Source organism: Demequina sp. NBRC 110052, from assembly GCF_002090075.1.
Lineage (GTDB): Bacteria > Actinomycetota > Actinomycetes > Actinomycetales > Demequinaceae > Demequina.
On sequence record NZ_BBRI01000002.1, the window covers coordinates 1,187,116 to 1,242,706 of the forward strand.

Genomic DNA, 55,591 nt, shown 5'->3' on the forward strand with positions numbered 1-55,591 from the left:
CGAGCACATCCTCCGTGAGGACGCCGCCCTCGGTCGGGTCGGCGCTTGGCGTGGGCGACGCGCTGGGCGAGGTGGGGTCGATCGAAGGGAACCAGGCCGAGTCGTCCTCGGAGGACCCGATGATGTACGGCATCGTCCACGCCACGATGAGCGACAGGAACACGGTCGCGAGCACGAGGGTCCACAAGAACCAGAAGCGCGACGAGTGCAACGGGCGCGGTCGGCTCACAGCACGGCCTCGACCATCTGAAGGCCCACCGGGGGCGTCGCGAGGACCCCGGCCAGCGCGTCGGGCGTGTCCACCCGGGTGTGAGCCCACCCGTAAGCCGCCGCGAGCGAGGCAAGCAAGGCGCCGTGGGGCGTGGTGAACACGCGCTCCACCGCATCGGGGTCGGCGCCCGCGTGCTCGAGCGAGCCGAAGATCGTGCCACCCCCGTCATTGACGACGGTGAGGCGCAGGTCCGGGCGCCGCTCGCGCGGGCCGACGAGCAGCCCGCCCGCGTCGTGCAGGAGCGTCACGTCACCCATGAGAGCGTGCGCGGGGGCGCCAGCGGCGAGCGCGACGCCCACCGCGGTCGAGACGGTCCCGTCGATGCCGGCGAGTCCACGATTGGCGATGAGTACGGGCGCCTGATCGGGCATCCACGCGGGAGCCATGCGGTCCACGGCGCGAATGGGGCCGGACGAACCGACGACGGCAAGGTCCCCCGGGCCGAGAGCGTCGAGCCACGTGCGGGCGATGAGGTCGGCGCCCCACTGCTCAGCGTGGGGCGGTGCGGCGGCGAGCCACCAGTCGAGCCACTCCGGCGTGACGTCCTCAGGCTTGCCCTCGCGTCGCAGCCACGTCTGAGGCACGCACGCCACGGTCGTGTCCGCGTGGGCCGGCGCCTCGCGCCACCGGGCCCCATGCCCCGCGACGTGCAGCTCGGGCGCCTTGGCAATCAGCTCCTGGATCTCCCGCGTGAGCGTGGGGCGCCCGATCACGACGACCACCGTCGCCTCCTTCGCGAGCGCGCGGCCGCGGTCCGAGCGCAACAGCTCGAGGTAGCCGGGGACGCAGTTCGGGCCCGTGCGGGCGCCGCTCGTGGGCTCGGCGAGCAGCGGCCACTCGTGGACCTCCGCCACGCGCCGTGCGGCGTCGCCGGCACCATCGCCCGCGATGACCAGCCCGCGCCTGCGCAGCGGCAAAGGCGGTGGGTCGCCACGGAAAGCGTCGCGCAGCCCCCAACCCCGACGCTCCGGCGCGGGCTCGGTGCGCGTCACCCGCGGCCACGGGCCGCCGTCCTCCTGCAGCGGCGCACGGAACGCGAGGTTCAGATGCACCGGACCGGGGAGCTCGTCCGCGCAGGCGGGCGACGCGGTCGCACCGCCCATCGAAGCGCGGACCGCCTCGCCGATCTCGCGCGTCGCGCGGCCCGTGCGCTCGCCACGCGCCGGCGGCGCCACGTCCTCCATGAGGCGCACGAAGTCGCCCATCGCCCCGGCCTGATCGGTCGTCTGGTTCGCGCCCACGCCCCGCAGCTCGGACGGCCGGTCGGCGGTCAGCAGCAGCAGCGGCACGCCCTCGTGGCTCGCCTCCATCACTGCAGGCAGCAGGTTCCCGACGGCGGTGCCCGACGTGGTCACGACGGCCACGGGCCGCGGCTCGCCCTTCGCAGCCGCGCCGCGAGCAATACCGAGCGCAAGGAAGGCCGCCGCACGCTCGTCGATGCGCACGTGCAGGTCGATCTCGGGGACTCCCTCGGGACGGTGCGGCGAGCCGGCGGCAGCAAGGGCGTGCGCGAGCGGGCCCGAACGCGAGCCCGGGCACAGCACCACCTCACGCACTCCGTGCGCGGCCAGCGCAGCGACTACCTCGCGCGCGAAGGCAGCAGAGGGGAACGTGCGCGGCGGGTCCGCCTGCTCGCTCATACGACCACCTCCAGAGGGCGCATCGTCATCGCGCCCTCCTCGGCAACGAGCGGGACCGCCACCGTGTCCCGCGCGAGCAGTGCGCTGGTGCCCAGGCCGCACGCGTACCGGAGCTCAGGGAGCGCAAGAGCGAGCGCCAGGCCCGCGGCGAGCCCCACCGAGGACTCCATCGCGCTCGAGACCACGATCGGCACGTCGTAGCGGTCGGCGACGTCCAGGCACGCGCGCACGCCGCCCATCGGCGCGGCCTTGAGGACAAGGATGTCAGCCGCTCCGATGCGCATGACCTCGTCGGCGTCGCCAGGAATCCGCACTGACTCGTCGGCGGCGACCAGCACGTCGGTCTGCTTTCTCACCGCTGCGAGCTCGGCGGCCGTGCGGCACGGCTGCTCCACGTACTCGAGTCCCGCTCCCCCGCCTGCACGCGCGGCGGCGTCGAGCTCCTTCAGCGCCTTGACCGCCGTCTCCACGTCCCAGGCGCCGTTCGCGTCAATCCTGACCCGCCCATCGGGCCCGAGCGCGCGCGCCACGGCCTCGACGCGTCGGACGTCCTCCTTGAGAGTGCCCGCACCGGCGACCTTGACCTTGGCCGTCGTGCAGCCGCCCGCGAGCGCGAGCTGCGCCGCACGACCCGAGGGGACCTCGGGGACGATGCTGTTGACCGGGACGCTGTCGCGCACGGGGTCCGGCCACAGTCCGCGCGCCGCCTCCATCGCGGCCTCCCACCAGCGGTTGGCGCGCTCCGGCGTGTAGTCGGGGAACGGCGAAAACTCGCCCCACGCGTCGGCGCCGTCCGGGCCGGTCCCGCGGATCAGGACGCCCGAGCGCTCCGTCACGCCGCGGAAGCGCGTGTGAAGCGGGACGCTGAACGGGCGGAACTCCATGCCGCCAGCCTAGGCGTGCGACGCACCTGGTGAGCGCCGGGTCCGGGCTGAGGGACGCGTCGGGCATGCGACGGATACCCTGGCCGCATGAGCGACATCCCGGCGCAGGTATCCGACCTCATGGACCCTCACCAGTGGCGCGCGATCGAGGGCTTCCCCGACAGCGACGTGACCTACCACCGCTGGGTGGCGCGCGACGGGGACAGCGAGCGGGACCTGCCTGCGGTGCGCATCGGCTTCAACCGGCCCGAGGTGCGCAACGCGTTCCGCCCGCAGACCGTCGACGAGCTGTACCGCGCGCTCGACCACGCGCGCATGACCGCCGATGTCGGCACGATCATCCTCACCGGCAACGGGCCCGCGGCGGACGGCGTGCACGCGTTCTGCTCCGGGGGCGACCAGCGCATCCGCGGCCGCGACGGCTACCTCTACGAGGGGACGGCCGCCGATGCTCCTACTCACGGGGGTCGCCTGCACATCCTTGAGGTGCAGCGCCTCATGCGCACCTCCCCCAAGGTGATCGTCGCCGCGGTCAACGGCTGGGCGGCCGGGGGCGGACACTCGCTGAATGTAGTGGCCGACCTCTCGATCGCGAGCCGCGAGCACGCACGCTTCAAGCAAACCGACGCCAATGTCGGGTCGTTCGACGCGGGCTACGGGTCCGCGCTGCTCGCACGCCAGGTGGGCGACAAGCGTGCGCGCGAGATCTTCTTCCTCGCACGCGAGTACTCAGCGTCCGATGCCGAGAAGTGGGGCGTGGTCAACGAGGCCGTCCCCCATGCCGAGCTCGAGGCTCGTTCGCTCGAGTATGCGCGCATCATCGCCACCAAGTCACCCCAAGCGATCCGCATGCTCAAGTTCGCCTTCAATCTCGCGGACGACGGACTCGCAGGCCAGCAGGTCTTCGCCGGCGAGGCGACCCGCATGGCCTACATGACGGACGAGGCGCAGGAGGGACGCGACGCGTTCCTGGAGCGCCGCGACCCCGACTGGACAGGGTTCCCGTACGCGTTCTGACGCGAGACACCCGTCCCTTCCTACGAGACTTTGCAAGCCGTCACGCGGCTCACGCAGTCCGCGCCGATCCGCTTTCTGTGCGCCGCGGATTCAGACTAACTTCAGGAGTTCTGCCGCCTACGCCTGGCGCTCAAGAGCAGCACCACGAGCACTGCAACGCCCAAGCAAGTCACAGGTATGCCCGCGAAGAAGACAACTGTCTCGAGCGCGGACATCGGCTCGGGCGAACCACCCGCGTCTGCAGTCTCGAAGTCGCGACCCCACTGGATCCACACCGCGAGCCATACCCCAAGGACAGTAACCGTCACGAGGGCGACGGCGACGGCAACCCTTCGCATCACTGTAGGAGACATCTTTGATCACTCCTTCGTCATCGAATCCCCCGGTGGTTGCTCTGGCTCGGCGGGCAGAGCCGGAGGACACGAGATACCCGGTCGCTCATGTGCATTTCTTCGGCGAGCGCCACCGCGCTCTCGCGGAAAGCGGAGGTGATGGGCCAGGGCTCCTCGGCTAGCCAATCCGCAAGCATCTCGGGTGCCACGCCATTCTCGCCGGCATTGAGGAGCTCAGAGAACAGTGACCGCTCCCGGTCATTGAGCAGCGTGTCGACTTGGCGCTCGAGGTCCCAGAGGCGCGTCTCAATCTCGGGAAACGACAACGTCATGCGGCTGAGCGTGCCACCTCTCGTGCTCACCAACAATCTCCCGTCCGGCGACCGGCTCGTGGACAGTGCACTCGCGGCCTGCTGCCGTCCGAATCGCGACCAGGCCGGTCTGCCAAGCCCGCCTGCCTCCACCCGGTCGCAGCTCCCACACGCGGATCGGATTGCAGACGGCGTGTCGCACATCTGAGAGGTGACGACACGCCCGGTGCGGTGCAAGTCGCGTGTGGGAGCCGCGGTGAGCGCCTCCTGCGAGAGGGGCGAGCGGTGAGGAACCCGAGTCAGTTGATCGTGACTGACCCGGAGTTCGGAATCAACTCGACCCAGGTGTTGCCCGCCATGAGCGACACCTCTTTGCCGTCGGCGGTCTTGTAGATGATCTTGTCGGTCACGCTGGAGCCCTTGGACCACGTGATGTCCACGGCTTTGGACCCAGAGATGAGTGTCCCGGATCCAGACCGTCCAGCGAGCATCGTCTCGGGAACGGACGCCCCGCCGCCGGAGCGGTTGTACGTGATGTCCACACGCATGATGACGATGTTCGTCGCGTAGAGCTGCGTGCCATCCATGGTGACGTGCGGGGCATCCCACTCGGTGCGCAGCCACGTCCCGGAGTTCGCGTCCCAGTTCCAGCCGGGGTGCGCCCAGCCGGACATGATGATGGCCACGGAGCTGACGTCGCGGCCCTGGACCTGCGCGGTGGCGCCGGCATCCGGGTAGGCGAACGCCCACTGCGCGGGCGGCGTGGTGGTGTCGCCTGACTGCTCGAGCAGGTCTTCTGGGTAGGCGTGCAGATTGTGCGGGGCGGAGCGTCCGCTCTTGCGGTAGAACCCGTAGTCGCCCAGGTCCTGAGAGATCTGGAAGATCCCGGCGGAACGGTTCTGGCTGATGAAGCCGGGTTGCGCGCCGGAGAACACGAGCGGACCCAGGTAGGAGCCCATGATGTTCTTGTCCATCGGCCGCATGGACCGCACCGGCCCCACGGACTCGGGGAAGTTCGAGTGGTAGACGGCCACGAGCCGCGAGATGCCCGCCTCGACGTACTCCTCGTAGACCACGTCGGCGTATTGCAGGTTCTCCTGCGGCCGCGCGTCCTCCGAGTTCTCGATCTTGATCGCGAGCGCGGGCTGGGCCAATGCCTCCTCGGATGCGCCCGACGCGTCGAGCCCGGTGAGCGGCCAGGCCACCTCGGGCGTGGGGTCGGCGGGCGCGGAGGGCCCGGCGGCTCGCTGCGCACCCGGCGAGTAGGACAGCATCACGGAGGGGTCCTGCGTCGACGACGGCGCACAGGCGGCGAGCCCGAGCATCACGACGGCCGCGAGCGCGGCGCGGACGCTGGGACGTCTGATCACAGCGCCAGTGTAGGTGCGCCCTAGGCTGGAACCGATGAAGCACCTGCGCCTGTCGGAAGGTCCGGAGGAGGCGATCGCGGCGGTTCTGCGCGGCGACGCCCCTGGAATCGCCGCGCCCACGTCGGGCTCAACGGGCGCCCCGCGACTGGTGCTGGTGGGAGCGGACGCGATCCGAGCGTCGGCCGTGGCCACGCGCGACAGGCTCGGCGGACCGGCGTCGTGGCTGCTCGCCGTCCCCGCGGACAGGATCGCCGGCGCGATGGTGATCGCACGCGCCGCGCTCGACGAGGCTCCGCTCGCCCGCATGCCCGATGGCCCGTTCACCCCGCAGGGCTTCGCCGAGACGGTGGCCTCGATGCCGGATGGCCCGCGCCGGGTATCGCTCGTGCCGACGCAGCTGGGAAGACTGCTCGATCATCCCGCCGGGGCCGACGCCCTCACGACCTTCGACGCGGTGCTTGTCGGTGGCGCGGCGCTGAGGCGCCACGACGTGCCCGCGAACGTGGTCACGACGTACGGGATGACGGAAACCTCAGGCGGCTGCCTGTACGACGGCACCCCGCTGGATGGCGTCGACGTGGACATCGACGACGACGGCCGCGTACTGCTCACAGGCCCGATGCTCGCCGACGGCTACGCGTCCCCGACCGGCGAGCCCATGCCCGACGCGGGCGCCTGGCCTGTCATCGACGGTCACCGGTGGCATCGCACGGGCGATCTCGGTGCGTGGGAGGACGGCCGGCTCACCCTCCTGGGCCGTGCGGACGACGTGATCAACAGCGGCGGCGTGAAGGTGCATCCGGACGGCGTCGAGCGGGCACTGCTGACGCTGCCTGAGGTGGCGGCGTGCGTGGTCGTGGGCATCCCCGACGCTGAGTGGGGCGAGGCCGTCGGCGCGGTGATTGAGCCACATCCCGGCGCCGAGGCACCGACGACGTTCGAGGTACGGACCGCACTGCGGGGGCACCTGCCGCGCGAGGCGCTGCCGCAGATCGTCCTCGCGGTGGAGTCCGTCCCGCGGCTTCCCAGTGAGAAGATCGACCGCATGACCGCGCGTCGGCTGCTCGCCGACGCCGACCGATCCCCGGGAGACGCATGACAGCCATGTCCGACTGGGTCGCTGGAGCGCGACCCCGCACCTTGTGGACCTCCGTGACGCCGGTCGCCGTCGGCACGGCAGCCGCGATCGCCGTCGACGGCTTCCGTCTGCTCATCGCGCTGCTCGCGCTGGGCGTCGCGATGGCACTGCAGATCGCCTCGAACTACGCCAACGACTACTCGGACGGCGTGCGCGGCACGGACATGGATCGCGTGGGCCCCGACCGCCTGGTCGCCACCGGCAAAGCCACCCCCACGGCCGTGAAGCGCGCGGCCTTCCTCTTCTTCGGCATCGGCGCCCTGCTGGGACTGTGGCTCGTCGTGGTGGCCGGGCAGTGGTGGTGGCTCATCGTGGGCGCGCTGGCGATCATCGCCGCGTGGACGTACACCGGCTCGTCGCGGCCCTACGGCTACGACGGCTGGGGTGAGGTCTCCGTCTTCGTCTTCTTCGGGCTCGTGGCGGTGCTCGGCACGATGGTGGCGCAGGCCGCGCAGATCACGTGGTGGGCCGTGGTGGCCGCCGCGGGCGTGGGCTTCAGCTCTGTCGCGATGCTCATGATCAACAACATCCGCGACCTCGACACCGATGCACTGACCCGCAAGCGCACCCTTGCGGTGCGCTTGGGGCCAGTCCGTGCGCGCAGGGCGTTCTTGGGCGTCATGATGGCGCCCGTGCTGTGCGCGATCATCGTCGCCTTCGCGCACCCGTGGGCACTGCTGGCCACGCTCACCGCACTGCCGTCGCTGCTCATCGGCCTATCAGTGAGGGGCCCGCTCGAGGGCCGGGCGCTCGCGCCCATCTTCGCGGCCACGAGCGCCGTGGGCCTCGCCTACGGCATCCTGCTCGCGGTGGGCATCGCGATCTAGGAGCCGTCGACGATCGCTGCGAGCTGCGCGTCGGTGAGCACCTGGGTCTCGTAGTCCACGCCCCGGGCGTCGAGCACCTTCACGAACGCGACGAGGTGGTGGGTGCTGCCGGTCTCGAGGCGGTAGTAGAGTGCGTCGATCGACGCCTCGCCAGTGTCAGCCGCACTCAGATCGGCAATGTCGGTCTCCTCGACGATCCCGCCCACCGTGAGGGCCGCCTCCTCAGACTTGAGTCCCTGTGCCAGCAGCGAGTCGTACAGCTGCTGGAGGTCGTCGTCGGCGAACTCGCCCACCTCCAAGCCCAGCGTCGGGTCCTCCAGTCCGTAGGCCTCGAGTAGCGCCCTCACCGCATCGGCGTGGCGTACCTCTGCGAGCGCGATGCGGTCGAGTATCCGCAGATCGTGCGTCTCGCCGAGCGTGACGTAGAGGTCATGCGCGAGCTTCTCCTCCTGCACCATGTACGCGAGGCTCGCCGCATCGGCGTCGCTGAGTTCGCCGTCCGCGAGATCGAGCACCGCGCTTCCGTCGCGGTCCCGCATCATCGAGCCATCGCATTCGCCGTCACGGTCCCTGTCGCGGCCCGCATCGTGGAGACGATCCATCGTCCTGTCGCCGCTGCCGTCGCCCGCGCCGAAGCCGTGGCCGCCAGCACCCGGCGCCGCGAGCGCAGCGCCCGCGCCGATCGTGACAAGGCCGATCGCGCCTGCGACTGCCGCCGCGGTCATCCGTGTGGTCCTCATGATGTCCTCCTTCATCGGATCTGTACGACCCCAGGACATCAGCGCCAGATTGAGGGCACCGGTGCGCGGCGATGAAGATTTGAGGAAGGAGTCAGCGAGCCTCGGTGCCGGCGTCGTCGGGCCCGACACCAGCGTCGGGCGTCTCCCCTGCCGAGCCGTAGGCCTCGGCGTCCTCCTCGGCGTCGAGAGTGCGCAGCCCCTTCTCGGAGCGGTGCACCCAGCCGTCCATCTGCTGGTTCGCGGCGGACCGCATGCCGGGCAGCGCGATGTAGCCGATCGCCCAGGCGATGACGACGGCCGCGACGAGCATCACGATGTCCAGCCAGCCCAGCGCCCACAGGACGGCGACAACGGCCAGGAAGATCGCGGTGCGCGCGGCCCAATAGGCGAGCACCTTCATGGCAACCAAACTACCCGTGCGGCAATACAGTGGACGCCATGCCTCGGTTCCTCGCGATCGCCGCCTACGTGCTCCTCGTGGTCTACGCCCTCGCAGATGTGACGCAGACGCCGTCGAAGCGTCCGTTCGGGGTGCCAAAGTGGGTGTGGGTCGTCGCGATCCTGGTCTTCCCGTACCTGGGCGCGATCGCGTGGATCGTCGTCAAGTGGGTGAGCGGCTCGGAGGGCGACGAAGGCCCGACGCCGGGGCCGGGTGCTCCCGACGACGACCCGGAGTATCTGCGCTGGCTTCGCGACCAGGAGGCGCGCCGTCGCCAGCGTCGCGACGGCGAGACGCCGTAGCGCGCGGCCGGACCGCGGGGGTTCAGGCGACCCCGTAGAGCTCCATGATCGATGCCAGCACCACGGGCACGTCGAACTCGCGGACGCGACGCTGCTGGGCCTCGTGGATGCGGGTGCGCTCGGCGGGGTCCGCCAGCAAGGTGGTGAGCGTCTGCGCGAACGCTGCGGTGTCCTTGGGATCGACCAGCACCGCGTCGTCCTGCAGCACGTACCGGTAGCCAGGGTTGTCGCCGCCGATCACGACGCCCGCGCCAGCGGCCATCGCCTCAGCCACGACGATGCCGAAGCTCTCGCCGCTCATCGCCGGGAACACCGCAAGGTCGGCGTCATGCAGGAACTGCGCCTTGTCGCTCTCCGGCAGGTAGCCCTCGAGCGAGATGACGCCGCGCAGGAACTTGGAGGCGATGAGGCGTCGCGCCTTGTCCAGCAGCGGTCCACGGCCCGCCATGCGCACGCGGATGTATGGATGCACCTCGCGAGGCAGCGCGTCGATCGCCTCGATGAACTCGAGCACACCCTTGCGCGGCACGAAGCGCCCCAGGAACGACAGCGTGAGCGGGCGCTGCTCGTCGGGGAGACGGTCCAGACGCGCCTGCGCGCGGAAACCATCGACCGGGATCGGATGGGGCGTGACGGTGCACTCGATCTTGAAGGCCTTGCGCGCGAAGTCCGCGGCAGGCTCGGACAACGCGGAGAACGCGTCGAAGCGCTTGAGGTTGCCGCGAAGCGCCGCTCCGAGCGCTCGGGTGGACGCGGCGCTGAAACCGCCGTCAGGCAGGATCACGAACGTGCCGACGATGCGCACGCTGTCGCCCAGCACACGTCGCGCCTCGCGTACGACTCGGCCGGCGAACGCGGGCGAGTGCGGCGTCTGGACGTGGATCACGTCCGGCCGGAACTCCTCCAGCCATGCGCGGATGCGCGCCTTGTCGGCGGGCAGCGGCGTGCGCAGGCGGTTGCCGTTGAACGAGACGCCCATGTTGCGCGCGAGCGGCACGACGGGCAGACCACCTGCGGCCGCGGGGTCGCCGTCCTCACCGTCGGAGCCCGCAGAGCAGACCACCACGACCTCGTGTCCGGCCGACACCAGGGTGTGCCCCAGGCTCGTCACGAACTGCTGTACGCCGTCGGGCCGGTCCATGCTGTCGTCGAGCAGGAGCGCGATCCTCATGGGGAGCAAGCCTAACGGCGCGCGGCGCGGCGACCGGCACGCTCACGCGCGCCCGCCTCGATCGCGTGAGCGGGATGTGACGCTTGCCTCATCGACTCAGGAGCCGGCGTACGTGTGCAGGCCCTGGAAGAAGAGGTTGACCACCGTGAAGTTCATGATGAGCGCGACGAACGCCCACACTGAGACCCACGCGCTGCGCGGCCCGCGCCAGCCCTGCGTGGTGCGCGCGTGCAGATACGCGGCGTAGAGGACCCAGATCACGAAGGACCAGACCTCTTTGGGGTCCCAGCCCCAGTAGCGCCCCCAGGCGTGCTCGGCCCACACGGCGCCGGCCATGACGGTGAAGGTCCACAGCACGAAGCCGACGGCGTTGAGACGGAACGCGAGCGCCTCGAGCTTCATCGCCTTGGGGACGGCGGCCATCCACTTCGCGCCCTCAGCCCACCCGGCGACGGCGTTGTGGACGCGATGGCGCAGGCGCGTGATGCCGCCGCCCGTCACCTCGCGCTGGCCCTCGTCGCGCGCGTGCTGCCACAGCTGCAGGACGGTGGCGATGAACGCGACGATGAAGATGCCGGTCGAGATGATCGCGATGGAGACGTGGATCACCAGCCAGAAGCTCTGCAGCGCGGGCTGCAGACCCGTCGAGACCGAGTAGAGCGTGGTGAGGGCGATGCCCAGGGCGATCGTCGCGAAGCCCGTCACGCCCGCGCCCAGGTAGCTCACGTCGCGGCGCGCCTGCACGATCGCGAACACGGCGACGGCCACGAACGAGCCCGTGATCGTGTACTCGTACATGTTCGACCACGGCACGTGACCCGAGTCGATGCCGCGTGTGACGAGGCCCACGGCGTGCAGCAGCAGACCGATGATCATCGCAGTGCGGGCGGTGCCCAGCGCACGGTCGGCGGCGCTGCGGCGCGGGAGGTCGTCCTCGGTGAGCACCACGGGGCCGGCTCCCATGCCCGATGCCGGGGCCGGGATGGTCATACCCGCCGCCACTGTCGCGGGCTCGGCCACGACCGCTTCGCGTGCTTGGACGCGCTCGTCGGCGATGCGCGACAGGCGGATCGCCCACGCCACCATGGCGATGGCGTAGAGCGAGGTGGCGGCCCAGAGGGTCACGAGGGACAGGGACTGCGGGGTCATTCATCCTCCTCGATGCTGCGCACGCGGCCGGTGGCCACGTCGAGGACGCGTCGCATCTCGTCGGCGGCGCCGGCGTCGTGCTCGGGCGCCAGCATCGCTGCTCGCACCACTGTAGACCTCGCCGCGTGCGCGTCGTCCGCGAGGGGCGCGACGAGCCACAGTCGCCTGCGCGGCGCGAAGAGGCTGAACGAGAGCCCGACGAGCGCGAGGATCGCGGCGACCAGGAGGTACGGCAAGGAGGGGTCGGTGCGCAGGTCGAAGGCGGCGAAGCGCGGGGTCTGCTCCCACGTGAAGCTGCCGAGCCCGTCGGGCAGGTCGACGGTCTCGCCGGGCGTGAGGGCCACTGACCAGACGGCGTCGTCGGGGTCGCGAAGGGGGCTGAGCTGCGACTCGTCGAGCACGTAGACGTTCTGCGGGATGCCCGAGTCGAGCCCGAGATCGCCGGAGTAGCCACGAAGCAGCATGACCGGGTTGTTGAGGTCAGGGTGGGCCGAGACCAGGGTGGTGCCGTTGTCGACAGCGGTGGGCAGGAGGGTCGCGACGAAGCCGAGCTGCTCGCCCGAGGTGACGTCGGGCACCTTGACCACGCCGGTCGAGGTGTACGCGGCGTCCTGCGGCAGGAACGGCACGGCACCGCTGAAGGCGACCTCGCCGTCGGAGTCGACGACGGTGACGACGGGCGCATAGCCGTTGCCCTGCAGGTAGATCTTTCCGCCGTCGACCTGGAGCGGGCGGTTGACCTGGATCCTCGTCGAGAGCGGCTCGGATCCGGGCTCGGTGAGGGTGACGTTCGCGGTGAAGTCCTCGGCGCGTCCCGTCACCGTGAAGGACACGTCGAACGAGTCGAGCGACAGCGTGAACGGCTCGAGCCACGACTCGTCGAACAGGGCGCCAGCCTCGTACGTGTCGTAGTCGACGACGGCGTTGGTGAAGGACTCGCCCTCGACCACGATCGCCTGCGCGCGGTAGGTGAGCAGCGATCCGGCTCCGACGGCGATCAGGATGCCGACCAGCGCGACGTGGAACAGCAGGTTGCCCGCCTCGCGCAGGCTCTCATGAGTCGCGGACAGGGCGAGCTCGCGCCCGTCCCTCGCGTCCCGCTCCTCCACGCGCACGCGCCACCCGAACGGTCCGCGGCGGCGCAGGTGCGCGGTCGCGCGATCGAAGGCGTCTCTCGCACCCTCGGAGGCGGGCGCCTCGTCCTGCAGCTCGAAGCGGTCGAGGCGGCGCGGCACCGCGGGCACCTCGGCGCGCAGCTGGCGCCAGTAGACGGCGATGCGCGGCAGGATGCAGCCGATCAGCGACGCGAAGAGCAGCACGTAGATCGCGGTGAACCACGCGGAGCCGAACACGTCGAGGAAGCCGGTCGCATCGAGCAGGCGACCCCACCAGCCGTTGCTCTCGACGAACGCGAGAGCGGCGGCGCGGTCCTGCGGGTACTGCGGAAGGATCGAGCCGGGGATGGACGCGAGCGCAAGCAGCAGCAGGAGGATCAGCGCGACGCGCATCGAGGTGACCTGACGCCAGATCCAGCGAAGCCAGCCGCGCACGCCCAAGCGCGGGGCGTCCGCGACGGCGTAGTTGTCCAGCTTCATGCGAGCCATCAGATGGCCACCCAGAACCCGTCGATCCAGCCCTGCAGCAGGCCGGTGAAGCGCTCCCACAGCCCGGTCACGAGGGCGACGCCCAGGATGATCAGCATCGCCCCGCCCACGCGCATGAGCGCGAGACGGTGGCGCTTGAGCCACGCGAGGACGCGGCCCGAGCGCTCGAAGTAGAACGCGAGCGCGAGGAACGGCAGCCCCAGCCCCAGGCAGTAGGCGAAGGCGAGGATCGCTCCGCGCCCCTGCGTGCCCTCGGTGAGGCCGAGCGCGAGGACGGTGGACAGCGTCGGGCCGATGCAGGGCGTCCAGCCCAGTCCGAATGCGACGCCCAGGAGGGGCGCGCCGGCGAGCCCTGCGCTCGGGCGCACATGCAGGCGACGCTCGGACTGGAGGAACGGCATCGCGCCCATGAAGCCGAACCCGAGCACGATGATGAGCACTCCCAGGATGCGGGTGACGATGCCGAGTTGCTCCTGGAGCTGCGCACCGGCCGTCGCGACGAGGATGCCGAGCACCACGAAGACCGCCGAGAAGCCAAGCACGAACAGCAGCGCACCCAGCAGCAGCCGGGGTCGCGAAGCCTTGCCGGTGCCCGCGTCGGCGCCTGCCATACCCGAGACGTACGCGAGGTAGCCGGGCACGAGCGGCACCACGCACGGCGACGCGAAGCTCACCAGGCCGGCGAGCAGGGCGATCGGCAGCGCCGCGAGCAGGCTGCCCGTGAGCACCTGGTTCGCGAAGTCCGCTCCCACGCCGGCGATCAGGTTCACGCGCCGCCCTCGGACTCCGGGTCGGCACCCTCGGGCCCGCCCGACGCGTCGGTCAGGTCTACGGTCAGGCCCGCCTCGGCCGCAGCGTCGGTGACGAGCGAGCGCAGCGTCGACGGCTCGACCCGGCCGATCGCGCGGGCGTACAGGCGGCCCTCGGGATCCACGATGAGGGTGGTCGGCACGGCGTTGATCGCGACGATGCCCTGCAACTGCGCCGTGGCAGCCCCGTCGGAGTCATCGATGCTCGGATACTCGACCCCGAAAGTGCGATCGAAGGCCTCCGCGGTCGGTGCCGCGTCGCGCGAGTTCACCCCCACGAGCTGCACGCCGTCGGCGGCGTCGAGCGCCACCAGATCGGGCGCCTCGGCCCGGCACGGCGGGCACGAGGCGTACCACGTGTTGATCACGACGACGTCGCCCAGCCACTCGGACGTGTCCACGGGCGTGCCATCGAAGGCGGTCCCGGTGAGGGCCAGAGAGTCGCGCTCACTCTCGCCGAAGATCGTCACCGTACCGTCGCCGCTGACGTAGCCCGGCGACTCGGGAGCGTCGCCCGGTGCGCACGCGACGAGCGAGATGACGATCGCGATGACGATCGCGGCGAAGATGATCAGCCGACTGTTGCGCTTCACGGCGTCACCCTCTCCACCCTCATCGGGGCACCTCGATGTGCGCAGCCGGCTCGCTGTAGCTCATGGACACCGGCTCCCCCTCCTCGAACGAGAACGACGTGAGCGACGCGAGACCGCACTCGCGGCTGCGAGGGTCGTGCAGCATCGGGCGCTTCTCGAAGCTCGACCGCGCGACCCAGATGGGCAGCTGGTGGCTCACCATGATCGTGTCGCCCTCGGGGGTGGCGGCGGCCGCGTCTCGCAGCGCCGCCCACATCCGCGCAATCTGCTCCTTGTAAGGCTCGCCCCAGGACGGCCTCCAAGGGTTCCGCAGCCGCCACAGCGACTGAAGGTTGAGGAAGTCCTTGGGCCCCGAGGGCAGCGGGGTGCCCTCCCAGACGTTGCCCGCTTCGATGATCCGCTCGTCAGTGTCGATCCCCAGGCCGAACGCGTCCGCGATCGGGCGGGCCGTCTCCTGCGCGCGTTGCAGGGGCGACGCCACGACCCTCGCGACCGGCACCTCGCGGCGCACCAGGTCCTCTGCCACGGCCTGCGCCATGGCGACCCCCGCGTCGGACAGGCGGAAGCCGGGCATGCGGCCGTACAGGACCTTCTGAGGGTTGTGGACGTGGCCGTGGCGCAGCAGGTGGACGACGGGCATGCCCCCTATTGTCGCCTGCCGCCGCGGTGCCTCGGAACCTCGCCGGTTCTAGGACTCGAGGGCGTGCGCGAGCACTGTCGGATCGATGCGCCAGAACCCGACCACCGCGCCGTCGACGGTGACGACAGGGACTTCGTCCCCGTAGCGCTCCTTGAGCTCGGCGTCCGCGTCCACGTCGACCTCGGTGAACGACACGCCCTGCCTGCCGCACACCTCTTGGACCACGCCGCGCGCCTCCGCGCACAGGTGGCATCCGACCCGGCTGTACATCACCACGCGATCCGACATGGCGCCCAGCCTAGGCCGCCGGACGCGACGCCACCCGGGACCTGCACCGAACGTTGCGTGACGTTCACCACCGGGGTCCCGCGCGGCTGGGTCACGTCGGTACAGTGGGTCGGGTGACTGCCCCCCACGTCCCCGCAGCGTCGCCTGCGGTCACGGGCACGACGGTCTCGGCGTTCTTCGACGTGGACAACACGATCATCCGAGGCGCCAGCGCCTTCCACATCGCCCGTGGCCTCAAGCAGCGCGGCTTCTTCACGAACCGCGACGTGCTGCGCTTCGCCTGGGAGCAGTTCAAGTACAACATCTTCGGCGAGAGCCAGGAGCAGATGGCCGCGCTGCGCGCCGAGGCACTGTCGATCATCAAGGGCTGGTCCGTCGCGGAGATGGTCGCGATCGGCGAAGAGGTCTACGACGAGGTCCTCGCGCTCAGGATCTTCCCCGGCACCAAGGCCATCATCGACGAGCACCGCGCGCAGGGACACGAGGTGTGGCTCGTCACTGCCTCGCCCGTGGAGATCGGCCGCATGATCGCCAGGCACGTCGGGGCCACCGGCGCGCTCGGCACCGTCGCCGAGCACAGAGGCGGCTACTACACCGGCGTGCTCCAGGGCCCCATGCTGCACGGCCCCCACAAAGCCGACGCCGTGCGCACCCTCGCCGCCGACCGGGGCCTGCGACTCGAGAAGTGCTTCGCGTACGGCGACTCCATGAACGACACCCCGATGCTGTCCGAGGTCGGCCGACCTTGCGCCATCAACCCCGACCGACGGCTGCGCGCCCACGCGAAGAAGCAGGGCTGGCCCATCAAGGACTTCCGCAGCGGCGACTCCAAGGGCCGGCGGGGCATCGTCAAGGCCTCGCTCACCGGCACCGTGTGGGCGATCATGCAGGTGCTTCGCGGCATCAAGCGCGCCATCCTCGCGCCGTTCAAGCGCGGGCGCGGCGAGCGGACGGACTGACCAAGCGAGTTGGCCCCTCCAACGGAGCGCTCGCGCCAATGCGCTTCAGCGCCGCACAGGCACTCCATCGAGCATGACGGACGTCGGGGGCTCGGCTCCGCGTCGCGAGACCGTCATCGCGGCAGCCGTTGCGGCACGCTCCGCGACGGCCACCAGACTGCCAAGGGCGGTGCTCCGCAGTGCCGCCGCATCACCGAGAAGGTCAAGGCGACGCAGACCGTCGATCAGAGCCGACATGAAGGAGTCACCGGCCCCAACCGTGTCGACAACCTCTGCAGGTCGCGCGTCGACTGAGATGCGTTCCCCGCGCCTCACGAGAACACTGCCCTCGCCGCCACGGGTCAAGGCGACGAAAGCGGGGCCTCGCCGCGACCATGCATCCGCTACCTCGACCGGATCACGGTCTGGATAGATCGCCGCGACATCCTCATCACTCGCCTTGACGACATCGGCACGCGCCACGTACCACTCGACGGCCTCGCGTGCGTGGTCCATCGAGGGCACGAGCTCAGGACGGATATTGGGATCGAAGCTCACCGTCGCGCTCCCCTGCGTGGCGGTCACCGCGGCGCGGACCGCTGTGGCTCCTGGATCCACCAACGCCCCGAGTGATCCCACATGGACATGACTCGCCGCCACCTTCATCGCACGCGCAGCGGCATCGGACCCGAGCGTCCAGGCAATCCTGAACTCATAGGTTGCCGCCCCCGCCTCATCGAGAGTTGCGATCGCCGTCGGCGTCGCCTCGACGGATGGATCCGCTGCGAGCACGACGCCCGCACCGGCGAGATGCTGCGCGATCATCGCGCCGGCGTCATCATCGGCAAGCTGGGTGAGCAATGTCGTTTCGGTACCCAGGCGCGCAAGTCCCACCGCGACATTGGCAGGGCTTCCGCCGGGCGCCGTCTCGTCTGCCGCGCCTGAGCGCCGCACAATGTCGAGCACGGACTCACCCACGACCAAAACCCGTGCCGACGTCATCGCACGCCTGACCGCAGGCGCAGCGACTGGGCGAACGCTGGCGCAATCGGAAGCTCGGGCAGAAGCGCCGCCTGATAGGCGTGATAGATGTCCGGCTTTCCCGTCCAGACAGTCGCGGACGGGCGATTGTGCGGATCGAGCTCATGCCGCCAGGACCCGTGGGACTCGTCTACGAGATACGCGTCGATGTAAGCCCACCACCGTGCCACATCGTCATCGAACCGTGACTCGCCGGTCGCAGCGGCGAGCACCGATGCCGTGTTGGCCGCCTCCGCAGCCACCCAGTGCATCCGCTCGGCGACCACCGGCTTGCCGGCCCAATCCGTGGTGTACACGAACCCGTCGGCGCCATCAGCGTGCCAACCATCCGCGACCGCGCGGTCGTACAGGCTCACTGCGGCGTCGAGCAGGCCCTCGCCCTCGACGCCCACCGTCGCGTGAGTGGCGGCGATCAGCCGAGCCCACTCGATCCCGTGCCCCACGGTGGCTCCGTACGGTTGGAACGGGTGAGCAGGCTGGTCCGCATGGTGTTCGAGCATGGGCTCCCAGTCACGCGTGAAGTGCTCAGGGATCCGCCACTGCATCGGCCGCGCCCAGTCGACGACTCGCTCGACGATGCGCTCTGCGCGCGCGTGAAGCGTCGAATCACCGAGCACGTCACCCGCTGCCAACAGCGCCTCGACGGTGTGCATGTTCGCATTGATGCCGCGATAGTCATCACAACGCGTCCACGCGGCATCCCAACGATCCACTGCGAGTCCCGTCTCGGACTCCCAGAAGCGACCGAGCAGCACCTCAAGGGCATCCTCAAGCAGCGCATCCGCGCCCGGACGACCGGCCGCGAGCGCGGAGGAGGCGGCCAGCACCACGAACGCATGCCCGTAAGCCTCCTTCGCGTCGTCCTGGATCCGCCCCTCGCCGACGCGCGCGAACCAGCCGCCGTTCTCGTCGTCACGCTGCAGCCCGCTGAGCGAGCGGACCCCGTGATCGACCAGCTCGGCAAGCTCGGCCGTGCGCGGTCCGCCCGGAAGCGAGGGCTCGTCGGCGAGCAGACCAAGCGCGGCCGTGTGCGTCATGCGGCACGTGATCCACAGCTGTACGCCCTGCGCGGGCACGACTCGACCGAGGTCGTCCAGCCACCCGAATCCTTCATCGACGCGCGCCTTCGCGGCGAAGCGCAGCAGGTCTGCGCGCTGCGCCGCGAGGTAGCGTGCGTCTCCGACCGTCATCGTGCGACCTTGAAGCGCAGCGTGACGATCTTGAACGGGCGCAGATCCAAGGACGCGACCGAGCCCTCGCACGTCACCCCCGGCTGCTCCACCGCCCGCTCGAGCAGGTCCGTTGCGCTCACGTGGGAGGCGGCGAAGCCCGGAGAGACCGTAGCCGTCGACCTTCGCCCCTCCGACTCGTAGAGTCGGACCACGACGTCGCCGGACTGATCCTCCGCGAGCTTGACGGACTCGACGACGATGCCATCGCCGTCGACGTCGATCAGCGGTGCTACCTCGCGCCCACCCGTCACGACGCGCTCGGGGAGGTTCGTGCGGTAGCCGAGGGCGACGGCGTCGGCAATGCCAGCTCCTGGTCGCACCACCGACGTCAGCACGTGCCGGCCCTCATCAGCGACCGGGTCCGGGAAGACCGCGGATCGCAGCAGCGACAGGCGCACCAGGGTGTGCGGCTGGTCGTCGTCACCTGCATTCACGATGTCGTGGCCGTAGGTGGCATCGTTGGCGATCGCGACTCCGAAGCCAGCGTCGCCCACGTGGACCCAGCGGTGAGCGCAGATCTCGAACTTCGCGTCGTCCCACGACGTGTTGCCGTGAGTGGGACGGTAGACGTGCCCGAACTGCATCTCGGCCGCAGAGCGCTCGACCATGACGTCGACCGGGAAGGCGAGCTTGAGCAGCTTCTGCTTCTCGTGCCAGTCCACCTCGGTCACGATCTCCAGCTCAGGGCTCCCGGCCTTCATCCGCAGCGTCTGAATCACCCGCGAGCTGCCGAAAGTGCGGACGATCTCGAATGCGACGAAGGCTCCGTCCTGCGACATCGTCACCGAGTCCGCGTCCAGCAGGTCGATGCGGTGGCGCAGATACTGGGCGTCGATATCCCATGCGTCCCACTGTCGGGGCGTGTCGCGGTGCAGCTGGAGCACGTTCGCCTCCGACCCCGCCGGCACGGTCTCGCGACCGCTGGCGAGATCGACGAGGGAGATGACTGTGCCGTGGCGAGTGATCGTGGCGCGGACGGCGCCGGTGTCGACGACCCAACCGGCTGCGGTCTCCTCTACGGAGGGCCCCTCGGAGGCGGAGACGACTGCCGACCCACCGAGGGCAGGGACGCCGCGACGCGCGTGCGGCGCGGCGTTGAGCATGATCTCCGTGCTGCCCTCGCCAATCAGCGCCTGGAGCGACCGCTCGATGATCGCCTCGAGCTGCTCCGCGATGCGCACGTAGTCGAACTCGGCTTCGCGATGGACCCACCCGATGGCGGAGCCGGGGAGGATGTCATGGAACTGGTACAGGAGCACGCGGCGCCAGATGTCCTCAAGCTCCTCGTACGGGTATGCCACGTCGGCGCGGACGGCCGCCGCCGCCGCCCAGAGCTCGGCCTCCCGCAACAGGTGCTCGCTGCGTCGGTTCCCCTGCTTCATGCGCGCCTGGGAGGTGTAGGTGCCGCGGTGGAACTCGAGGTACATCTCCCCGACCCACGTCGGCAGCTGCGAGTACTCCTCGCGCGCGTCAGCGAAGTACTCGTCCGGCGACGCGAGCTGCACGCGGGGCAGCCCCTCGAGGTCACTCATGCGCCGCGCGGCAGCGATCATCTCGCGCGTCGCGCCACCGCCGCCGTCTCCCCAGCCGAACGGGATGATCGACGAGCTCGCGGCGCCCTTCTCCGCGAAGTTGGTCTCCGCGTGGAGCACCTCCTTGGCCGAGAGCTCGGAGTTGTACATGTCTACCGGCGGGAAGTGCGTGAACACCGAGGAGCCGTCGATGCCCTGCCAGCGGAAGGTGTGGTGAGGCATCTTGTTCGTCTCGTTCCACGACAGTTTCTGTGACAGGAAGTCATCGCATCCCGCAGCCCGCGCGATCTGCGGCAGCGCGCCGGTGTACCCGAACGAGTCAGGAAGCCACACGTCGGTCGTCTCCACGCCGAACCGGGACATGAAGTAGTTCTTGCCAGCCACGAACTGGCGTGCGAGGGCCTCGCCGCCCGGCATGTTGGTGTCCGACTCGACCCACATCGACCCGACGGGCACGAACTGTCCGTTCGCGACCTTCTCCTTGATGCGCTCGAACAGCGCTGGGTAGCGCTCCTCGACCCATGCATACTGCTGGGCGGACGAGCAGGCGAACCTGTAGTCGGGATTCTCGTCCATCAGCGCGATCTGGTTCGAGAACGTGCGCGCACACTTGCGCACCGTCTCGCGTACCGGCCACAGCCACGCGGAGTCGATGTGCGCGTGGCCCACCGCGAAGGCGCGGTGGGCACTCGCGTTCGCACGCGCAGCCAATGCCGGGGCGAGCGCCGCGCGCCCTTGGGCTGCGGTGCCGGCAACGTCGTCGGGGTCGACGGCGTCGCACATCGCCTCGAGCGCGCGAAGGATCACCGCGCGACGGGTCGAGTCGAGCGGCAGCTCCCGCATCAGACCGTGCAGGACCGCCGAGTCCTGGACCAGCTCCCACACCTCGACGTCCAGCAGCGCCACGTCCGCAGCCTTGAGCCGATACAGCGGCTCCTTCGGCGCGGTCGACTTGTCGCCCATCGGCGTCGGATTGAAGTGCATGTCGACTCCACCGATCTGCGGATTGCCCGCGGCCTCGATGAAGAGATCGACTGCGCTCGAGTCGATTCGCACGGTCCGGTTGTACGGCTGGATCGACTTGAGGATCGTCCCGTCGGGCAGGTGCGCGAGGCCTTCGGCCTGGAATCCCGTCTGGGTGGCGTCGAACCCGAGATCGATCACCGCCTCGACGGCCGTGCCGTCGACGGCAGCTCCCCCAGCGAGCCAGTGCGAGGGCACGTCGCCTGTGACGCGGAACCACGTGGTGCTCCACGGCTCACCCCACGGGAAGCCGAGGGCCACGGGCGCGTATTCGGCCTCGACGGCCTCAGCGAACGGCACCGGCTCATCTGCCACCGTCCAGGCGGAGATGGTCAACGGGGCGCGGTCGCGGTAGATCGCGGGTTCGAGCCGCTCGTTGAGAAAGCGAGCGATGCGTTCCTCGACCAGAACACGATTGTCATGCATGACGAGTAGACCCTTCCTTGGGTATGGGCGCGGGCACGGAGGGCGTCAGCCCTTCACGGCACCGGCGAGTGCGAACGAGCTTCCGGTGAGGCGCTGTACGAGCACGTAGAGCGCGATCACGGGCACGGAGTAGATGACGGAGTAGGCCGCGAGCTGTCCGTATGCGACGGTGCCGTACTGGCCGAAGAAGTTGAAGATGGAGACGGCGGCCGGGAACTTGTCGGAGTCGAACAGCAGCACGAACGGCACGAAGAAGTTGCCCCACGTCATGGTGAAGACGAAGACGAACACGACGCCGATGCCGGTGCGCATGAGCGGGACGACGATCCGGGCGAGGGAGGTCATCCCGCTCGCGCCATCGACCCACGCCGCCTCTTCGAGTGAGACCGGGATGGAGTCCATGAAGTTCTTCATCATCCAGATAGCCATCGGGAGCGATGTCGCCGCGAGGAAGGCGATGGTTCCCCAGAGGTTGTCGAGAAGGCCGAGCGTCACGAACAGGGCGTAGACGGGAACCATGATGGCCGTGATGGGGAGGCCTGTGCCGAAGAGGATCGTGTACATGAATCCTCGGCGGAATCGCATCTGGTACCGCGACAGGGGGTATGCCGCAAGGAGCGCGGCCGCGACGGTGATCGCCGCCGCTCCGAATGAAATGAGCATCGAGTTGGCCAGCGGGCGCCAGGCCAGATCGACCGTCATGACGCTCGCATAGTTGTCGAGAGTCCAGTTCTCAGGCAGCGCGACGGCGACTCCCGCGTCGGCGTCGACCGAGGCGAGCAGAATCCACACGAGCGGCACCAGGAACATGACTCCGACGAGCGCGAGGATGGTGCTCGACACCGCGCGCGCGACCTTCTTGCGGGGTGCGGCGACGCTGAGGCGCGAGGCGAGGCTCGGCGAGCCTTGGGTGACTGCAGCGGACATGTCAATCCACCTCCGGCTTCAGGAGCCTGATGTAGACGATCGAGAACAGTGCGCCGATCATCAGGGTGACGGTCGCGATGGCCGTGCCGTAGCCGACCTGGGCGAAGCGGAATGCCTCCTGGTAGGCGAGCACCGGGAGAGTGGAGGACGACGTGCCTGGCCCGCCACCTGTCATGACCCAGATGAGGGTGAAGACGCCGAGCGTCTGCAGCGTCGTGAGCAGCAGGTTCGTGGAGATGGAGCGGCGGATGAACGGGATCGTCACGCGGGTGAACCGCTGCCACCCCGTCGCTCCGTCGACGTGGGCCGCCTCGTCAAGCTCCGGCGGCACCTCTGCGAGAGCGGCGTGGTAGTTCATCATCGAGAAGGCGGTTCCCCTCCAGATGTTGGCCACGATGACGGACAGCATCGGGAAGTAGTAGAGCCACGAGGTGCCCTCGAGACCGAACCAGCCGAGCACCACGTTCAGCGTGCCGTCCTGAGACAGCGTCGCGTACAGCGCGAAGGCTGCGACGATCTCAGGCAGCACCCAAGCAGTGACGACGATCCCGCTCACGAGAGCCCGCAGCAGTCCGGTCGCCTGTCGCATGAGCACCGCCAGCGCCATGCCGAGCACGTTCTGCCCGATGACGGCTGACGCGAAGACGAAGATGACAGTCAGCCATACGGACTGCCAGAACTCACCTGACGTGAACAGCTCGATGTAGTTGTCGAACCCGATGAACTGCGGGTTGGCCGCACTCGCTCCCGTGAGGGCGCGGTCAGTGAACGAGCCGTAGAAGGAGAAGACGATGGGTCCGAGCAGGAAGGCGGCAAGGAGTAGCACTGCAGGCGCCAGCGGCAGTAGCCGAGTGGCGGTGGTGCTGAGGCCCCTGCCGACCCGTGGCCGGGGCTTAGAGCCCCGGCCACGGACAGCTCGGCCGCGAGTGACGGCCAGCTTGGACATGGTGATCAGCCCTCGCGGGTGTTCTCTTCACCGACGATGCCGATGAGGCCTTCGTCGTAGGTGGCAGCGGCGTCGGCAGGCTCGGCCTGGCCGGTGAGGACGCTCTCAGTCGCGGCCGGGATGAGGGCCGAGATCTGCGAGTAGTCGGGGGTCGCTGGGCGGAAGAACGTGTACTGCACCAGCGAGGAGAAGAACTCGAACGACGGGTTGTAGTCGAGGTACTCCGGGTCGTCGGCGATGTCGCTGCGGACGGCGATCTGACCGTTCTCCTGGTAGTACGCGAGCGAGTTCTCACGGTTCAGCGCCATGGCGATGAAGTCGAAGGCCGCCTGCGGGTCGTCCGCCTGTGAGCCCATCGCGAGGGTCCAACCGCCGGACATCGACACGAACCCTGCGCCCTGTCCGTCCTGGGTGGGCATGGCCGCGAAGCCGAGCACCTCGGTCCACTCAGGCCATGCGTTGTCGCCTGCCATCCAGTTCGACGGAAGCCACGAGCCGTCGAGCGCGATGGCGAGCTCTCCATTCGGGATGAGGTCGTTGGAGACGCGCGACTGCCAGCCGGCGTCGAGCGCCTGCGCCGGGTCGGGTCCGAGCTCCTCGGTGAACATAGTGTCGTAGAACGTGAGCGCGTCCTCGAAGCCCTGAGTGCCGGTGAGCCACTTACCAGTGCTGGTGTCCATGAGTTCGTCGCCGGTGCCGTACAGCAGCATCTCGAAGCCCTGCATCGAGGTCGCCTCGCCCTGTGCACGCCCGCCGTAGATGTTCAGCGGAATGACATCGGGCAGCGCCTGCTTGATCGTACGTGCCGCATCGAGCACCTCGTCCCAGGTCTCGGGCTGCCAGTCCGTCGGGAGGCCCGCCTCGGCAAACAGCTCCTTGTTGTAGTAGAGCCCGCGAGTGTCGGTTCCGAGCGAGACGCCGTAGGTCTGTCCGTCGTCACCGACGCCAGCCTGCTTGGCGCTGTCCATGAACTGGTCCCACTCGTCCCAGCCCGCGAGGTACTCGTCGAGCGGCTGGAGGTAGCCGGCTGCAGCGTCGGAGCGGATCTGGAAGGTGTCTTCATAGATGACATCGGGCGCTGTGCTCGACGAGCCGTTCATGAGCGCGAGACGGGTGAAGTACTGATCCTGCTCGCCTTCGATCGCCACGAGTTCGACGTTGCGCTCCGGGTATGCAGCCTCGTACTCGTCCTTCACACGGTTCATCAGATCGTCGAGCGCGACGAAAGAGGAGGTCTTCTGGTAGGCGATGGTGAGGGTGTCTCCAGACTCGCCGTCACCACCCGAGCTGCAGGCGGCGAGGGTGAGTGCGGCGGCAAGCCCGACGCTGGTCGCGGCGAGGACTCTCTTGCTGTTCATGGATGCTCCTTTGCTCCAATGACTTCGGGCCGGGGCCTCCAGCGGCGTCTGCTTTGACGCTCCAGCGACCGGCATCATTTAGTAAATCGACTTGATGAAGTATTGTCAATCGGAGGTCATTCTCAATACTGAAGAGCGGCTCGCTATCTCCCGTCGAGCAGGAGATTCGCTGGCCGCGGGGCGAACGCCTGCTCGAGCACGATGCTCGCGGCGCCCACCGCAGCGACCTCGTCTCCCCACGGGGAGGTTGCTACACGCATCGCCCAGATCCTCCCCTCCTGCTCCTGTGCGTCTACGTATTCCTGCGCAGCGACCAACTCCGATGTCGGAAGGATCGTCCACAACGGTCCGCCCAGAATGATCTGGTCGATCTCGAGCAGATGCGCGAAGTCGCGCGCGCCCTTGATCATCCGCAGCGTGAGTGCCCGGATCGCGCCGGCGGCACGCTCATCGCCAAGATCCGCGCGATCGCCAAGCTCGCGGAAGGCCGCCATAATGCCATCCGCACTGTCACCGTCGCACTCGTAGCCGTCCAGGGCACCACTGGCGATCGCCTCATCGAGCACTACCGACGCCTGTGCGAGTTGACCGAGCGTCCCCACACGACCACGCGGGTCTGCGCGTCCCTCGTGCCCCACGAGCAGGGATCCGACATCCCCCGCATTGCCGGTCCGACCACGTACGACCTCGTTAGCGAGCACCGTGGACATGCCGATACCGGTGCCGAGATACACGAACACGTAGGAATCCGATGCGCCTGCGGCCGGGAACCAGACGTGTGCGAAAGCCGAGGCGTTCGTGTCCTTGTCGAGCAACGTAGGCATACCCGTCGCCTCGGAGACCAGGTCGCGCAGAGGCACACGATCCCAGTGCGGCAGATTCGGCGGACTCAGGATCAATCCCTGCTGCAAGTCGATGGGGCCCGGCGTGACGACACCGACACCGAGCACAGACTCCCTCTTCACCTTCGCGGCTCGCATCACCTCGAGCACGAGCGAGGCGATTCGCCGCGCAGCATCAGCAGGCACCGGTTCCGGGCCTGGCCGATGCACCGCTCGCGCGCGTATGACACCGGCCATGTCGACGAGCACGCAGGTGACGAGCGCGGGATCCACGTGCACTCCAACGGCATAGTTCGAGTCCGGATCTACCGTCAGCACCGTTCCCGGACGCCCAAGCCCCACAGTGGTCCGAGCACCGACCTCAAGGAGTGTGCCATCGGCGACGAGACGGGCAGTGATGTTGGAGATCGTCTGGGCCGAGAGGCCAGCGCGGCGCGCGATCTGGGCACGACTCAGGCCCTCGGCTGACCTCCGTACGAGATCGAGCACGACGGCCTGGTTGTAGTCGCCCATGCGCGGCAGATTCGTTCCACGCCGCGTCATGTGCCCACCTCCCGAAGCCCTCTGGATGCGGACCATTGTGACACCCCAACTCCACGGCACCGCACCCTCCACACCCGTCGCGCTCGTCGCCGCATACGGACAGCACGAAGCCCGCACCACCGTGGGGCGATGCGGGCTTCCGGGGTCGATGCCGACGTGGAGCCGGGGAACGACCTACTTCTTGTTACGACGCTGGTGGCGCGTCTTGCGAAGGAGCTTGCGGTGCTTCTTCTTCGACATGCGCTTGCGGCGCTTCTTGATGACGGAACCCATGGGTCCCTCCCTCGAGATCGACGGATGATGGGCGTCCTGCGCGCAGGACGCGACAGACAGTGGACTAGCCTACCGCGCCTGCGGACCTGTCGTCATCTTCCGTGATAAGGCCGCCGTTCAGCTCGGCCTGACGCATGAACTCGTCCACGGCTGCCTGCGGCACGCGGAACGAGCGGCCGAACCGCACGGCCGGCATGTCGCCGGCGTGGACCCAGCGGTAGATCGTCATGCGGGAGACGCGCAGCATGTCAGCGACCTCGGCAACGGTGAGGAACTTCGTGCGCGGCGCGCTGTCATCTGCCATGGGCGGTGTCTCCTTCAGATCATCCAGCGCTGATATCGGCCAGATGGTCCTTTCACTGTAGTGGCGGATGTGACAGTTGTGAAGAACGAGGAACCTGCCGATAGTGGGGGGTGGGGAACGTCACTCCGGCGTCCCCTGGCCCCGCGCCCGACGCGGCGGTCACCAGAGGACGGGCGCGCACCCGGGACGCGCGCGAGGGGACACATGGAGACGTTGCGCGAGGTGCGCGAACGCGTCGGCGAATGGATCGACGGTGTGGCCCTGCGCACCCCGGCCCGCCTTGCGGTGGCGGGCTTCGCCGTCGCAATCCTGACCTTCACCGGACTGCTGTCGCTGCCTGCGGCGACCACCTCCGGCGAGCGTGCGCCCTTGATCGACGCACTGTTCACGGCGACGTCAGCGGTGTGCGTCACGGGCCTCGTCACTGTCGATACGGGTACGTACTGGTCCGCCTGGGGGCTGACGATCATCGCCGTGGCGATCAAGGTCGGCGGCCTTGGGATCATGACCCTCGCATCGCTCGTCGGACTCGCCGTCTCCCGTCGCCTCGGTCTCACGCAGCGCATCCTCGCCGCGGGCGAGGCTCGCGCGAGCGGGCTCGGCGACCTGCGCTCGCTGCTGCGCACGGTCGTGATCGTCTCGTTCTCGGTCGAGATCGTCATCGCGCTCGTGCTGTTGCCGCGCTTCCTCACTCTCGACTATGGAGTCGGGCGCTCTTTCGGCTACGCGACTTTCTATGCGATCTCCGCCTTCAACAACGCGGGATTCAGTCCGGACCCGGTCGGCCTGATCCCCTATGCGGGCGATCTCTGGATGCTCGTGCCCATCGGACTCGGCGTCTTCATCGGGGGCCTCGGCTACCCCGTGTATCTGAACCTCGTGCGCGGATGGCGCAAGCCCCGCCTGTGGTCGCTCCACACGAAACTCACGCTCGTCACGGTGACGGTGTTGGCCCTCATCTCCGCCAGCTTCCTCGCGGCGTTCGAGTGGACGAACCCGGGCACGCTCGGCGATCACTCGTCTGGCAAGACGATCGGAAACATCTTCTTCCAGTCGATCAACCAGCGCTCCGGCGGATTCAACTCTTTCGACATCAGCCAGGCACGTGAGCAGACGTGGCTACTCGAAGAGGTGCTGATGTTCATCGGCGGAGGGTCGGGCTCCACCGCAGGAGGCATTCGCGTCACCACGCTGGCGGTGCTGATGCTCGCGATCTGGGCGGAGGCGCGCGGTCGCCGCGACATGGAGGCGTTCGGCAAGCGGGTGGGCACCGAGGTGCTGCGCGGCGCTGTCGCTATCACCGTCATCAGCCTGTTCATCGTGATCATCGGCACCGGCGTCTTCATGATGCAGACCAACATCCCCCTGGACCGGTCCCTCTACGAGGTCGTCTCCGCGTACGCGACCTGCGGTCTGAGCACCGGCATCACAGGTGACCTGCCGACGGAGGCGAAGGCCACCCTTATCGTGCTCATGTTCGTGGGCCGCCTCGGCTCTCTCACGGTCGCCGCCGCGCTAGCGTTGAACAAGCAGCGCCGCGTCATCCGGTACCCGTCAGAAAGGCCCCTCATTGGCTAGCAACGACACCACCTCGTCGGGCGTCCTCGTGTTCGGCCTGGGACGCTTCGGATCCGCGCTCGCCGACGAGCTGGACAGCATGGACGTCGAGGTGCTCGCGGTCGAGCGCGACCCCGACCTCGTGGAGAAGTGGTCCAAGCGTCTTCCGGTCGTGGAAGCCGACGCGACGGACCCCCGCACCATGGAGCAGATCGGCGCCAAGGACTTCGGCGCCGCCGTCGTGGGCGTCGGCACGTCGCTCGAGGCGTCGGTGCTCATCACCGGAAACCTCGTGGACGTCGGCATACCGGAGATCTGGGCCAAGGCCATCTCCACCGAGCACAAGCGCATCCTGCTGCGCATCGGCGCCCACCGAGTGGTGCTGCCCGAGTCCGAGTCCGGCACGCGAGTCGCACACTCCGTGGGCGGCAAGATGCTCGACTACATCGAAGTCGAGGACGGCTTCGCGATCGTGAAGATGCGCCCCCCGCGCGAGACGCACAACTTCCGACTCGAGGAGCTTGACCTGCGCAGCAAGTGGGACCTGCAGGTCATCGGCGTCAAGGTGCCCGGCGAGGACTTCGAGTATGGCGGGCGCGACACCCTCATCACTCCCGACTGCATCCTCGTGGTGGGCGGCGACTCGGACGTGCTGGAGAGGTTCTCCCAGCGGCCTTAGCCCCCGGTTCCTTCCCGACTGCTCCGGCCCCGCCGACAACCCCACGCCAACCGGGCGCCTCAGGCCTCCTGATCGCGCGACAGGCGGTCTGCCAGGGGACTCACTACTCCTCACCGTGACCGGACCGTGGCCCGATCGTGACCACCCAACCCTTGCGCCGCGTCGGGCGTCTCAGTTGTATGAGCACCATGAGCGCAATCATGGGGGGCGCGGGGCGACGGGGCCGCCGCGCAGGGTTCATCGTCGGCCTGATGGCCATCGCAGGCATGCTCGCGGCATGCTCGAGCTCCGGCTCCGATGCGTCGGCTTCCTACGACGACGGATACGCCTCGGGCGGTGACGTCGGCGCGTACGAGGAGTCCGCAGACGACGGAGGCACCGCACCGTCGGCGCAGGACCGGGCCGTCATCGTGACGGGCGAGATGTACATGACCGTCGAGGACCCCGTCGCGACTGCCGATCAGGTAGCCACGATCGTGCAGAGCGCGGGCGGACGCGTCGACGGCCGCAGCGAGACGGCCCCCGACGAGTACTACGGCGGCGCGGCCGCGCTCACCCTGAGGATCCCCGCCGACGAGCTCGACGACGTGCTCGAGCGAGTGCGCGCGCTCGGCACGGTCGACGAACTGCGCACCGAGAGTTCCGACGTCACGACGCAGGTCACCGACCTCGAGTCCCGGATCTCGACGCTGCGCGCCTCCACCAAGCGCATCGAGGGACTGCTCACTGAGGCCAAGGACATCGGTGACATCATCGCGCTCGAGAACGAGCTGTCCAGTCGGCAGGCCGAGCTCGAGAGCCTCGAGGCGCGCCAGCGTGGCCTCGATGACCAGGTGTCGATGTCCACGATCTACCTGTCGCTCACCACGGAGCCCGTCGTGATCGTCGACGACTCACCCGACTCCTTCTGGGATGGGCTCGTGAGCGGCTGGAACGCGCTCGTGGCCTTCGTCTCCGGGGCCCTCGTCGTGATCGGCGTCGTGCTGCCGTGGCTCGCGCTCGCGGGGATCCTCGCGTTCGGCACGATGCTCGTGGTCCGCGCGAAGCAGGGGCGCGCCCGCCGCTCTGCGGCACCTCAGGTCGAGACCACCGGGCAGGCAGCGCAGGAATCCGAGCCTTCTCAGTCTTGACGCGTTCCGCCTACTGCTCGAGCACTCCGCGAGTCACCGAGTCCCCCGAGTGCGTCGGCACGCCGTCGAGCGGCTCGACCGAGATGTCGACGATCGGGAACGCTCCCACATCGAAGCCTGCGGGGATGACGAGCTCTGCGTGATCCCCAGTCAATGGACCCAGGCTGATCATGCCCTCGACACTCGTGTCGATCAGCCACACCTCAAGGTAGGCGTCCTCGACAGGCACCGAGGTCGTGTCGATGACGAGCACCTCACTGCCGTCGTCGCGCTGCACTACCTCCGCGGTGCCGGCCGGCGCGTCGTCCGCAAGTGAGGCCAAGGGCGCGGAGGCGACGACGGTGCCGTCGAGGCCCGAACCACCCGACACGATCGCCACGGCGCCCACGCCGCCCACGATCACCCCCGCCGCTGCGGCCGCCACGCCCACGAACCACCGGGAGCCCCGACGCTCACGACGCTGGGCAAGCTCGTCCACTACAGCGGGCGCCGGCTCGGCGATGTCGGCGACGATCGCGTCCCACACACGCGCAGGCGGTGCAGTCAACGGCACGGCTCCCGCGCTCGCGACGCGCGACATCGCGTCGACGTACGCCTCCACCTCGATGCGGCACGCGGCGCACGAGTCGACGTGCGCGACATCGGCGGACACGCCGTCACCGAGTGCGACGGCGGCGAGCGCGTCATCATCAGGATGCCTGGACATCGCCCACCTCCCATCGCTCGCGCAGGGCGATGAGGCTCCTGCGCAGATGACTCTTCACGGTACCGAGAGGCATTCCCAGCCTGTCGGAGATCTGCTCGTGCGTGGCCCCCTCGTAGAACGCGAGCGCCACGATAGTACGGCGGGGGTCGCCCAGCGCCTCGATCTCGTACGCGATCTCCACGGCCTCTGCCTCGCGCTCGATCACCGCGGGCTCGGCGACGTCACGCACCGCCTCAAGCCGGCGCGCCTCGCGCCCGCGGGCCTCCATCGCGTCGGCGATCCGCCGCTTGGCGATGCCGACCACCCACCCGCGCAGGTCGCCCCGCGCGGGGTCGAAACCTTCCCTGCCTCGCCACGCGCTGACGAAGGTCTGCTGGGTCACGTCCTCCGCGTCGGCGGCGTTGCGCAGCGCGCGCAGCGCGAGCGTGTGCACGAGCGGAGAGATGTCGCGGTAGAGGGCCTCGAGCGCTGCCTCACGTCCTGCGACGAAGTCGCGCGCGAGGGACTCACGATCACGGACGGGCTCGACGACCGGATCTGCGGTCATCGACTCACCTCCGTCGGTGTCGGTGTCGGCCTCGGCGAGGAGCGTCATGGCGACGAACCCTCAGGTATCGCCCACACTACGACATTGTCCGAGTAGTGGCGTTCCTGTCGATCCCACGATCCTCCGCACGTGATGAGCGCAAGGCGCGGCTCGCCGTCGCGCGAGAACACGTCGGCGAAGTCGATCTCGCGCTTGTCGGTCTGCTCGATGCGCTCCACGGTGTAGATCCGCACGCGGTCGCCATCCCGGACCTCGATCCTGTCGCCCGCGTTGAGCTCGCGCAGGCGCGCGAAGGGTCCGATCCCACTCGGATCGTCGACGTGCGCCGCGAGCACCATGTGGCCTTCGTCCGCGTCGAGATCGGGTCCGTAGCGGTACCAGCCAGCGATCTCGGCGCGTTCGGGCACTTCCATCTGCCCGTCCTCCGCGACTCCGACCGGCGCCACTGCCATGTCGATGCCGAGCGCGCCGACCACGAGCCGGGTCGGAGCCGTCACAGTGGCCCTGGGCGCGAGCGCCGGGTCGGAGTCCACCACGGCGACCGGCCCGTCGACCACCGGGGCGGCGATGGGGCCGATCCGGTCGTCCGCGCGCGCTGCCTGCGGCTCCGGACTGCCGGACATGCCAAGAGGTGCAGCGTCGGGCGTCGTAGCGCAACCGGCGAGGATCAGCGACAGCGCGAGAGCGGTGGCGACGATGCGCATGGCGGGCTTCCTCTCTGACGTGGGCTGTGGACGGGGCGAGGCCGCCGCCCTGCCGGGGGAAGCAGGGCGGCGGCCCGGGGTGCCGGCGGGACACCGGCACCCCTGGGGGGGGAACCGTCTAGCGGCGGTTCGCCGCGAGGCGCACGCCCACACCTGCCGCCGCGAGCACGGCGAGCGCCGCGGCGATCAGGGCGATCGGGGCGCCCTCACTGTCAGCGGCGAGACCCTGGGTGCCGGTGGGGACGCCCGAGGGTGCCGTCATGTGGGTGTCCACAGTCTGCACGGCGAGAGCGAGCGACTCTTCAGCGGCGCTGCCCCACGCGTACACGATGGTGTTGACGCCGTCCTCGATCGTGACGTCGGCCGGTCCGAGCACCGGGTCGGTCTCGCCCGCAACCGAGACCGCGGCCTCGTACGTCGCGGCCGGGAGGTCGGCCATGACCTCGTCCGGGTTGGCCAGCGACTCGAACACGACGGAGCCGTCGGCCCAGACATCGACAGCAGGCGCGGCCGCGGTGTGGCGCACAGTCAGTCGGCCCTCACCCGCGTCGGTCGCGGAGATGTCGTTCGTGAAGAGCGTGGCGGTCGGGTCGCCGCCCTCGGTCAGGTGCGCGACGGCGGTGTAGCTCATGCCCTCCTCGAGAGGCAGATCGATCGGGCCGAGCAGCGGCGCTGAGGCGTCGGCCGCGTCGGACGCGGTGATCGCCACGGTGTACGTGCCGGGGTCCAGGCTCAGGGGCCCGGCGAGGTCGCTCGGGGCGAAGTCGTCGAGCGTGAGCGCGTCGTTGACGTACACGTCGACGGTGAGGTCCGGGATGCCGTGGAGCACCGAGAGCTCGGTCTTGCCGTCCTCGACGGCGCTGGCGGGTGCTGCGAGACCCACCGCGATGAGCGTGCCGGCCGCGATGCCGGCGAACATTGCCTTGCGCATGATCTTTCCTCCCACTCAAGGGGTCGCCGTGTGCGACCTCCTTGCCCACTACTTCTGGACACGAGGCGGGTTTGGATGCACGCGCATCGAGATTTCTCGACTTTTCTTCGCGATGGCCTATCTACCTGGGGAGATGCTGGGCGCAGGCAATGCCCGATGCTGGCTCAGTCCCGCGCGAGCGCACGGGCGACCTCGGCGTCGGTGGTCTGCGCGAAGTCCTCGTACCACTGGCCCACGGCATCCATGGGCTCTGGCACGAGCACCGCGACGGCAGCGTCGGCCTCGTGTGCCAAGGAGGTCATGACGTCGGGCGGGGCTACGCCCGCGGCCACGATCACGCGGGCCGCTCCCCTGGCGCGGCACACGGCGATGGCGGCGCGGACGGTGCCGCCGGTGGCGATGCCGTCGTCGACGATGACCACGGTACGGCCGCGGAGCGCGAGCGCCTGGCGGCCACCCCTGTAGGCGGCCACGCGACGCTCGAGCTCGGCGCGCTCGCGCCGCGACACCACCGCGACCGCCTCGCCACTGATTCCGACCGCAGCCATCGTGGCCTGGTCGAGGACTTCCACGCCGTCCTCGCCGATCGCGCCGAAGCCGAACTCCTCGTGGCCGGGAACGCCGAGCTTGCGCACGACGACCACGTCCAGGTCGAGTCCGAGCGCATCGGCCACCGCGCGGGCCACGATGACACCCCCACGGGGCACCCCGAGCACGAGCGCGTCGGCGCCTTCGAGCAGGGGCTCCACCAGCCTCGCTGCCGCGGCGCCGGCCTCCTCACGATCGCGCAGGATCATGCTTCCAGCGTAGGCACCGCATCGCCCGGCCGCACCACCCACTACCTCGCCGAAGTGACGGTCAAATGGTGACTGTGCGACGAGACACTCCGCCGTTGCGGCCCTGAGCCGTCACTTCGGAGAGCGTTGGCGGACTGGGCCGAGCGGTGCGACTGGGCCGAGCGGGAAGCGCCTAGACGACGGCCTCCACGTGCACGGTGGCGCCGGACTCCGCGTACGGCACGGTGTCACCCTCGATCGGCGTGCCGTCGACAGTCAGTGCCGCACCCTTGCCGCCCGAGTTCACCACGTGGATCACGTAGGTGGCCCCGCGCACGGTGCGCCGCACCGTGTACTCGCCGATCTCCGCGCCGATGCATGGGTCGACGATCAGCCCGTCGTAGCCCGGTCGCACGCCCAGCAGGTGCTGGGAGACCGCGACGAAGTTCCACGACGCCGTACCAGTGAGCCACGAGTTCTTGGCCTCTCCGTGGCGCGACGCGTCCTTGCCTGCGATCATCTGCGCGTAGACGTACGGCTCGAGGCGGTGCACCTCGGACTGCTCCTCGCGGTACGCGGGCGCGATCTGCTTCCAGTACTCCCACGCGTACTCGGCGCGGCCCAGCCGGGTCTCACCGATGATCACCCAGGGGTTGTTGTGGCAGAAGATGCCCGCGTTCTCCTTGTAGCCCGGCGGGTAGGTGGACACCTCTCCCAGCTCCACCTTGTACTCGGTGAAGGCGGGGTTGAGCAGCACGATGCCGTGCGGCGTGTTGAGGCGCTCGCGCACCGAGTCGAGGGCACGCTCGGCGCGCCCGTCCTCGATGCCGATGCCCCCCATGACGCAGAAGCCCTGCGGCTCGATCCAGATCTTGCCCTCGTCATTGACGTGGCTGCCGACGGGGTTGCCGTAGTAGTCGAACGCGCGCGTGAACCAGTCGCCGTCCCAGCCGTGCTCGAGCACCGCGGCCTTCATGTCCGCAATCGCGCGCTCGGCGCGGTCGGCCTCGGCGTCGTCGCCGCGGCGGCGAGCGAGGGCGGCGTACTCCGGTCCGATGGCGGCGAACATGCCCGCGATGAGCACGGACTCCGCGACGCCGCCGGTCTTGTTGCCGGTGGTCTGGAACGACTCGCCCGGCTCGGTCGAGAAGCAGTTGAGGTTGAGGCAGTCGTTCCAGTCGGCGCGCCCGATGAGCGGCAGGCCGTGCGGGCCGGCCTTCTCCAGCGGGTGGTTGAACGACCTGCGCAGGTGCTCCATGAGGGTCTGCGCCTTGGACTCGTCGTTGTCGAACGGCACCATCTCGTCGAGGATCCCGAAGTCGCCGGTCTCCTTGACGTAGGCCGCGACGCCGAGGATGAGCCACAGCGGGTCGTCGTTGAAGCCCGAGCCGAGCACGTGGTTCCCGCGCTTGGTGAGCGGCTGGTACTGGTGGTAGGCCGAGCCGTCCTCGAACTGTGTGGCGGCGATGTCGAGGATGCGCTCGCGGGCGCGCTCGGGCACAAGGTGCACGAAGCCCAGCAGGTCCTGCGACGAGTCGCGGAAGCCCATGCCGCGGCCCATGCCGGTCTCGAAGTACGAGGCAGAGCGCGACATGTTGTACGTGACCATGCACTGGTACTGGTTCCAGATGTTCACGGACCGGTCGAGGCGCTCGTCGTCGGACTCGACCGTGTAGGAGCCGAGCAGGCCGTCCCAGTAGGCCTGCAGCTCCTCGAACGAGGCCATCGTCTGCTCGTCCGTCGCGAACGAGTTGAGCAGCTCGTGAGCGCCGACCTTGTTGACGATGCCCGGCTGCTCCCACTTGGAGTCGCGGTCGTTCTCGAGGTAGCCGAGCACGAACGTGAAGTCCTTGGTCTCGCCCGGCTCGAGCGTGACCTTGAGGTGGTGCGAGGCGATCGGGTACCAGCCCGAGGCCATCGAATCACCCGAGACACCGGCGTGCGGCACGGCGGCCTCGTGGAAGCCGTTGCCGAATCCGAGGAACGTGTCGCGGTCGGTGTCGAACCCGTCGATGGGCGCGTTGACGCCGTAGACCGCGTAGTGATCGCGACGCTCGCGGTACTCAGTCTTGTGATAGATCGCGCCGTCCACGACCTCGACCTCGCCGATGGAGAGGTTGCGCTGGTAGTTGGTCTGGTCGTCCTCGGCGTTCCACAGGTTGAACTCGAGGAAGCTGAACAGCGACAGCTCCTTGCGCGCGTCTGTGTCGTTCGTGAGGGAGACGCGGTGCACCTCGGCGTTCACGCCGACGGGCACGAACAGCAGCACCGATGCGGTGACGCCGCCGCGCGATCCGGTGATGCGCGTGTAGCCCATGCCGTGCCGTGTCTCGAACGAGTCGAGCTCGGCCTTGTACGGGCGGTAGCTGGGGCTCCACACGTCGCCGCCGTCGTTGATCGAGAAGTAGCGGCCGCCGTCGTCCACGGGGATGTTGTTGTAGCGGTAGCGCGTCAGCCTGCGCAGCTTGGCGTCGCGGTAGAACGAGTAGCCGCCGCCGGTGTGGGAGACGAGCCCGAAGAAGTCCTGCGACCCGAGGTAGTTGATCCAGGGGTACGGGGTGTGGGGCGTCTCGATGACGTATTCACGGGCTTCATCGTCGAAGTGGCCGTAGCGCATGGGTCAAGCCTTCCAAGTTCTGCGTGGACGCGCCCGGGAGAGCGCTCTCACAGCGTAGACCTGTGGAGCGACCGCTACGTCACCGAAGGTCCCCTCAGAAGTGTCGAATGCCGTCGAAACGGCAAGGAAACCGGTACGGAGCCTGCCCGCCACGCCTCGCCCGGCCCCCGCGTCGGGCGCTGGTGAGGCTGATCGCCGCTCGGGACGACGCCCGACGCCTCGGCGGGCTAGCGTGGGAGATGCCCGACGCGTCGGCGCGGGGCCGGCGGCAGGCTCGCCGAGGATCGCAGGAAGGCGCAACGCAGGGACGGGAGGCGGGATGCCGACGGTGGCCTCGGGTGACGGGCGCGTGACGCTCGACGTGCCGGAGGGGTGGGACCCGGCGGAGGACGTCGACGACCTGCCGGACGAGTTGCGCAGCGCGCTCGCGGCCTCGCGCCTGGGACCGCTCGCGATCCCGGCGACCAGTCGACTCGGCGCCGGGAGCGTCACGCTCGACCGCGAGCGCGCGGACGGCAGGCGGCACGACGTGCTCGACTCGTTGCTGCGCGACGCCTTCTCGCGCTCCAAGGACGCGGCGCGTCGGCACTCGGAGTTGAACCTCGACGAGTGGGAGCCGTTCTCGACCCGTCAGGGCATGGACGGCGCGGTCGTCGGATACACCGTGACCGGCAGGGGCGCGCCGCACTCGCACCTGCTCCTCGCGGTCTCGACGCCCTCGGCACTGATCCGCGGCGGGGGCACTCTCGAGCGCGCGCTGGACGGGGCCGGGCTGCTGGAGCTGGTCGGAGTGCTCAGGACCCTGCGCCTGACCCGCTGACGGCGGTAGGTTGACCCCATGCTGCTCTCCGACCGTGACATCCGCTCCGAGATCGAGTCCGGGCGCATCGCGCTCGACCCCTATGAGGCGGACATGATCCAGCCCTCGTCGATCGATGTGAGGCTCGACAAGTTCTTCCGCATCTTCGAGAACCACCGGTACGCCGTGATCGACCCGGCCGCGGAGCAGCCCGACCTCACGCGCCTGGTCGAGGTCGAGGGCGACGGACCGTTCGTGCTGCACCCTGGCGAGTTCGTGCTCGGGTCCACGTACGAGTCGGTGACGCTGCCGGACGACGTCGCGGCCCGCCTCGAAGGCAAGTCGAGCCTGGGTCGCCTGGGCCTCCTCACCCACTCGACCGCAGGGTTCATCGACCCAGGCTTCGAAGGCAACGTCACGCTGGAGCTGTCCAACACCGCGACCCTGCCCATCAACCTGTGGCCGGGCATGAAGATCGGCCAACTGTGCTTCTTCCGTCTGTCCTCGCCGGCTGAGCATCCGTACGGCTCCGACCGGTACGGCTCGCGCTACCGCGGCCAGCGCGGCCCCACTGCGTCGCTCAGCTGGAAGAGCTTCCACCGCACGGAGATCTGACTCGCACGGAGCCCGGCGGATCGCCCATTCGGCACTTCCCTGTGCAATACCTGACACGACGTCCCTGCTAGTTGTCAGATTCGATAAGATCCTCGGCAATCGCGTCGGCGGGGGTTCGGTGCGGCGAGGGGAACTCACCATGACTTTCGCCAACGACGGCGCAGGATCGCAGCAGGCCGGCGGCATGACCGCTCAGACGCAGGGCGCGCCCGCCGCGGGCTGGTATCAGGACCCGCACGACGCCACCGGGCTGCGCTGGTGGGACGGAGCGGCCTGGAGCGAACACACCACGCGTCCCGACGCGGCGACCGCCGCAGCCTCCACGATGGCGACGTTCGAGCAGCAGCCCGCCAAGCCCAAGCGCGGCGCCAAGTGGTTCTTCAGCCTCGTCGGCACTGCGCTCGTGGTCTTCGCGATCGTGATCGGCAAGAGCGTGATCGGCGGCGGCATCGGGGACTTCATCGCAGAGCTAGGGGACGGCGACGAGCGCACCCTCACGGCGAAGGCGGACGGGTGGACGTCGTTCGACGTGCTCGCCGGCCACGGCACCATTCAGCTGGACCCCGCGTGGGAGGACGCGTACGACCTGGTCGACGGGGACGCGGTCGGCGCGCAGATGTCGGCCGATGCAGGCACCACGATCTCCGTGGAGGGCGCGTGGATCACCGAGACTGACGCGGACGGCAACTCCAACGTCCTGTTCGTCATGACCGTGCCCGCGCTGCCCGGCGGCACGACCCCCAAGCTCGAGGTGGAAGGCTTCATCGGCGACACGCAGGTGGGCGAGGAGAACACCGTCACCGAGACCGCCGGGCCCGTCGTCACCGGCAACGGGCTGCACGGCTACGTGGCCGAGTTCAGCTACGACCTGTACGGCTGGAGCTACACCGATGCGGTCGGCTCGATCATCGAGGGCAAGCGCGAGGTCATCGTGTACGCCTCCAACGGCAGCGACCAGCTCCCCACCGGGATCGTCGAAGTCGAGACCGTCCTGAACTCGCTCGTCCTGAACGACTGAGCCCCCCGGGCGCGTCGGGCCCGGTCCCGGCCCCGGCGTCGGGCACGTCCCTAGACCCGCGCTATCGTGGGAGGCACGACAGGGGAGCGCCTCCCGGCAACGGGCCAAGGGCGCTGAGAGTGCGGACCAGCCGCAGACCCTCGAACCTGATCCGGCTAGCACCGGCGTAGGGAGTCGAGTCTCGCCCCCTCCTATTCGTACGGAGGAGTACATGCGCACCACTTCGCGCACCGCCGCGCTTGCGGCAGCCACCATCACCACCCTCACCCTCGCGGCCTGCACCGGCCCCGAGCCCGAGAACACGGCGAGCACCACGCCCGCCGAGGAGGCGACCACCGTCACCGTGGTCACGCACGACAGCTTCAACGTGCCCGACGAGGTGCTCGCCTCGTTCGAGGCGGAGTCCGGGCTGCAGGTCGAGTTCGTCGCGCCGGGCGACGCGGGCACGCTCGTGAACCAGCTGGTGCTGACCAAGGACGCTCCGCTGGGCGACGTGGTCTACGGCATCGACAACACCTTCGCGACGCGGGCCGTCAACGAGGGAGTGCTCGCGCCCTACACGTCGTCGGCTGCGGCGGCCGAGGACGCGGCCGCCTACGCCGTGCCAGGGGCAGAGGACGTGCTGACCGCGATCGACTTCTCCGACGTGTGCCTCAACTACGACCTCACGTACTTCGAGTCCGCAGGAGTGCCCGCGCCGACGTCGCTCACCGACCTGACCGACCCCGCCTACGCCGGCCTGGTCTCGGTCACCAACCCCGCGACCTCCTCCCCCGGTCTCGCGTTCCTGCTCGCCACGATCGGCGAGCTGGGCGACGACTGGGCGCAGTGGTGGGCCGACATGACCGCGAACGGTCTGCGCGTCACCGCTTCGTGGTCCGACACCTACTACACGGACTTCTCGGCGCCCAACTACGGCGGCGACTACCCGATCGTGCTCAGCTACGCGTCCTCCCCGCCGTACGAGGTGATCGACGGCGAGCCGACCACGGCCTCGATGCTCGACGGCTGCTTCCGCCAGGTGGAGTACGCCGGCGTGCTCGAGGGGGCCGAGCACCCCGAGGCCGCGCAGCAGGTCGTCGACTGGATGCTCTCGGACGACTTCCAGGCCGGCCTGCCCGAGAACATGTACGTGTACCCCGTGTCCTCGTCGGTCGAGGTGCCTGCCGAGTGGGCCGCGTTCGCGCCGCTCGCCGAGGAGCCGGCCTCTGTGGATCCCGCGGAGATCGACACCCGCCGCGACGAGTGGATCGATGCCTGGACCACGATCGTCCTGGGCTGACGCCGACCCCGCCTCGACGATGACGTCACGCGCCGCGACCGTCCGCACCCGCCGGAGCGCCCTCAGCCTCCTGCGGTGGTGGGCGGTCGCGGCCGCGCCGCTCGTGTTCCTGGGGCTCTTCTTCCTCTTTCCCGTCGGGTCGGTGCTCGCCCGCGGGCTCCTCGAGGACGCCGACGCGGGGGCCGCCCTGGCCGTCCTCGCCGAGCCGCGCACGCGTTCGGCCATCGCGACGACGCTCGGGCTCGCGCTCGCCGGCACGCTCGGCTCGCTCGCGCTGGGGCTGCCGGCGGCGTGGGCGCTGGGACGCTTCGCCTGGCGAGGCCGCGCCCTCATGAGAGCCGCCCTCACCACGCCGTTCGTGCTGCCGACCATCGTGGTCGCCGCCGCGTTCTCGGCACTGTTCTCGCGCTCGGGAGTGCTCGGCTCGTGGGGGCTCGATCAGACCCCGGCGGCGATCGTCCTCGCGCTGGTGTTCTTCAACGTGTCCGTCGTGGTCCGCATCGTCGGAGGCGCGTGGGAGTCGCTCCCCCCGGGACGGGCGCTCGCGGCACGCACCCTGGGAGCCTCGCGCGCCCGTGCGTTCGCCGAGGTGACGCTCCCCTCGCTCGCGCCCGCGCTCGCCTCGGCCGCAGCCGTCGTCTTCCTGTTCTGCACCACGTCCTTCGCACTGGTGCTCATCCTGGGTGGCTCGCGCGTCAACACCATCGAGACTGAGATCTACATCCAGGTCAACCAGTTCCTCGATCTGCGCGCAGCCTCGGTGCTGGCGCTCGTGCAGGTGGTAATCGTGGCCGCGGCGCTGGCGATCAGTGCACGTGCCGGGCGTGCGCGGGGACTGACGTCGAGCGTCGGGCGTCTGCGCGCCCCCCGACCCCTGGAGCGATGGGGCGTGGCGGGAGCCCTGCTGCCCGCCGTGCTGCTGCTCCTCGCGCCCTTGACCGCGCTCGTGGAGCGATCGCTGCGCGTGAGCGGCGGCCACGGGTTCGCGCACTACGCCGCGCTGTTCACCACCCCCGAGCGAGGGGTGCTGCCCGTCGCGGTGTGGCAGGCGGCGGTCAACTCGCTCGTGACCGCAGCCGTCGCGATGCTCATCGCCGGCGTGGTCGCCCTGTTCGTGATGTCGCTCATCGCCCGGCGCTCCCGGCGCGGCGCGCTGCTCGAGGCCATCGCGATGCTGCCACTCGGGGTGAGCGCCGTCGTGGTCGGCCTCGGCCTGCTGCTGACACTCAACCGCAGCGTGCTCGGGATCGATCTGCGCGCCTCGTGGTGGCTCGTGCCCATCGCCCAGGCGATCGTCGCGCTGCCGCTGATGCTGCGCATGCTCGTGCCGGCCGCACGCGCGATCGAGCCGCGACTCAGGGACGCCGCCGCGACCCTCGGCGCACCTCCATGGCGCGTCGCGCTGCACGTCGATGCCGCGCTCCTAAGGCCCACGGCCGCCGCGTCCCTCGCGTTCGCGTTCGCGATCGCGCTCGGCGAGTTCGGCGCCACCGCATTCGTCGCGCGCCCCGACCGCCCCACGCTGACCACCGCCATCGCACGCCTGCTCAGCCGACCCGGCCCCGAGAACGTGGGGCTCGCCTTCGCCGCGTCCGTCATGCTCGCGCTCATCGTCGCGTCGGTCATGCTGATCTCGGAACGCTGGCGCCGATTCGAAGGGAGCGGGCTGTGAGCCCCACCGCCGCACAGCACTCGGACGGCCTCACGGTCGCCGACCTTGTCGTCACCTACCCCGGACGCCCACCCGTCGAGGCGGTGCGGGGCGTCTCGCTCACGATCGCGCCCGGCGAGACCGTCGCGCTGCTGGGTCCGTCCGGCTGCGGCAAGTCCTCGCTGCTGGGCGCCGTGGTCGGCACCATAGCCCCGGCGGCGGGCAACATCACGTGGGGAGACGAGGAGCTCACGCGCACGCCCGTGCACCGTCGCGGCTTCGGCATGGTGTTCCAGGACGGGCAGCTGTTCCCCCATATGGACGTAGCGCGCAACATCGCGTTCGGCCTGCGCATGGCCGGCGTCGACCGCGACGAGCGCGACCGGCACGTGAAGGAACTACTCGCGCTCGTGGGACTCGAGGGGCTCGGGGCACGGGCGGTCGGCGAGCTCAGCGGCGGCCAGCGCCAACGCGTCGCGCTGGCAAGGTCGCTCGCGCCGCGCCCTCGCCTGCTCGCGCTCGACGAACCCCTCTCGTCGCTCGATGCGGAGCTGCGACGCAGACTCGCAGTGGAGGTGCGCGAGATCCTGAGGGCTGCCGGCACCACCGCGCTGCTGGTCACCCACGACCCAGCCGAAGCCGAGACCATGGCGACCCGCGTGCGGCGCATGGCCGACGGCAAGCTGATCTAGCGTCGGGTGCGCCCTGGCAGTCACTGAATGCTGAGATCGGTGCGATCCTCAGCACTCAGTGACTGCTAGGGAGCAGGGGCGCGGGGCCAGCGCCGTGGAGGGCCTCAGCAGTCGCAGGCGATCGCGCCGCCCGGGCCCGCGACGGGCGCGGTCAGCGGGTCCGGCGCGCGCTTCGCGTCCACCGTCACCGGCGAGCCCGACGCCGCATCGCGCACGACGCGATCCACGGGGAGCCCCTCTCTCGCCCAGTACTCGAAGCCGCCGATCATCTCCTTGACGGCGTAGCCGAGCTCGCTGATGATGAGGCCGGCTCGCTGAGCGCCGTTGCAGCCGGGTCCCCAGCAGTACACGACGAAGCGCGTGCCCGGGGGATAGGTCGGGATGCGCTCCGGCATGTCCGGCTTGGGCATGTGGACGGCCCCCCTGACGTGCCCTTGGTCCCACGCCTCCTGGCTGCGCGTGTCGATGAGCACGAATCCGGGATTGCCCTGCTCGAGTGCGGCGTGCACGTCCGAGCAGTCGGTCTCGAAGCTCAGGCGCGCAGCGAAGTGCGCGGCGGCGTCGGTCGGGTCGGCGAAGGTCTCCATGAGGGGACGGTAGGCCCGACGCGGCACGCCAGTCCAGGTACGGGCGGCACCGCTGCGCGGGTTGCGATTCGGTGAACTCCGTAGGCCTGAGCCCGCGGCTGGGTTACTGTCGAGCAAACGAGCAGCACGGAGGGGTGAATGGCCGAGCTCTCGCGGATCGCCGGGACGGCGACGCTGGGAGGGCCGCGCGCACGCGGCGCGTCGGTCCTGCTCGGCGCGCGCATCGCCACCGTAGGGCTCGTCATCGCGCTGACCTCGGGCTGCGGACCGTCAGAGCCGCTGGATCCGACGACGCCGACGCCCACCGGGGTCTCCACCGCGGCACCCCAGACGCCCGACGCGTCGGGGACGTCCTCTCCCGCGCCGACGGTGGTGGCAGAGGAGCCGGAACCCGAGGAGACCCAGACCACCGACCCCGCCGACCTGGTGCCCGCGGAGGACCAGCCGAGCCTGATCGGATCGCTCGCGGACGGTGATCTTGCGTGGGAGCTGACGTCGGGTGATCTGATCGACCTTCCGGCGGGCTGGGAGGACACGACCGCGGAACTGCTCGCGGCAGGAGCGGGCTGGTCAGACCTCGCCGGAATGTGGACTCTCGATGGAGCCTCCGCCTTCGACTCGGACGCGGTGCTATACGTCAGCGCGCTCGACGCCGACGACTCGGCTTCGACGCCGCTCGGCGATGTGGTCGACGAGTACTACCTCCCGGGCTACGAGGCGAGCGGCCTCTCCGTCGCCTCACGCGACGAGACCGCGCACCCGCGCGGGTACGATGCCGTGCGCGTCGAGCTCAAGGGGCAGGATGCGTCGGTGCTCATCGACGGCCGACCCGCTCCGGCACACCACACGCTGGTGGTGCTGCGTCACGGATCGCGCGAGCTGGCGCTCGAGTTCCTGCGGTACGGCACGGCGACCGGGATGGCCCCGCCCGACGCGGTGGCCGAGGTGGTGGCGTCGTTCGTGTTCGACGAGCGCTGAGCCTCAGACGTCGGCCGCGAGTGCGCTCGTGACGCGCTCGAGCAGCACCGGAGCCTCGGGAAGGTCCGCGGAGCCGACGCCCGGCGCGACGAACTCGAGGTGCCACGACTCCGGCTTGGAACCGCCGGGGCGGGCCCACTGGGGGTGCACCCAGCCGTAGTCGGCGCCGTTCGCGGCCATCCACGCGGCCGCCTCGGGGTAGAAGTCGACGGCCATGCCCCACCCGTGGTTCGACGTGCCCGGGGGTGCGGCTGTCGTGGGCTTCGCCGCGCGCGTCGCGACCTGGAGCGAGTAGGAGCGGTAGGTGTCCGTGAGCGTGAGGTGCCGGCCCGTCTGCGCATGGAAGTCAGCATCCGCGAGCAGCAGCGCCGCCGCTGCATCGCACTGGAGCCGGTGTCCGGCGGCGTACGGGATGTCGCACAGCTGTGAGGAAGGAATCCGTCCGTTGGAGTAGGACACTCCGTCGGGTGCGCCGCTCCAGCCGTTCTGGTGCTCGGCGACTGCAGCGCGATATCGGTCGGTCACTGCCGCACGCGCACCGGCGACTGCCTGCTCATACTCGCTCGTGGCCTTCGCGTTGAGCGCGTCGACGCGCGTGTTCTCTGCCTCGACCCAGGCGAGGTGAGAGGCGCGCAGGCCCGTCATCGCTTCGGAGAGCTCGGCCGCCGCCGCCTCGATGTCGCGCGCCAGCTCATCGGCGCGCGCGGAATCCTGTGCGACATCGTCGGCCTCGGAAGCCGCCGCGGCGTCATCCGCCGCCGTGAGGGCAGCGTCGAGCGCGGTGCGCGCGGACGCCGCGCGCGTGAGCGTCGCGGGATCGGTGATCTGCGTGCCGACGGCCGCGAGGTCGTCGGTGGCCTGCAGGAGCTCGAGTCGCGCGGTGACGCCACTGACCTCATCGACGACGCGAGCCACGTCTGCGGCCGCCTCGTCGAGCGCGGCGGCGGTGCGCTCGAGCTCCGCCGTCGCCGCCCTGACCGCGCCGAGGTCTCGCTCCTCGCGGTCGAGCACGCTCTGCACCTCGCGGTCAGGGACCACCTCGACGGCGGCCTCCACCGCCGTGGACGCGCCGAGCTGCGTGAGCGTGGGTGTCTGGTTGGCGGTCGCGGCCACGACCTCGGGAGCGCCGATCGCTTCGGCTGGCGTCGCGACCGGCTCGGCCGGCAGGAGCGGGGGCAGCGGTTCGCTGGGCGTGACCTCGATGACCACGCTGTCGAGCGCGCGTTCGGCCGCGACGGTCTGCACGGTGACATCAAGCTCATCGACGGCCGCGGAGACGTCGGCCTGCGTGAGGTGAGGCTCGGCCGCGGCCGTCGCAGAGACGGCGCGCGTGAGGGACTCGGCGAGGCTCTGGCGCTTGGTCTCGACTTGGCGCGCGGCCTGCTCGGCCTGCAGCAGGGCGACCTCGACGGTGGCGGCATTGGCGCCGACCGCTCCGGCGCCGACGACGACGCAGGCGATGGCGGACGAGGCCGCGAGGGTACGGAGACGTGACTGGGTGGAACTCATATAGGCAACACAAAGAGAGGCCCCGGGGGAAGGGCCGCTGCACTCCATCGGTAGTGGGACGAATGCGCCGATCCTGGCGGGGCGAGCCTCACGGCGGGCCCTGCGCTCGGGTGTCGACGCGGCGGCGCGGGCTCGATCCGAGGGACCTGGAGTCCGCACTGCGACTGTGTGCTCAACGGACGGGAGCCTCCAGCTGTTCCCGTGGCTGCGTGTCGAAGCCGCGGAGCGCACGCTTTCTGCTATGAGCGTGCGCGTGCCGGAGCCACCTTCGTGCCGACCACGGCCGCAGGTTCGGTGGAGTCCTCGATGTGGTGCAAGAGCATCAGGTGGCACCCCGGGCAGCATCCCGCAGAAGTTGAGCAGATTCGACTCAACTTTGGCCGCTGCGGCTTGACAGCGCCTGCCACGCTCCATAACCTGAGTGAAGGTCGCTCAACTGTGGAGCGAGAGAACGAGCGGGCGGTCCCCGGGACCGCCACTGGAGGTACACCATGTCCCGTGCAGTCGGCATCGACCTCGGCACCACGAACTCGTGCGTCGCGGTGCTCGAGGGCGGAGAGCCCACCGTCATCGCGAACGCCGAGGGCGCTCGCACCACCCCGTCCGTCGTCGCGTTCTCGAAGACCGGCGAGGTGCTCGTCGGCGAGATCGCGAAGCGCCAGGCCGTCACCAACGTGGACCGCACCATCGCCTCGGTGAAGCGCCACATGGGCACCGACTGGTCGAAGGAGATCGACGACAAGAAGTACACGCCGCAGGAGATCTCGGCGCGCATCCTCGGCAAGCTCAAGCGCGACGCCGAGGAGTACCTGGGCGAGAAGGTGACCGACGCGGTCATCACCGTCCCGGCGTACTTCAACGACGCCGAGCGCCAGGCCACCAAGGACGCCGGTGAGATCGCAGGCCTCAACGTGCTGCGCATCGTCAACGAGCCCACCGCCGCGGCGCTTGCCTACGGCCTCGACAAGGGCAAGGAAGACGAGCTCATCCTGGTCTTCGACCTCGGTGGAGGAACCTTCGACGTCTCGCTGCTCGAGGTCGGCAAGGACGAGGACGCGTTCTCGACCATCCAGGTCCGCGCGACCGCCGGCGACAACCGCCTGGGCGGCGACGACTGGGACCAGCGCATCGTCGACCACCTGGTCAAGGAGGTCAAGAACACGGAAGGCGTGGACCTCGCCAAGGACCGCGCGGCGCTGCAGCGCCTGCGCGAGGCCTCCGAGCAGGCCAAGAAGGAGCTCTCGTCGGCGCAGTCGACGCAGATCTCGCTCCAGTACCTGTCGATCGGCGAGAACGGCCCCGTCCACCTTGACACCCGTCTCACCCGCGCGCAGTTCCAGCAGATGACCTCGGACCTGCTCGAGCGCACCAAGGCGCCGTTCCACCAGGTCATCAAGGACGCCGGCATCAAGCTGTCCGACATCGACCACGTGGTGCTCGTCGGCGGCTCGACGCGCATGCCCGCCGTCTCCGAGGTCGTCAAGGAGCTCACCGGCGGCCAGGAGCCCAACAAGGGCGTGAACCCCGACGAGGTCGTCGCCGTCGGCGCGGCCCTCCAGGCTGGCGTCATCAAGGGAGAGCGCAAGGACGTCCTGCTCATCGACGTCACCCCGCTGAGCCTCGGCATCGAGACCAAGGGCGGCGTGATGACCACGCTGATCGAGCGCAACACCGCGATCCCCACCAAGTCGTCGGAGGTCTTCTCGACCGCCGAGGACAACCAGCCGTCCGTGCTGGTGCAGGTGTACCAGGGTGAGCGCCAGTTCGCCCGCGACAACAAGCTGCTCGGCACCTTCGAGCTGGGCGGCATCGCGCCCGCCCCGCGCGGCGTGCCGCAGATCGAGGTCACCTTCGACATCGACGCCAACGGCATCGTGCACGTCCACGCCAAGGACCGCGGCACCGGCAAGGAGCAGTCCATCACCGTGACCGGCGGCTCGGCCCTCAGCAAGGAGGACATCGAGCGCATGGTCAAGGACGCCGAGGAGCACGCGGACGAGGACAAGAAGCGCCGCGAGGACGCCGAGACGCGCAACAACGCCGAGACCTTCGCGTACTCGACCGAGAAGATCCTGTCCGAGAACGAGGACAAGGTGCCGGCCGAGGTCGCCGAGGACGTGAAGTCCGCGATCGCCGAGGTCAAGACCGCTCTCGAGGGCGAAGACATCGACGAGATCAAGACTAAGCACGAGGCGCTCGTCGAGAAGTCGCAGAAGATCGGCGAGGCCGTCTACGCCGCCCAGCAGGCCGAGGGCGTGAACGTCGACGCCGACTCCGCGGCGCAGACCGCTGGCGCGGCCGGCGCGAGCGACTCGGACGACGACGTCGTGGACGCCGAGATCGTCGACGACGAGGACGACAAGAAGTAAGCGCAGCGGCGGGCGCCCGGCTCCGGCCGCGGCGCCCGCCCGTCGCCGCTTCCCGTCCCGCAAGGAGACAGACATGACTGACGAGAATTCCCAGCCTGAGGGCGAGAACGAGGATGCGCTGGCGCAGGCCGAGCGCATCATGAACGAAGCCGGCGGCACGTTCCTCGACGAGAACGCCGACGGTGTGGACGACCTCGAGGCCGACGAGGCGGGTGCGGACGACGCGCTCACGCAGGCGGAGACCAAGGCCGCCGAACACCTCGCGGACCTCCAGCGCCTCCAGGCCGAGTACGTCAACTACCGCAAGCGAGTGGACCGCGACCGCGAGCTGATCGCCGAGAACGCCACCGCGAAGGCCGTCGAGGCGCTGTTCCCGGTGCTCGACGACATCGCGGCCGCGCGCGAGCACGGCGATCTCGCCGACGGGCCCTTCGCGTCGATCGCGGAGAAGCTCGAGACCGCGCTCGGCCGACTCGGCTGGTCCAGCTTCGGCGCCGCGGGCGAGGTCTTCGACCCCGCCCATCACGAGGCGCTGATGTCGCAGCCGAGCGCCGACGTGACCGAGCCGACGGTGCAGCACGTCGCCCAGCCGGGCCACCGGATCGGCGACCGCGTGGTGCGACCGGCACGCGTCATCGTCGCGCAGCCCGAGGACCAGTAGTTCACCACCCGAGGATCCACGGAAGGAGGCGGGGATGACGAGCCAGGATTGGTTCAGCAAGGACTTCTACGCGGCGCTCGGCGTCTCCAAGGATGCCTCCGCCGAGGAGATCAAGAAGGCGTACCGCAAGCTCGCCAAGGAGCTGCATCCGGACCGCAACCCTGGTGACGCGAACGCGGAGAAGCGCTTCAAGGACGTGGGCGAGGCCTACGGCGTGCTCTCGGATGCCGAGCAACGCAAGCAGTACGACGCGATCCGCGCCATGGGCGGCGGCGCCCGCTTCCAGGCGGGCGGGCCGGGAGGCGGCGGCTACGAGGACGTGTTCTCCGGCATGTTCGGAGGCGGCACGACCGGCGGCCAGCAGTATCGGGCGCAGGGCTTCGAGGACATCCTGGGCAACCTGTTCGGCGGAGGCGCCCGACGCGGCCCGCAGCAGGGCTCGGATGTCGCCGCCGCCACCGAGGTCACCTTCCGGCAGGCGGCCGAGGGCGCGACCGTGCGGCTGGGCATGGCGACGGGCACCGTCTCGGCACGCCTGCCCGCGGGAGTGCAGGACGGCCAACGGATCCGCCTGCGCGGCAAGGGCCGTCCCGGCGTCAACGGCGGTCCTGCCGGCGACCTGCTGCTGACTGTGCACGTGGCCAAGCACCCGGTGTTCTCCATGGATGGCGCGCACCTCAAGGTGCGCGTCCCCGTGAGCTTCGACGAAGCGGTGCTCGGAGCCGTCGTCGAGGTGCCCACGCTGGACGGCGACAAGGTGAAGGTCAAGGTTCCGGCGGGGACGTCTTCTGGCAAGGTCCTGCGCGTCAAGGGCCGCGGCCTCACCACCAAGGACGGCCGGGGCGACCTGCTGGCGTCGATCGAGGTCGCGGTGCCCACCAAGCTGTCGAAGGCTGCCAAGGAGGCGCTCCAGGCCTTCGCTCTTGAGACGGCGAGCGACGAGCCTCGCGCCACGCTGTACCGGGACGCTTCCTCGTGAGCGAGGGCTCCCGCCACTAGGGTGACCGGAAGGAGGACACATGGAGCAGCCTGACGTCGACGAGCCCGTGTTCCTCATCTCTGCGGCAGCGGAGCTCGCGGGCATGCACCCCCAGACTCTTCGGCAGTACGACCGGCTGGGGCTGGTCGTGCCGCAGCGCCGCCCCGGCGGCGGCCGCCGCTACTCCCTGCGTGACGTCGCCGTGCTGCGCGAGGTGCAGCGCATGAGCCAGGAGGAGGGCATCAACCTCGCCGGCATCAAGCGCATCCTCCACCTTGCCCGTGAGGTGCAGCGCCTCGAGCGGGAGGTCGAGCGCCTCAAGCCACGGGCTGACACCGGTTCGCGCGTGTTCACGTCCGGGCCGTCGGGCAACGTCGTCATCGTCGAGCGTGGCAAGCGCGTGCGTCGCGATGAGGGTCGCTCGCTGGTGCTGTGGCATCGCGAGCGGTGACCCCGGCCACGGGGAAGATCCCACACAGCGGTTGACACATGTGCACCGAACGCGGACGTTGAGCACATGGCAGACCACGACTCCGCGCACCTGCACCACGGTTTCGACTACCTCGAGATCCCCGTGCTCGACATCGACGCCGCCGTCGAGTTCTACGGCGCCGCCTTCGGGTGGACTTTCACGTCCTACGGTCCCGGCTACCAGGGCATCACCACGCCGGACGGCCGCGAAGCAGGCGGCCTGAGCCTCACAGGCATGGTCAAGCCCGGCGGGATCCTCGTCGTGCTGTTCTCCCGCGACCTCAGCGCTACCCGCGATGCCGTGCGCGCCGCCGGCGGCATCATCACGCGCGACATCTTCGAGTTCCCCGGCGGGTACCGCTTCCACTTCACGGAACCGAGCGGACACGAGCTCGGGGTGTGGAGCTTCAACGCCTGACCCGACCACGGCGTCGGGCACGTCGCGCTGGAAAGAAGAATGCGGCGCGTGACGCCCTCAGCTCGTCACGCGCCGCAAGTCTGTATGCGGTGCTCCCACGTCAGCGCTGCAGCGACTCCAGGAGGTCCTGCGCGTACTGGTGAGTGCCCGGCAGGGACTCGATCCACACGCGCGGAGGCTGGCGCACCAGGTTCGCGACCCGCATCGCCACGGCCTTGGCGCCGATGTGGTCGCGCAGCTGCGCAATACCGATCCCCAGCTCCATGCCGCGCTCCACGAGGACCGCGTAGAGGCCGTCGCCCAGGCGGGCCATGGGATGACCCTCGCCGTACGCTCCGATCAGGGCCTGGCCCACAGCCGCGTTGCGCGCCATCCGCTGCCACGGGTCGCTGTCCTCGACGGAGACGTCCACCATCACGAGCGCGTGCGTGTCGGGCACCTTGAGACCCGAGCGCTGACCCGCTCCGTAGACCTCCGCGAGGCGCTGCACCAGGTAGTCACCGGTGCCGAGCCCGGACTCGGGGTCGTGCATCTGCGGAGCGACATGCGCGGCCGCGTCACCCTCGGTCCAGCCCTCGCACAACGCGCGGATCGAACGAATCGGCGCCGACTCGAAGCCGGCGGCGCGGAACAGCACCGCCATGTCGTCGATCGCCTCGGTGATGCCGACACCGACTCCGGCGCGGGCCTGGCCCAGACGGAAGGCGGCGGGAGCGGTGTCCAGACGGGCCTCGAGGGCCTCCACGAGAGCCTCAGCGGCCGGCGTGTACCAGTCGCCGGGACGCAGCCAGACGGAGTCGACCGACGCGTTCTCCCACTTGCGCAGGAGAGCGTGGCTCGACGCCGCCGGGACGTTCACATCGCTGCTCATGCCAGATGAGAGGGACGTCACACGCGGCTATGACGCGGATTCGAAGACAATTTCTGCGATCGCTGCGTGGCGGCGCCGATTTCTCCGTATGTGAGGTATTGCGCATCCGCTGGTCTTGTCGTGGGTACGCACGAGCAGGGATGATGGAGGCCGAGCCGTCGCGCGTCCGCGACGGCGGATTGGTGGCGGATGAGCTCCGAGGCGATGGTGCTCTGGACTGACGCGTCCAGTGACCCCGAGCTGATCGCAGGCGTACGCGCCGGCGACTCGGCCGCCTTCGGCGTGCTCTACGAACGCCACGTGGCCGCCGCCCGCAAGGTCGCCGCCACCTACACGAACGCCTCGTCCGACATCGACGACGTCGTGTCCGAGTCGTTCTCGCGCGTCCTGCGGGCGCTGCAGCGCGGCGACGGTCCTGACCTCGCGTTCCGCGCGTATCTGTTCACGATCGTGCGCCGCACGGGCATGGACCTCATCAACAAGGGGATCCGTACCAAGCCTCGTGACGACATGGGCGAGTTCGAATCCGCGATGGGCTACGAGGCCGCTTCTGACGAGCCCGCGCTCGAGGGCTTCGAGCAAGGGATGGTCGCCGACGCCTTCAAGTCCCTCCCCGAGCGCTGGCAGGCCGTGCTCTGGTACACGGAGGTCGAGAAGAAGAGCCCGCGTGACATCGCACCGCTGCTCGGCCTGAGCGCTAACGGAGTGGCAGCGCTCGCCTACCGTGCGCGCGAGGCGCTCCGCCAGGCGTACCTGCAGCAGCACCTCAACGTGTCCGACACTGTCGACTGCCTCGAGGCCAACACCCAGCTCGGCGCCTATGTGCGTGGAGGCCTGAGCAAGCGCGAGTCGACGCGCGTCGACAGCCACGTGCGTTCGTGCGAGCGCTGTGCGGCACTCGTCGCCGAGCTCGAGGACGTCAACCGCGGCATGCGCAGCATCATCGCGCCGCTCGTGCTCGGCACGCTCGGCATGGCCGCGCTCGAGGGCGGGCTGCCCGTGGGTGGAGCAGCAGGCGGGGTCGCCGCGGGCTCGGGCGCAGCCGGTTCGGGCGCCGCAGGCACCGGGGCGGCCGGCTCCGGCGCTGCCGCTGGCACCGCCTCTGCCTCGGGCACCGCCGTCACCGGCGCCGCGGCGAGCATCGGTGGAGTGGCGGCTGGCGCAGTCGGAACCGCGAGCGCGCTCGGCGCGACCACGGGCGCGGCAGGCGCCGCAGCCACGGCGGGCACCCTGTCCAGTTTCTTCGCGGGTGCGGCTTCGCTCGCGCTTCCCGTCGCAGCCACCGTCGGCATCGTGGCCCTTGCCGCGACCGGCGCCTCATACCTGGGCCTCATCTCGGGCGACGAGCCCGGCGACGACACTCCGGTGATCGCAGAGAGCCCCGCCGAGCCCAGCGCTGACGACGACGCGCCGGCCGTCGCGGAGCCGACTGACGACGCCGACCAGACTCCCGCAATGGACGAGCCCGACGCCGTCGAGACCATCGCGCCTGCCGCTCCTCGCGAGGAGGCGCCCGTGGTCGCGGACAGCGGCTCCAGCGCGTCGGGCAAGGGCTCCACGGGCCAGACCTCCACGGGCTCGACCGGCGGATCCACGGGCCCCACCGAAGGTGGGACAGGCTCGACCGGTGGATCCACGGGCTCCACCGGGGGTGACACCGGCTCGACCGAAGGTGAGACAGGCTCGACTGGCGGCGACACTGGCGGCGAGAATGGCGGCGACACCGGCTCGACGGGCGGCGACACCGGCTCGACCGGCACCGCCTCCCTCTCCATCGGCGGTGCACCGCTCGACTACCTGTCGCTGTCCGCGACCGACCCCGCAGTCTCCCTCCGTATTGCGAACGACGGCGACGGCGACGCGGGCGATGTCACCGCGTCCATCCAGCTGCCGGACGGCCTGACGTTCTCGCCGCCCCCTGCCGGAGCGTCGGCGTTCTCGGTGGTCTCGGCAGACCGGCTGGGCGACTTCCTCAGCTTCGCGCTCGACGGCACGCTGACCGTGGGCGACTGGGAGTGCACGCTCAACGACGACGCGTCCACCGCGACGTGCGCTCTGACGACCATCGCCGCGGGCGAGTCCGCCGAGCTGGATCTCGACCTCGAGCTGCTCGCGCCGCAGCTCGCGCAGGACGCCGTGACGACGTTCACAGTCTCCTCCGGCGGCGTCGAGTCGTCGTACGCCGTGCGCACCGGCATCTCGGCCAACGACGAGAACCTCGCCGCGGCGTTCTACGCCACGGGCAACGTGGCAGCGGTTCAGGTCGGCACGAGCCTGCTGGGCTGCACTGACGGCGACAACGTCTGCGCGCAGGCGATGGCCTTCAACGGCAACGCGGCGCAGGCCAAGTACAACAACAACGCACACGCGCTCGTCCCGCTCAACACCGCCGATGGCGACGTCGTCTCCGGCACCACGACGCTCTCCCTCCCCGAGGGCGCGCAGGTTGCCTACGCTTCCCTGGAGTGGGCCGCGAACCACGGCACCGAGGACGCCAGCTTCACCGGCGACACCTCCGCCGCTCGCCTGCGGGTCCCTGGAGCTACGGAGTACCTGGACATCACGGCCGACGCGGTGACGGACTCGCTCGATCCCGAGGGCCGTGTCTACTACCAGGCACGCGCTGATGTCACCGACCTTGTCGCCGCGGCGGGGGCTGGCGAGTACTCGCTGGCGGACATCGCCCTCGCCGCCTCGATGGACGACGACGAGTCCGACCGCAACTACCTGGCCGGGTTCACCCTCACGGTCGTCTACAGCGACGAGGCCCTCCCCGAGGCGCGTGTGGCCGTGTATCAGGGCTCCGAGTGGGTGCACGCAGGCACGACTCCTGACCTGTCCTTCTACACGCCGCAGTCCTCCGACGTGACCGTGGGTCTGACGGCCTGGGACGGCGATCGCGGCTTCCTGAACGACCGCGTGGACATCGATGGCGACACCCTGATGCCCTACCACTGGAACGGCTCGAGCACCTCCAACGGAGACTCGGGCAACTTCGGGGACTCGACGGCGATGGGCTCCATCTTCGCGAACAACATGGGCGTCGACGCCAAGCACTTCCGCGACAAGACCGTCACCGAGGGCGTCCACACCCTGACCGCACGCACCGGCGCCGACTACCTGCTGCTGTCATCAGTGACGCTCACGGTCGCCGAGTAGTAGTCCGACGCGACTCCCGCCTCGAGTCACGAGCGGTTCAACGCGAGGGCTCCGGCTCCCAATCCAGATCGATCTGACGGGCAGTACGACGCGCGTGATCGACGCCGTGCTCGCGCGCGACCAGGTGCAGTGCCGTATGCAGGCCCGAGGCGATCGCGCCGCCGGTGACGACGGTTCCTGCGTCGACCCATCGCACCCCTGGCACGGCCTCGCCGACGCTCGCCGTCGCCGCCAGCGCATGGAGGTCCTCCCAGTGCGTCGTCGCAGGGAGGCCGCCGAGCAGGCCCGCATCGGCCAGCAGGAAGGCTCCGGTGCACACCGACGCGACGACGTCGGCCTCGGCTCCAAGTGCCTTCACCGCCGCGATCAGCGCAGCGTCGGCACGCGCGGCGTCGACGTCGATGAGCCCGGGCACGATGACGAGGTGCAGGTCGCGCGCCTCCTCGACCGGAGTCAACCCGGTCACGGTCAGCCCCCCGAACGCCGCGACGTCCTGACCGTCCACACTGAGCGGCACCATGTCGTACAGGGGATCGCCGCCGTCGCGTTCGGCGAGCCGCGACGCCGTCAGCAGCACCTCGTAGGGCCCGCCCGCGTCGAGCAGGTCGAAGCCGGGGAACAGGAGCAGTCCTACGCGTGCGGTCATGGGGCCACGCTAGCCCCGCAGAATGGTGCCCCGCGGGTTCCGCGCGGCACCTTCCGACACCAGGCGGCTAGACGAGCACCTCGGAGCTCACGCGCGGTCGCACCACGAGCCACAGGCTCAGGTGGGCGACTGCCAGCGCGGCGCACATCACGACTCCCATCGCGATGACGGAGATCCCCAGGAGGCCTACGAGGGGCGAGATGAGACCCGCCACACCGAAGTTGACCGCGCCGAGCATCGACGCGGCGGTGCCGGCCTCCTTGGGGTGATCGGCCAGCGCGAGCACCTGGACCGCTGGCATCACGAACCCGAGCGGCGCCACCGTGAAG

Annotated in this window: 55 protein-coding genes and 1 riboswitch (2 of these 56 running past the window's edge); of the genes, 21 read left to right on the forward strand and 34 right to left on the reverse strand. The window is 69.7% G+C overall.

The window, feature by feature from the left end:
• The 3 genes in view from B7K21_RS05740 to B7K21_RS05750 are tightly spaced (each overlapping or abutting the next) and all read right to left on the reverse strand, a layout consistent with a single transcriptional unit that may run on beyond the window.
• Positions 1–229: the start of a hypothetical protein gene (locus B7K21_RS05740; RefSeq protein ID WP_144016074.1), read on the reverse strand. It extends 902 nt beyond the left edge of the window; the window shows 229 of its 1,131 coding nt (coding positions 1–229); its start codon is at positions 227–229; its stop codon lies off the left edge, out of view.
• The gene (gene menD, locus B7K21_RS05745; protein ID WP_084074230.1) at positions 226–1,911 is read right to left on the reverse strand and encodes a 2-succinyl-5-enolpyruvyl-6-hydroxy-3-cyclohexene-1-carboxylic-acid synthase; all 1,686 of its coding nucleotides are present in this window, start codon (positions 1,909–1,911) and stop codon (positions 226–228) included. Before menD ends, B7K21_RS05740 begins: the two co-directional genes overlap by 4 nt.
• Positions 1,908–2,795 carry an o-succinylbenzoate synthase gene (locus B7K21_RS05750; protein WP_084074231.1) on the reverse strand — a complete coding sequence of 296 codons (888 nt, stop codon included), beginning with the start codon at positions 2,793–2,795 and terminating at the stop codon, positions 1,908–1,910. Before B7K21_RS05750 ends, menD begins: the two co-directional genes overlap by 4 nt.
• A gap of 87 nt (positions 2,796–2,882) precedes the next feature.
• Between B7K21_RS05750 and B7K21_RS05755 the strand changes: the two genes are divergently transcribed.
• Positions 2,883–3,812 carry a 1,4-dihydroxy-2-naphthoyl-CoA synthase gene (locus B7K21_RS05755; RefSeq protein WP_084074232.1) on the forward strand — a complete coding sequence of 310 codons (930 nt, stop codon included), beginning with the start codon at positions 2,883–2,885 and terminating at the stop codon, positions 3,810–3,812.
• A 370-nt stretch (positions 3,813–4,182) separates the two neighbouring features.
• Here the strand turns inward: B7K21_RS05755 and B7K21_RS05765 are convergent, their stop codons facing one another.
• Positions 4,183–4,476 (reverse strand): hypothetical protein, encoded by a 294-nt coding sequence (locus B7K21_RS05765; RefSeq protein WP_084074234.1) that lies wholly within the window; start codon positions 4,474–4,476, stop codon positions 4,183–4,185.
• Between the two features lie 278 nt (positions 4,477–4,754).
• Positions 4,755–5,825 carry a DUF3048 domain-containing protein gene (locus B7K21_RS05770; RefSeq protein ID WP_084074235.1) on the reverse strand — a complete coding sequence of 357 codons (1,071 nt, stop codon included), beginning with the start codon at positions 5,823–5,825 and terminating at the stop codon, positions 4,755–4,757.
• A gap of 34 nt (positions 5,826–5,859) precedes the next feature.
• Here B7K21_RS05770 and B7K21_RS05775 point away from each other — a divergent pair, with 34 nt between their 5' ends.
• A complete protein-coding gene (locus B7K21_RS05775) occupies positions 5,860–6,924 on the forward strand; it encodes an AMP-binding protein (RefSeq protein WP_084074236.1) in 1,065 nt (354 codons plus the stop codon).
• Positions 6,921–7,790 (forward strand): 1,4-dihydroxy-2-naphthoate polyprenyltransferase, encoded by an 870-nt coding sequence (locus tag B7K21_RS05780; protein WP_084074237.1) that lies wholly within the window; start codon positions 6,921–6,923, stop codon positions 7,788–7,790. Before B7K21_RS05775 ends, B7K21_RS05780 begins: the two co-directional genes overlap by 4 nt.
• On the opposite strand, the gene B7K21_RS05785 is transcribed toward B7K21_RS05780, so the two are convergent.
• A complete protein-coding gene (locus B7K21_RS05785; RefSeq protein ID WP_159448423.1) occupies positions 7,787–8,530 on the reverse strand; it encodes a DUF2202 domain-containing protein in 744 nt (247 codons plus the stop codon). The genes B7K21_RS05780 and B7K21_RS05785 overlap by 4 nt on opposite strands.
• 91 nt (positions 8,531–8,621) lie before the next feature.
• On the reverse strand, positions 8,622–8,930 hold the full coding sequence (locus B7K21_RS05790) for a DUF4229 domain-containing protein (RefSeq protein WP_084074239.1): 309 nt from the start codon (positions 8,928–8,930) through the stop codon (positions 8,622–8,624).
• Positions 8,931–8,968: 38 nt separating this feature from the next.
• Between B7K21_RS05790 and B7K21_RS05795 the strand changes: the two genes are divergently transcribed.
• A complete protein-coding gene (locus B7K21_RS05795) occupies positions 8,969–9,271 on the forward strand; it encodes a PLD nuclease N-terminal domain-containing protein (RefSeq protein ID WP_084074240.1) in 303 nt (100 codons plus the stop codon).
• A gap of 22 nt (positions 9,272–9,293) precedes the next feature.
• On the opposite strand, the gene B7K21_RS05800 is transcribed toward B7K21_RS05795, so the two are convergent.
• The 7 genes from B7K21_RS05800 to B7K21_RS05830 all read right to left on the reverse strand — a co-directional run bounded on the left by B7K21_RS05800 (position 9,294) and on the right by B7K21_RS05830 (position 15,525).
• Positions 9,294–10,442, reverse strand: coding sequence for a glycosyltransferase family 4 protein (locus B7K21_RS05800; protein WP_084074241.1), 1,149 nt, complete (start codon positions 10,440–10,442; stop codon positions 9,294–9,296).
• Positions 10,443–10,538: 96 nt separating this feature from the next.
• Positions 10,539–11,591, reverse strand: a complete 1,053-nt coding sequence (ccsB, locus tag B7K21_RS05805) for a c-type cytochrome biogenesis protein CcsB (protein WP_084074242.1) — start codon at positions 11,589–11,591, stop codon at positions 10,539–10,541.
• A complete protein-coding gene (locus B7K21_RS05810) occupies positions 11,588–13,195 on the reverse strand; it encodes a cytochrome c biogenesis protein ResB (RefSeq protein WP_084074243.1) in 1,608 nt (535 codons plus the stop codon). Before B7K21_RS05810 ends, ccsB begins: the two co-directional genes overlap by 4 nt.
• Complete coding sequence (locus tag B7K21_RS05815; RefSeq protein ID WP_084074244.1) at positions 13,195–13,965, reverse strand: cytochrome c biogenesis CcdA family protein; 771 nt, start codon at positions 13,963–13,965, stop codon at positions 13,195–13,197. Before B7K21_RS05815 ends, B7K21_RS05810 begins: the two co-directional genes overlap by 1 nt.
• Positions 13,962–14,597: a TlpA disulfide reductase family protein gene (locus B7K21_RS05820; RefSeq protein ID WP_084074245.1), complete on the reverse strand. Its 636-nt coding sequence runs from the start codon at positions 14,595–14,597 to the stop codon at positions 13,962–13,964. The genes B7K21_RS05815 and B7K21_RS05820 overlap by 4 nt, the downstream gene beginning before the upstream one ends.
• Positions 14,598–14,616: 19 nt before the next feature.
• Positions 14,617–15,237, reverse strand: coding sequence for a histidine phosphatase family protein (locus B7K21_RS05825; RefSeq protein WP_084074246.1), 621 nt, complete (start codon positions 15,235–15,237; stop codon positions 14,617–14,619).
• A gap of 48 nt (positions 15,238–15,285) precedes the next feature.
• Positions 15,286–15,525 carry a glutaredoxin family protein gene (locus B7K21_RS05830; protein ID WP_084074247.1) on the reverse strand — a complete coding sequence of 80 codons (240 nt, stop codon included), beginning with the start codon at positions 15,523–15,525 and terminating at the stop codon, positions 15,286–15,288.
• Between the two features lie 113 nt (positions 15,526–15,638).
• Here B7K21_RS05830 and B7K21_RS05835 point away from each other — a divergent pair, with 113 nt between their 5' ends.
• The gene (locus B7K21_RS05835; protein WP_084074248.1) at positions 15,639–16,484 is read left to right on the forward strand and encodes an HAD family phosphatase; all 846 of its coding nucleotides are present in this window, start codon (positions 15,639–15,641) and stop codon (positions 16,482–16,484) included.
• A gap of 45 nt (positions 16,485–16,529) precedes the next feature.
• Here the strand turns inward: B7K21_RS05835 and B7K21_RS05840 are convergent, their stop codons facing one another.
• The 9 genes from B7K21_RS05840 to B7K21_RS05880 form a co-directional block, all read right to left on the reverse strand.
• A complete protein-coding gene (locus tag B7K21_RS05840) occupies positions 16,530–17,465 on the reverse strand; it encodes a PfkB family carbohydrate kinase (RefSeq protein ID WP_084074249.1) in 936 nt (311 codons plus the stop codon).
• On the reverse strand, positions 17,462–18,694 hold the full coding sequence (locus B7K21_RS05845) for an AGE family epimerase/isomerase (RefSeq protein ID WP_084074250.1): 1,233 nt from the start codon (positions 18,692–18,694) through the stop codon (positions 17,462–17,464). The genes B7K21_RS05840 and B7K21_RS05845 overlap by 4 nt, the downstream gene beginning before the upstream one ends.
• Positions 18,691–21,717 (reverse strand): glycoside hydrolase family 38 C-terminal domain-containing protein, encoded by a 3,027-nt coding sequence (locus B7K21_RS05850; protein WP_084074251.1) that lies wholly within the window; start codon positions 21,715–21,717, stop codon positions 18,691–18,693. Before B7K21_RS05850 ends, B7K21_RS05845 begins: the two co-directional genes overlap by 4 nt.
• A 45-nt stretch (positions 21,718–21,762) precedes the next feature.
• Positions 21,763–22,644: a carbohydrate ABC transporter permease gene (locus B7K21_RS05855; RefSeq protein WP_084074252.1), complete on the reverse strand. Its 882-nt coding sequence runs from the start codon at positions 22,642–22,644 to the stop codon at positions 21,763–21,765.
• 1 nt (position 22,645) lies between these two features.
• Entirely contained in the window at positions 22,646–23,590 is a 945-nt protein-coding gene (locus B7K21_RS05860; protein WP_084074253.1) for a carbohydrate ABC transporter permease, read from the reverse strand.
• Between the two features lie 5 nt (positions 23,591–23,595).
• Positions 23,596–24,948, reverse strand: coding sequence for an extracellular solute-binding protein (locus tag B7K21_RS05865; RefSeq protein ID WP_084074254.1), 1,353 nt, complete (start codon positions 24,946–24,948; stop codon positions 23,596–23,598).
• Positions 24,949–25,091: 143 nt separating this feature from the next.
• A complete protein-coding gene (locus B7K21_RS05870; protein ID WP_159448424.1) occupies positions 25,092–26,333 on the reverse strand; it encodes an ROK family transcriptional regulator in 1,242 nt (413 codons plus the stop codon).
• A gap of 174 nt (positions 26,334–26,507) precedes the next feature.
• On the reverse strand, positions 26,508–26,606 hold the full coding sequence (locus B7K21_RS05875) for a 30S ribosomal protein bS22 (protein WP_005504750.1): 99 nt from the start codon (positions 26,604–26,606) through the stop codon (positions 26,508–26,510).
• A 64-nt stretch (positions 26,607–26,670) separates the two neighbouring features.
• Complete coding sequence (locus B7K21_RS05880; protein WP_084074256.1) at positions 26,671–26,910, reverse strand: helix-turn-helix domain-containing protein; 240 nt, start codon at positions 26,908–26,910, stop codon at positions 26,671–26,673.
• Positions 26,911–27,114: 204 nt separating this feature from the next.
• On the opposite strand from B7K21_RS05880, the gene B7K21_RS05885 reads away from it, so the two are divergent.
• The 3 genes from B7K21_RS05885 to B7K21_RS05895 all read left to right on the forward strand — a co-directional run bounded on the left by B7K21_RS05885 (position 27,115) and on the right by B7K21_RS05895 (position 30,276).
• Positions 27,115–28,488 (forward strand): TrkH family potassium uptake protein, encoded by a 1,374-nt coding sequence (locus B7K21_RS05885; RefSeq protein WP_084074257.1) that lies wholly within the window; start codon positions 27,115–27,117, stop codon positions 28,486–28,488.
• The gene (locus tag B7K21_RS05890) at positions 28,481–29,146 is read left to right on the forward strand and encodes a TrkA family potassium uptake protein (protein ID WP_084074258.1); all 666 of its coding nucleotides are present in this window, start codon (positions 28,481–28,483) and stop codon (positions 29,144–29,146) included. Before B7K21_RS05885 ends, B7K21_RS05890 begins: the two co-directional genes overlap by 8 nt.
• Positions 29,147–29,334: 188 nt before the next feature.
• Complete coding sequence (locus B7K21_RS05895; RefSeq protein WP_159448425.1) at positions 29,335–30,276, forward strand: DUF4349 domain-containing protein; 942 nt, start codon at positions 29,335–29,337, stop codon at positions 30,274–30,276.
• A gap of 10 nt (positions 30,277–30,286) precedes the next feature.
• On the opposite strand, the gene B7K21_RS05900 is transcribed toward B7K21_RS05895, so the two are convergent.
• From B7K21_RS05900 to B7K21_RS05925, 6 genes are all read right to left on the reverse strand, one after another.
• A complete protein-coding gene (locus tag B7K21_RS05900) occupies positions 30,287–30,982 on the reverse strand; it encodes an anti-sigma factor (protein WP_084074260.1) in 696 nt (231 codons plus the stop codon).
• Positions 30,966–31,577, reverse strand: coding sequence for an RNA polymerase sigma factor (locus tag B7K21_RS05905; RefSeq protein ID WP_084074261.1), 612 nt, complete (start codon positions 31,575–31,577; stop codon positions 30,966–30,968). The genes B7K21_RS05900 and B7K21_RS05905 overlap by 17 nt, the downstream gene beginning before the upstream one ends.
• Entirely contained in the window at positions 31,574–32,233 is a 660-nt protein-coding gene (locus B7K21_RS05910; RefSeq protein WP_084074262.1) for a class F sortase, read from the reverse strand. Before B7K21_RS05910 ends, B7K21_RS05905 begins: the two co-directional genes overlap by 4 nt.
• Positions 32,234–32,351: 118 nt before the next feature.
• Entirely contained in the window at positions 32,352–33,164 is an 813-nt protein-coding gene (locus B7K21_RS05915) for a DUF4397 domain-containing protein (protein ID WP_084074263.1), read from the reverse strand.
• A gap of 164 nt (positions 33,165–33,328) precedes the next feature.
• Complete coding sequence (locus B7K21_RS05920; RefSeq protein ID WP_084074264.1) at positions 33,329–33,961, reverse strand: phosphoribosyltransferase; 633 nt, start codon at positions 33,959–33,961, stop codon at positions 33,329–33,331.
• A gap of 172 nt (positions 33,962–34,133) precedes the next feature.
• Positions 34,134–36,557 carry a GH36-type glycosyl hydrolase domain-containing protein gene (locus tag B7K21_RS05925; protein WP_084074265.1) on the reverse strand — a complete coding sequence of 808 codons (2,424 nt, stop codon included), beginning with the start codon at positions 36,555–36,557 and terminating at the stop codon, positions 34,134–34,136.
• Positions 36,558–36,876: 319 nt separating this feature from the next.
• On the opposite strand from B7K21_RS05925, the gene B7K21_RS05930 reads away from it, so the two are divergent.
• From B7K21_RS05930 to B7K21_RS05955, 6 genes are all read left to right on the forward strand, one after another.
• Entirely contained in the window at positions 36,877–37,377 is a 501-nt protein-coding gene (locus B7K21_RS05930) for a hypothetical protein (protein WP_084074266.1), read from the forward strand.
• Between the two features lie 18 nt (positions 37,378–37,395).
• Positions 37,396–37,971, forward strand: coding sequence for a dCTP deaminase (gene dcd, locus B7K21_RS05935; RefSeq protein WP_084074267.1), 576 nt, complete (start codon positions 37,396–37,398; stop codon positions 37,969–37,971).
• Between the two features lie 139 nt (positions 37,972–38,110).
• Positions 38,111–38,989, forward strand: coding sequence for a DUF2510 domain-containing protein (locus B7K21_RS05940; RefSeq protein ID WP_144016076.1), 879 nt, complete (start codon positions 38,111–38,113; stop codon positions 38,987–38,989).
• A 70-nt stretch (positions 38,990–39,059) separates the two neighbouring features.
• Positions 39,060–39,179: riboswitch (TPP riboswitch) on the forward strand.
• A gap of 21 nt (positions 39,180–39,200) precedes the next feature.
• Entirely contained in the window at positions 39,201–40,271 is a 1,071-nt protein-coding gene (locus B7K21_RS05945; protein ID WP_084074268.1) for a thiamine ABC transporter substrate binding subunit, read from the forward strand.
• Positions 40,243–41,943: an iron ABC transporter permease gene (locus tag B7K21_RS05950; RefSeq protein WP_234989194.1), complete on the forward strand. Its 1,701-nt coding sequence runs from the start codon at positions 40,243–40,245 to the stop codon at positions 41,941–41,943. The genes B7K21_RS05945 and B7K21_RS05950 overlap by 29 nt, the downstream gene beginning before the upstream one ends.
• Positions 41,940–42,614 (forward strand): ABC transporter ATP-binding protein, encoded by a 675-nt coding sequence (locus B7K21_RS05955; protein WP_084074269.1) that lies wholly within the window; start codon positions 41,940–41,942, stop codon positions 42,612–42,614. Before B7K21_RS05950 ends, B7K21_RS05955 begins: the two co-directional genes overlap by 4 nt.
• Positions 42,615–42,718: 104 nt before the next feature.
• On the opposite strand, the gene B7K21_RS05960 is transcribed toward B7K21_RS05955, so the two are convergent.
• Positions 42,719–43,201: a rhodanese-like domain-containing protein gene (locus tag B7K21_RS05960; protein ID WP_084074270.1), complete on the reverse strand. Its 483-nt coding sequence runs from the start codon at positions 43,199–43,201 to the stop codon at positions 42,719–42,721.
• 138 nt (positions 43,202–43,339) lie between these two features.
• Here B7K21_RS05960 and B7K21_RS05965 point away from each other — a divergent pair, with 138 nt between their 5' ends.
• Positions 43,340–44,179, forward strand: a complete 840-nt coding sequence (locus tag B7K21_RS05965; RefSeq protein ID WP_084074271.1) for a hypothetical protein — start codon at positions 43,340–43,342, stop codon at positions 44,177–44,179.
• A gap of 3 nt (positions 44,180–44,182) precedes the next feature.
• Here the strand turns inward: B7K21_RS05965 and B7K21_RS05970 are convergent, their stop codons facing one another.
• Positions 44,183–45,688 carry a M15 family metallopeptidase gene (locus tag B7K21_RS05970; protein WP_159448426.1) on the reverse strand — a complete coding sequence of 502 codons (1,506 nt, stop codon included), beginning with the start codon at positions 45,686–45,688 and terminating at the stop codon, positions 44,183–44,185.
• 491 nt (positions 45,689–46,179) lie between these two features.
• Between B7K21_RS05970 and dnaK the strand changes: the two genes are divergently transcribed.
• The 5 genes from dnaK to B7K21_RS05995 all read left to right on the forward strand — a co-directional run bounded on the left by dnaK (position 46,180) and on the right by B7K21_RS05995 (position 50,586).
• Positions 46,180–48,057 (forward strand): molecular chaperone DnaK, encoded by a 1,878-nt coding sequence (gene dnaK, locus B7K21_RS05975; RefSeq protein WP_084074273.1) that lies wholly within the window; start codon positions 46,180–46,182, stop codon positions 48,055–48,057.
• A 73-nt stretch (positions 48,058–48,130) separates the two neighbouring features.
• Complete coding sequence (gene grpE, locus B7K21_RS05980; protein ID WP_084074274.1) at positions 48,131–48,718, forward strand: nucleotide exchange factor GrpE; 588 nt, start codon at positions 48,131–48,133, stop codon at positions 48,716–48,718.
• A 34-nt stretch (positions 48,719–48,752) separates the two neighbouring features.
• Positions 48,753–49,697 (forward strand): DnaJ C-terminal domain-containing protein, encoded by a 945-nt coding sequence (locus B7K21_RS05985; RefSeq protein WP_084074275.1) that lies wholly within the window; start codon positions 48,753–48,755, stop codon positions 49,695–49,697.
• Positions 49,698–49,737: 40 nt separating this feature from the next.
• Positions 49,738–50,148, forward strand: coding sequence for a heat shock protein transcriptional repressor HspR (locus B7K21_RS05990; protein WP_084074276.1), 411 nt, complete (start codon positions 49,738–49,740; stop codon positions 50,146–50,148).
• Positions 50,149–50,214: 66 nt separating this feature from the next.
• Positions 50,215–50,586 carry a VOC family protein gene (locus tag B7K21_RS05995; RefSeq protein ID WP_084074277.1) on the forward strand — a complete coding sequence of 124 codons (372 nt, stop codon included), beginning with the start codon at positions 50,215–50,217 and terminating at the stop codon, positions 50,584–50,586.
• Between the two features lie 100 nt (positions 50,587–50,686).
• Here the strand turns inward: B7K21_RS05995 and B7K21_RS06000 are convergent, their stop codons facing one another.
• On the reverse strand, positions 50,687–51,457 hold the full coding sequence (locus B7K21_RS06000) for a hypothetical protein (protein ID WP_144016077.1): 771 nt from the start codon (positions 51,455–51,457) through the stop codon (positions 50,687–50,689).
• Between the two features lie 189 nt (positions 51,458–51,646).
• Between B7K21_RS06000 and B7K21_RS06005 the strand changes: the two genes are divergently transcribed.
• Complete coding sequence (locus tag B7K21_RS06005; protein ID WP_084074279.1) at positions 51,647–54,616, forward strand: sigma-70 family RNA polymerase sigma factor; 2,970 nt, start codon at positions 51,647–51,649, stop codon at positions 54,614–54,616.
• 37 nt (positions 54,617–54,653) lie between these two features.
• Here the strand turns inward: B7K21_RS06005 and B7K21_RS06010 are convergent, their stop codons facing one another.
• Together B7K21_RS06010 and B7K21_RS06015 are read right to left on the reverse strand one after the other, a co-directional pair.
• Entirely contained in the window at positions 54,654–55,262 is a 609-nt protein-coding gene (locus B7K21_RS06010; protein WP_084074280.1) for a DJ-1/PfpI family protein, read from the reverse strand.
• A 67-nt stretch (positions 55,263–55,329) separates the two neighbouring features.
• A protein-coding gene (locus tag B7K21_RS06015) for a multidrug effflux MFS transporter (protein ID WP_084074281.1) crosses the window boundary here: on the reverse strand, positions 55,330–55,591 show its final stretch. It continues 1,067 nt past the right edge of the window; only the last 262 of its 1,329 coding nucleotides appear in the window; its start codon lies off the right edge, out of view; its stop codon occupies positions 55,330–55,332.

Excerpts from the sequence above, each read along its gene's own strand:
- menD (WP_084074230.1), bottom strand. The coding sequence starts at position 1,911 with ATGAGCGAGCAGGCGGACCCGCCGCGCACGTTCCCCTCTGCTGCCTTC.
- B7K21_RS05750 (WP_084074231.1), bottom strand. The coding sequence starts at position 2,795 with ATGGAGTTCCGCCCGTTCAGCGTCCCGCTTCACACGCGCTTCCGCGGC.
- B7K21_RS05755 (WP_084074232.1), top strand. The coding sequence starts at position 2,883 with ATGAGCGACATCCCGGCGCAGGTATCCGACCTCATGGACCCTCACCAG.
- B7K21_RS05765 (WP_084074234.1), bottom strand. The coding sequence starts at position 4,476 with ATGACGTTGTCGTTTCCCGAGATTGAGACGCGCCTCTGGGACCTCGAG.
- B7K21_RS05775 (WP_084074236.1), top strand. The coding sequence starts at position 5,860 with ATGAAGCACCTGCGCCTGTCGGAAGGTCCGGAGGAGGCGATCGCGGCG.
- B7K21_RS05780 (WP_084074237.1), top strand. The coding sequence starts at position 6,921 with ATGACAGCCATGTCCGACTGGGTCGCTGGAGCGCGACCCCGCACCTTG.
- B7K21_RS05785 (WP_159448423.1), bottom strand. The coding sequence starts at position 8,530 with ATGAGGACCACACGGATGACCGCGGCGGCAGTCGCAGGCGCGATCGGC.
- B7K21_RS05790 (WP_084074239.1), bottom strand. The coding sequence starts at position 8,930 with ATGAAGGTGCTCGCCTATTGGGCCGCGCGCACCGCGATCTTCCTGGCC.
- B7K21_RS05795 (WP_084074240.1), top strand. The coding sequence starts at position 8,969 with ATGCCTCGGTTCCTCGCGATCGCCGCCTACGTGCTCCTCGTGGTCTAC.
- B7K21_RS05800 (WP_084074241.1), bottom strand. The coding sequence starts at position 10,442 with ATGAGGATCGCGCTCCTGCTCGACGACAGCATGGACCGGCCCGACGGC.
- ccsB (WP_084074242.1), bottom strand. The coding sequence starts at position 11,591 with ATGACCCCGCAGTCCCTGTCCCTCGTGACCCTCTGGGCCGCCACCTCG.
- B7K21_RS05810 (WP_084074243.1), bottom strand. The coding sequence starts at position 13,195 with ATGGCTCGCATGAAGCTGGACAACTACGCCGTCGCGGACGCCCCGCGC.
- B7K21_RS05825 (WP_084074246.1), bottom strand. The coding sequence starts at position 15,237 with ATGCCCGTCGTCCACCTGCTGCGCCACGGCCACGTCCACAACCCTCAG.
- B7K21_RS05830 (WP_084074247.1), bottom strand. The coding sequence starts at position 15,525 with ATGTCGGATCGCGTGGTGATGTACAGCCGGGTCGGATGCCACCTGTGC.
- B7K21_RS05840 (WP_084074249.1), bottom strand. The coding sequence starts at position 17,465 with ATGACGTCGGCACGGGTTTTGGTCGTGGGTGAGTCCGTGCTCGACATT.
- B7K21_RS05845 (WP_084074250.1), bottom strand. The coding sequence starts at position 18,694 with ATGACGGTCGGAGACGCACGCTACCTCGCGGCGCAGCGCGCAGACCTG.
- B7K21_RS05850 (WP_084074251.1), bottom strand. The coding sequence starts at position 21,717 with ATGCATGACAATCGTGTTCTGGTCGAGGAACGCATCGCTCGCTTTCTC.
- B7K21_RS05855 (WP_084074252.1), bottom strand. The coding sequence starts at position 22,644 with ATGTCCGCTGCAGTCACCCAAGGCTCGCCGAGCCTCGCCTCGCGCCTC.
- B7K21_RS05860 (WP_084074253.1), bottom strand. The coding sequence starts at position 23,590 with ATGTCCAAGCTGGCCGTCACTCGCGGCCGAGCTGTCCGTGGCCGGGGC.
- B7K21_RS05865 (WP_084074254.1), bottom strand. The coding sequence starts at position 24,948 with ATGAACAGCAAGAGAGTCCTCGCCGCGACCAGCGTCGGGCTTGCCGCC.
- B7K21_RS05870 (WP_159448424.1), bottom strand. The coding sequence starts at position 26,333 with ATGACGCGGCGTGGAACGAATCTGCCGCGCATGGGCGACTACAACCAG.
- B7K21_RS05875 (WP_005504750.1), bottom strand. The coding sequence starts at position 26,606 with ATGGGTTCCGTCATCAAGAAGCGCCGCAAGCGCATGTCGAAGAAGAAG.
- B7K21_RS05880 (WP_084074256.1), bottom strand. The coding sequence starts at position 26,910 with ATGGCAGATGACAGCGCGCCGCGCACGAAGTTCCTCACCGTTGCCGAG.
- B7K21_RS05885 (WP_084074257.1), top strand. The coding sequence starts at position 27,115 with ATGGAGACGTTGCGCGAGGTGCGCGAACGCGTCGGCGAATGGATCGAC.
- B7K21_RS05895 (WP_159448425.1), top strand. The coding sequence starts at position 29,335 with ATGAGCGCAATCATGGGGGGCGCGGGGCGACGGGGCCGCCGCGCAGGG.
- B7K21_RS05900 (WP_084074260.1), bottom strand. The coding sequence starts at position 30,982 with ATGTCCAGGCATCCTGATGATGACGCGCTCGCCGCCGTCGCACTCGGT.
- B7K21_RS05905 (WP_084074261.1), bottom strand. The coding sequence starts at position 31,577 with ATGACGCTCCTCGCCGAGGCCGACACCGACACCGACGGAGGTGAGTCG.
- B7K21_RS05910 (WP_084074262.1), bottom strand. The coding sequence starts at position 32,233 with ATGCGCATCGTCGCCACCGCTCTCGCGCTGTCGCTGATCCTCGCCGGT.
- B7K21_RS05915 (WP_084074263.1), bottom strand. The coding sequence starts at position 33,164 with ATGCGCAAGGCAATGTTCGCCGGCATCGCGGCCGGCACGCTCATCGCG.
- B7K21_RS05920 (WP_084074264.1), bottom strand. The coding sequence starts at position 33,961 with ATGATCCTGCGCGATCGTGAGGAGGCCGGCGCCGCGGCAGCGAGGCTG.
- B7K21_RS05925 (WP_084074265.1), bottom strand. The coding sequence starts at position 36,557 with ATGCGCTACGGCCACTTCGACGATGAAGCCCGTGAATACGTCATCGAG.
- B7K21_RS05930 (WP_084074266.1), top strand. The coding sequence starts at position 36,877 with ATGCCGACGGTGGCCTCGGGTGACGGGCGCGTGACGCTCGACGTGCCG.
- dcd (WP_084074267.1), top strand. The coding sequence starts at position 37,396 with ATGCTGCTCTCCGACCGTGACATCCGCTCCGAGATCGAGTCCGGGCGC.
- B7K21_RS05940 (WP_144016076.1), top strand. The coding sequence starts at position 38,111 with ATGACTTTCGCCAACGACGGCGCAGGATCGCAGCAGGCCGGCGGCATG.
- B7K21_RS05945 (WP_084074268.1), top strand. The coding sequence starts at position 39,201 with ATGCGCACCACTTCGCGCACCGCCGCGCTTGCGGCAGCCACCATCACC.
- B7K21_RS05950 (WP_234989194.1), top strand. The coding sequence starts at position 40,243 with ATGCCTGGACCACGATCGTCCTGGGCTGACGCCGACCCCGCCTCGACG.
- B7K21_RS05960 (WP_084074270.1), bottom strand. The coding sequence starts at position 43,201 with ATGGAGACCTTCGCCGACCCGACCGACGCCGCCGCGCACTTCGCTGCG.
- B7K21_RS05965 (WP_084074271.1), top strand. The coding sequence starts at position 43,340 with ATGGCCGAGCTCTCGCGGATCGCCGGGACGGCGACGCTGGGAGGGCCG.
- B7K21_RS05970 (WP_159448426.1), bottom strand. The coding sequence starts at position 45,688 with ATGAGTTCCACCCAGTCACGTCTCCGTACCCTCGCGGCCTCGTCCGCC.
- dnaK (WP_084074273.1), top strand. The coding sequence starts at position 46,180 with ATGTCCCGTGCAGTCGGCATCGACCTCGGCACCACGAACTCGTGCGTC.
- grpE (WP_084074274.1), top strand. The coding sequence starts at position 48,131 with ATGACTGACGAGAATTCCCAGCCTGAGGGCGAGAACGAGGATGCGCTG.
- B7K21_RS05985 (WP_084074275.1), top strand. The coding sequence starts at position 48,753 with ATGACGAGCCAGGATTGGTTCAGCAAGGACTTCTACGCGGCGCTCGGC.
- B7K21_RS05990 (WP_084074276.1), top strand. The coding sequence starts at position 49,738 with ATGGAGCAGCCTGACGTCGACGAGCCCGTGTTCCTCATCTCTGCGGCA.
- B7K21_RS05995 (WP_084074277.1), top strand. The coding sequence starts at position 50,215 with ATGGCAGACCACGACTCCGCGCACCTGCACCACGGTTTCGACTACCTC.
- B7K21_RS06000 (WP_144016077.1), bottom strand. The coding sequence starts at position 51,457 with ATGAGCAGCGATGTGAACGTCCCGGCGGCGTCGAGCCACGCTCTCCTG.
- B7K21_RS06005 (WP_084074279.1), top strand. The coding sequence starts at position 51,647 with ATGAGCTCCGAGGCGATGGTGCTCTGGACTGACGCGTCCAGTGACCCC.
- B7K21_RS06010 (WP_084074280.1), bottom strand. The coding sequence starts at position 55,262 with ATGACCGCACGCGTAGGACTGCTCCTGTTCCCCGGCTTCGACCTGCTC.